Below are 57,671 nucleotides of genomic sequence, written 5' to 3'. Positions count from 1 at the left end.
AGGTCTTCCTCTTCAACCCCCAGCGGGTGTCCTTCGTCGACCGGGCGTCCGCCGGTGACCCCTCCACCACCGCGGTCTCCGTGGTGAGGGACAAGCACAGGCGCGAGGCCCACCTCTCCGCCTCACCGGGCCGCGTCGACCCCGCGAGTGCCGCGTGGGCCAACAGCCGCAAGCCCCTCGTCGGCGAGTTCAGGTTCCAGGGCGACACGGTGTTCGTCATCGCGAACCACTTCAACTCCAAGGGCGGCGACGACCCGATGCACGGCCGGTTCCAGGAGCCGACCCGGTCCTCGGAGACCCAGCGGCGGCTCCAGGCACAGGAGGAGAACGCCTTCGTCGACTCCCTCCTCGCCGCCGACCCCAAGGCGCGGATCGTCGCCCTCGGTGACCTCAACGACTACGAGTTCTCCGACGCGGTCAAGACCCTCACCGACAACGGCGACGTCCTCACCGACCTCATCAACACCCTTCCGGTGAAGGAGCGTTACAGCTATGTCTTCGACGGCAACAGCCAGACCCTCGACCACATCCTGACCAGCCCCTCCATCACCCGCTACGACTACGACGTCGTCCACATCAACGCGGAGTTCGCCGACCAGGCGAGCGACCACGACCCCCAGGTCGTCCGGATCGACGTGAACAACTGCGGCAGGAAGGCCTACCACCCCGAGCCGGGCAGGGGGAAGTAACCCGAGCCGTCGCCCGTGCCCTTCACCCGGCGCCGTCGCGCCGGGTGAAGGGCACGCCCCGGACCGGCCCGCGTACGACCCGCCGCGGACCGCCGCGGGTCACACGGGCGACCGGAGGACGAGCAGACTGATCTCGCTCGGTGCGAAGATCCGGAACGGCGGACCCCAGTAGCCCGCACCACGGCTGGTGTAGAGCTGGGTCCGCTCACCGTGCCGGCTGAGGCCCTGCACCACGGGCTGGTCCAGTCGTACGAGATGGTGGAACGGCCAGATCTGCCCGCCGTGAGTGTGACCCGAGACCTGGAGGTCGACCCCGGCAGCCACTGCCTGGGCCACCTGCTTGGGCTGGTGGGCGACCAGGAGCACCGGAAGCTCGGGAGTGACCTCCGCGAGGGCGAGGGGGAGATCGGCGCGGTGCCCGGCCAGGCCGGAGGAGGCGGCCGTACGGTCATCCACACCCGCGAGGACGAGCCGGTCGCCGCCGCGTTCGACGACGACATGACGGTTGTGCAGCGAGTCCCAGCCGAGCCGGGCCATCTCGTCGAGCCAACCCTGGGCCTCCCCGAGGTACTCGTGGTTGCCCGTCACATAGACCCTGGCCAGGCGCGAGCGGACCCTCCCCAGGGGCGCGGCCTGCTCCCGGCGCTTGGCGATGGTCCCGTCGGCGATGTCGCCCGCGTGGCAGACGATGTCGGGTTCGAGGGCGTTGACCGCGTCCACGACCCGCGCCGACCAGCGGGCCCGGTCGATGGGCCCGTAGTGGGTGTCGGCCAGCACGACCACACGGGTCCCGTCCAGTCCGGCGCCCAGCCGGGGGAGCGTGACCTCGACCTGCCGGACCCGGGGCAGCCGCATGGCCTCGGTGTAGCCCCAGGCCAGCAGCAGCGCCGCGACGACCGCGACGGCGACCGCCACGCCTCTGGCGGCGGTCTGCCCGCCGGCCCCGGCGGCGCCCAGGCCGAGCCGCAGCACACCTCCGAGGGCCGACCACGCGAAGAGCACCCAGATCACACCGAGGATCGTGTCGCCCGTACGAGCCGCCGGGTCGGACTGCCGGCGGCCGTGGCCCAGGGCCATCATCACCGGGAACGCGACCAGCGCGGCCCCGAACAGGACGCCGCCGACCAGCGCGACCGGGAACGGCCATCCCGTGCCCGAGGCCAGCAGCACCCACCACGGCAGGAAGAACAGGAGGACCAGCACGGCGAGGACGACCAGGCCGCCGACCAGCCGACGCCACATCGCGGCCCGTCCCCTCCCGTCGGATTCCTTCCCGGCGGATCCCCTCTCGGCAGATTCCTTCCCGGCAGATTCCCTCCCGACGGGTTCCCTCCCGGCGAGTTCCGCGGGCGGTGCCGAGGTGCCGAGGACATCACCCTCCCGTCCTGCCGCGGCCTCCGCCGACTGATCGTCCAGCACGGTCCCTACCCCACATCCGCTGACGCCAAGGTGAACCGTTCCATCCTCGCACCGCGGCCGCGTCCCTCCGTCGCCTCCCGGCATGGCGCCCCTCGGCCTCAGCGCCGCAAGTACTCCCGGTCGCCCATCACCACGACGGGATGACGCAGGGGATCGAGGGTGCGCAGCAGGGTTCTCATCGCGGACTCGGGGACGGTGACGCAGCCCGACGTGCCGTCACCGTGGTCCAGGTGCAGCCAGATGCCGCCGCCCTTGTCCTCGCCCAGAGGCCGGTTCCAGTCGTAGGGCGGGGTGCCCCGGAGCCGGTTGTAGTCGATGGCGATGACGTGGTCGAAGTCGTGGCGGTGGGAGGCGTCCGCGTCCTGCGGGGGTGCGAAGGCGTGGGCGTCCTGCCGGTAGCGCAGCAGACTCCCCGGATCGTCGAGCGCCCCGCCCGCGTCGGAGAGCGTGAAGACGCCGACCGGGCTGCGTTCGTCGTCCATGTGGTGGTCGGTCGTCCAGCCAAGCCTGCCGTTGTGGGCGCGCCAGCCGGCGGTCCGTTCCCAGCTCGTGCCGCGCCACTCGTAGAGCTCGACGAGGGCGTCGGGCGAATCCTCGTGATCGCCGTAGACGGCCACCACCTGGCCGGTGGCGGCCGGGACCTGGTCCCACATCATGTCTCCGATGCCGGGGATCCGGGAGACGGACTCCGGGCGCGGGGCGGGTGCCGGGCGGGGCCGGGCGGACGCTGCCGGGCCGTCGGTTCCGGGCACCCCGGCGGGGTTCGTTCCCGGCGTCAGGGCACCACATGCCGTCACCGCGCTCAGGAGGGCGCCACACGCGACGGTCGCGGCCATGGCCTGCCGTGCACCGCCGAGATGCCGCGCTCCGCCACGGCGCGCGGCCCGGTCGGAGTGCCGGGTCCCAGAGGATCTCCACATGCTCAGGATTCTGTGGCGGTGCGGACGACAGCCGCATCCGGACCGGGCATCCGGCCTATCAGGGCTTCGCCGGCTGCCGTGCCGTCCTGCCCTCCGGATGCGGCTCACGCGCGAACGCCCCGCTGAGGGCGTCCGGTCCGAGGACGCCCAGGGGACTCCGGGAGGCAGGACGGGGCCGGGGCGCGGGCCGCCGACCGCCCGGAAGGCCGCGCGTGCCGACGGTCCCGGCCCTGACAACCCCGTGGATCCTCAGAGCTGGGCGACCGGTTCCAGCGCCTCGACGGCGGCGGCCGCCGCCGCGGAGTCCTGGCCGTAGAAGATGTCGATGTCGACCTCCTCGCCGCCCATCGTCAGCGTGTCCCAGGCCCCGCTGAGCACCAGCATGCGCAGCGTGCTGCTCTCCAGGGTCCCCAGCCGCTGCAGGATCGCCTCGTCGTCCGGCAGACCGGACATACGAGCCGCCAACCGGGAGCGGATCCCGCGCATCCGCTCCAGCAGCGTCGCGGTGTCCGCCTCGCGGTCCGGCTCGTCGGCGATCCCGTCGATGCCGTGCGCGATGATGTCCTTGATCGCCCAGGTGGCTCCCTGGTCGTCGGTGGTCACCATCGCCTTCCAGGCGCGGCTCTTGTGACGGTACTGGAGCATCGACATGGCGGCCTCGTGGCGCAGGAAGTCCGCGTCCCGGAAGGACTTCCCGTTCCAGGCCCCGTTGAGAGAACGTGCGAGGGAGATCGCGGACGCCAGGCCGCTGTTGAGCCCCCGGCCCGGCCAGAAGTGGATGGCGTTGGCGGCGTCGCCCAGCAGGAAGCCGTACGTGCCGGTGGAATTGGCCGTGGGCGGCAGCAACTCGGCGGTGAAACGCGGACGTTGCACCATGTCCAGACGGAATGAGGTGACCGCGCTCAGGTCGTCCGCCTCGACGCCGAACAGGCGCAGCCCCTCGTGCACCCGCTTCCACAGCGCCGAGCCCCTGATCAGGGCCGGCAGGAACAGGGTGCTGTGCGTGGAGCACTGGAAGTCGCCGTGCTCGTCGCGTCCCATCAGGCACGGGCGGGAGGCGATGCACTCCTCGAAGACACGGCGCACCGGGTCGATGCCGACCACTTCGGCGGTCTCCGCGTCCGTCAGGCGCATGTTGAGGAAGCCCTCGCCCCGCAGGGAGTTGAGCAGGAACCGGTTCTGCGCGACGGTGAGCAGCACCGCCATGGGGTCGGTCAGGCCCGACTTCACGCGCAGGCCGAGTACCACGTCCTGAAGATGACGGCCGTCCAGCGAGTAGATGGACTCGTCCGCCTTGCCGAACTTGGCGGCGAAGTGCTCACGGGTGCGCGACCGCCCGCCGTCGCAGATCGCGAGGACGTGCTGTGTGGCCAGGGCGTCCTGCTGCTCCTCGATGCTGAACCGGGCGGGAACGAGCTGGATCCGGCCCTTCTTCTCGTTCGCCACCTCCAGCAGGCGGTCCTCGATGTACGCGATGCGCATGTTGCGCGGGTGGTGATCGCCGACCGAGTCGGGTCCTGAGGGCCACATCTCGGTGTAGTTGTCCGCGTCGAAGAGCCGGTCGCGCACCTCTTGGGGAAGGCCGAGGTACTGGCGGCTCTGCACGGTCACCACCTGCTGGCGCCGTATGTTCCCCTGGCTCGCGTCCTTCCAGACGATCTTGCGGCCCTGCTTGCGCCACCGGCCGTCGTACACGGTGATCTGCGCCTGGGCTCCGAGGAAGTGTTCCAGCAGCAGGGCGAGCGACAGGCCGACGGGGCCGCCGCCCGCGACGGTGACCCGCAGCACCGGCCCGTGCGCGAGGTCCTCGCCGCCGTGCGTCAGGGACCTCGGCAGCGAGAGCGCCATGATCGTCTCCATGGCGTCCGCGACCTCGAACCGGAACTCCTGGTCGCCGATGGTGATGTCGTCCCCGGCTTTGAGCAGTCGGGACTCGATCTCCTCGCCGTTCACCAGCGTTCCGTTGCTGCTGCCGCAGTCCCGCAGCACGTAGCCCTGGGTCTCGTCGAGGACGATTTCCGCGTGGAAGCGCGAGACGCTCAGGCTGGAGATGACGACGGTGTTATCGGGGTTGCGTCCGAAGGTGACCCGGGTGCCGATGACCGGTATCCGTTCTCCGGCCAACAAGCCTTCGTGTCCAACAAGCACCGGCGCCACGGCACTTCCTTCCAGGGTTGACGGCATGCCGCTGCCGCGGTGCCACCGGGACGCACCTCTGCGCGGGTGTGACCGGACAGCGGGTGACGGGTAGGACGGAGCGACGTCCGCTCGACGTATTTGAACGGTAAATGATTCACTTTTGACGACAGCATAGCCTCGCCTGACCGGTACCGATGACCCATCATGCCCTCTTCCGGAGCCGCACGGGAGTCCCCCCGGCGTCGCCGGCGCGGACCGCGCCGGTGACGTCACGGCCCCTCCGGGCCCGACCTGTCACCCGCTGACCCCGTGTCACTGGAGTGACGGTCCGCGGGGACGGCCGAAGGGCCAACTCCCCCTCGTACGCTCCGGGGAGACGACTCGCGCCGGACTTCACGACGCCCGTCGGCGCTCACCACCGTCCGGCCGCCTCGAGCCCTCGCCACAGGGTCGCCGGATGCGCGAGGGGTCAGCCGGCGTCCGGGGTCCGGGAAGCGTCGGGGGTCCGGGAGGCGTCCGAAGTCCGGGCGGCGTCCGCGCCCGCACGGGGCGCCGCGTCCGGCAGATAGCTCGCGAGGCCACGCAGGATGATCTCCAGACCGATGTCGAAGCGCTCGTCGGAGGAGTCCGTCACCATCACCCCGGCCAGGGCCCGCAGATGGGGGAAGTCCGCCGCGGGCAGGGAGGCGAAGTAGTCCTGCATCTCGCCGGCCATCTCACGCCAGTCGGGGCGGGCCGGCGAGGAGTGCGCTCCGCTCTGCTGGGCGGCCCGGTCCTGCCACATGCCCTCCTCCAGGGTGAACCCGTCGATATACGTGGAGATGAGGTCACCGGCCTCCGCCGCGATGCGGTCGGGCAGTCCGGCGGTACGGAAGACCGCGAGCAACGCCTCCACGTGCGGCAGCAGTTCGGCGGTGAAGGGCACGTGGGCCATGGAGATCCTGGCCATGTCCCGGTGGGAGAGCAGGCGCCGCCGTCCGGAGCGGGCGTAGTCCCGTACCTCCTCCTGCCACCGCTCCGGGTCGGCCGCGGGCGGCTCGAAACCGTCGAAGAGCCGGGTGTACATGAGCTCCAGCAGGTCGTCCTTGGAACTGACGTGGGCGTAGAGCGCGGAGACCGTGACACCGAGTTCGGCCGCCACCTGGCGCATCGACAGACGGTCGAGCCCCTGGCGGTCCAGCACGGTGAAGGCGGCCTCCACGATGCGTTCGCGCGACAGCGGTGTGCGGGCGGGGGCGACGCGGGCACGGGCGGGACGCTCGCGCTCCCAGGGAGACGGCGGAGGGGGTGCGGGGGTGCCGGGGGCCGCGTCGTTCATGGCGTCAGTCTAGGCATGGGAGAGCGGCGTTCTCCCGCGGTGAGCGGCGTTCACCGCGATCAGACGCGATATATCTTGTCCTGTGCGCGAAGTTGCGCTATATCTTAATGAACGCCGTTCTCTCGGTGAGCGCTGTTCTGTTAGGGTGAACGCCGTTCTCCGCGTCCGGCCGTCCGTCTCTCCGGGCTTCACCGGCGAGTCGGGCAACCCCGTCCATCCGCGCCACCGCGCCCGCGAGTCACCGTGGCGCGACCTTTTCGTGAGGAGTTCCGATGTCCACCACCGGTGTCGCGTCCACCGAGACGCCCATCGACTCGCCAGAGCCCTACCGGTGGCGCTGGGCCGCCCTCTTCGTGATCCTCGCGGCCGAGGTGATGGACCTCCTCGACGCCGTCGTCACGAACATCGCCGGCCCCTCCATGCGGGCCGACCTCGGCGGCGGCGCCTCCACCCTGCAGTGGCTCGCCGCCGCGTACACCCTCTCGATGGCCGTCGGGCTCGTCACCGGAGGGCGGCTCGGGGACATCCACGGGCGCCGCCGGATGTTTCTGGTGGGTGCGGCCGGATTCACCCTGGGTTCGCTGCTCTGCGCGGTGTCGGTGTCGCCCGAGATGCTGATAGCCGCACGCGTCGTGCAAGGGCTGTTCGGCGCGGTGATGCTGCCGCAGGGCCTCGGCATGATCAAGGAGATGTTCCCGCCGAAGGAGTCGCAGAAGGCCTTCGGCCTCTTCGGCCCGGTCATGGGACTGTCCGCGGTGTGCGGGCCGATCCTGGCGGGCTGGCTCGTGGACGCCGACTACTTCGGCACCGGCTGGCGCATGATCTTCCTGATCAATCTGCCGCTGGGTGGCGCTGCCATCCTCGGCGCCATGCGCTACCTGCCGAGGGGCCTGTCCGGCAGCAAGCCGCGACTTGACGTCCCCGGCATGCTCCTGGTCTCGCTGGCCGCGCTGCTCATCATCTTCCCGCTGGTCCAGGGCCGTGAGTACGACTGGCCCGTCTGGACGTTCGTCATGATGGCCGGCTCGGTGGTCGTCTTCGTCGCCTTCGGCACGTACGAGTCGCGCCGCAGCAAGGCCGGCCGGGACCCGTTGGTCGTCCCCAGTCTCTTCCGCAAGCGCGGGTTCAGCGGCGGCATGGTCCTCGGGCTGGTCTTCTTCTCGACCATGCAGGGGTTCATGCTGGTCTTCAACCTCTACACGCAGATCGGCCTCGGCTATTCGCCGCTCAAGGCGGGACTGGTGATGGTGCCCTGGTCGGGCGGCATGATCGTCGGCTTCGGGCTCGCCCAGGGTGTCGCCCGGTTCGGGCGGACCGTCCTTCAGGCGGGCGCGCTGGTCATGGCGGTAGGTGTGTTCGGTGTGTGGCTGACCCTCGACCAGGTGGGGTCGGGCGTCGGTCCCTGGCAGCTTCTGCCGTCGCTGCTCGTCACCGGCATCGGGATGGGCCTGCTCATGGCGCCGTTCTTCGACATCGTGCTCGCCAGCGTCGAGCAGCACGAGACCGGTTCGGCGTCCGGCACCATGACCGCGGTGCAGCAGCTCGGCGGGGCCTTCGGCGTGGCCATCCTCGGCACCGTCTTCTTCGGTCTGCTGGGCGGCGGGATCGCCACCGCCGTCGACCACCGTTCGGACGGGTTGCGAGGTCAGTTGGCCGCCGCGCACGTCACGCCCGCGGCTCAGGAGCGCGTCGTGGCGGACCTGCGCAAGTGCGCCCCGGACCGCGCCGTCGCCAAGGACCCCGCCGCGACCCCGGCGTCCTGCGCACGCCTGGGCGAGGACACCCGCTCCGCCCTGACCTCGCCCCAGGCCGGCGCCCGGATACCCGTCGTGCTGCAGGAGACCGCGTCCTCGGCCTTCCGGAGCGGTTTCGGCTCCGTCATGAAGACGGTGCTCTGGATCGTCGACGGCATGCTCGCCCTGACCTTCCTGCTCGCGTTCCTCCTGCCGCGTCACGCGCGCCCCGAGGAATCCGCCGGGCACTGATCCCCGGCCGCACGGGCATCGGCGAACAGGACGGGCGGGCACCCCTGAGGAGGTGCCCGCCCGTCACGTCCCGGCCCGACACGCAGCAGGTCCCCCTGTCGCGTGGCAGGCGGAGCGGGTGAGGACCGCCGCGCTGCTCGGAACACCGGTCCGCTCGAACCCGGCCGCGAGCCCAGGCGCGGACGCGGGGGCACGCGTCGCGGACGGCGACCGCCACCCCGGGCGGGCCCGCACGGCGCGAGACACGTACCGTTCGGGCAGGTAAGGACGGATGCGCTCGCGGCGGTGGACGGCGGGGCTCCGGCCTGTCCGGCAGACGGCGCCGCTCGCCCGGGGCACCACATGGCCCTCCCCGCCGGGCGCACCCGTACCGCCCGTACCGCAGCCTCCTGGAAGGACGAGCCCCGTGCTCACGTCGTACGCATCCCATTTCGACACGCCCGCCGGGTACCTCGACTTCGCACGGTTCGGTCCGCCGTCGCGGGACTCCGTGGCCGCCACGGCGCGAGCCATGGAGGAATCCGCCCGCGCCGACCACACCACCGTGGACGGCCTGATGCGGGCGGAGGGGACCGCGCGGGACACGGCCGCCCGTCTCGCCGGCACCGACAGTGAGCACACGGTGCTGCTGCCCAACGCGTCCACCGGCATGTTCCACGCCGCTCTCGGCATCCCGGAGGGCGTCGTCCTCGCCCCGCGCACCGACTTCCCCGCCAACCACTATCCGTGGCGCCGCACCGCGGACCTGGGCCGGGCCACGCCGCGCTGGCTCACGCCGGCGCCCGGTGGCGGGGTCACCCCCGACCTCGTCCGCACCGCGCTGACCGACGACGTCGTCGCCGTGTCCGTCAGCGCCGTGGACTTCCGCACCGGCTTCCGTGCCGACCTGGCGGCGCTGCGCGAGGCGATCGGACCGGACCGGCTCCTGATCGTGGACGCCATCCAGGCGTTCGGCGTGGCCGGGATGCCCTGGGACGCGGCCGACGTGGTGGTCGCGGGCGGTCAGAAGTGGCTGCGCGCGGGATGGGCCACCGGCTTCGCCGCACTGTCGGATCGCGCGCTGGAATCCCTGGAGCCGGTCCTCACCGGCTGGACGGGCGTCGAGGACGTCGGCCTCTTCGACGGAACGGAACACCCGCCCGCCCCCGACGCGCGACGGTGGTCGATCACCAATCTCAGCCCGGTGACGGCCGCCGCGCTCGCGGCCGCGCTGGACCTCGTCGAGCGGCACACCGTCGCGGCGATCGAGGCCGCGATCGCCGCACGGATCGACGAACTCACCGAAGTCGTCAAGGAGCGTGGCGGCCGCGTCCTCTCCCCCACCGACCCGGCGCGGCGCGCGGGCATCCTCTCCTTCACGATGCCGGACCGCGACCCCTCCGTCGTCGCGAAGTCGTTGCACGCCGAGGGTGTCACGCCGACGGTGCGCTCCGACTCGCTCCGCCTCTCCCCGCACGCGTCGACACCGCCGGAGGCGTCCGAACGAGTAGCCGCCGCGCTGTCGTCGCTGCGCGACTGAACCCGGGCCGACCGCGGCAGCCCGGTCTCCGGGGCAGCGCGGTGAGCCCCGGCACGGTCAATACCTGGGAGACGCCACACTTCTGCGCCGGACACGGCATCACCGCCGAGATCGAACTCATGCGCCTGACCGGATCAACGGGGCACTGAGCCGCCCGGCCCGTCGACCACACGTAGGAAACGGTCCGGCCAAAGCCCCACCGCGCCCTGGCCGGTACTCACTTCACGACCGGCGCGCCCACCGGAACGGCGCTCTTGAAATCGCTCAGCGTGAGCGTGTTGTGAATGTCGGCGTCGGCAGCGAAGTGGACGTCCTGTCGTACGCGTACGACTCGGCCCTCCTTGTCGATCCACACGGCGGCGTCGATCACGGTGGCGGGGCCCAGATTGCGCCCGACGGTCCTGTCGACCGCTTCGAGGTCCTTCGGGGCGAGGCGGGCCGACACACGGACGGGTTCGCTGCCCCGGTGCACGGCGCCGCTGTGATCGAGTATGAGGCGCACGTACCTCGGAAGCCGGTCGATGGGAATGCCGCCCTTGGCCGTCGACGCGGGGAACTCCTGCCACCCGCCGTCGGAGCCGCTCGCACGCCGGTACACCTTCTGCCGGGTGATCACGACGTCTTCGGTGTACTGCTCGGTCTCATCCGTCGTACGCCCCGTCAAGGGCGCGTTGAGGTTGATCCTTCCGGTCATGAGCTGCAGTCGAGTGGTTCCGGATTGCGTGACGGCTCTGATCGCCGCCGAGTAGGGGGCGTCGTCGGCCGCGGCCAGCCGCTCGAGAACCACCTGCCGGCCGGTTTTCGCTCGCGCGGGTGAGCCTGCGGCACATGCTGGGAGCAGCAGTCCCGAGAGCGCCAGGACCAGGAGTGCCGTCCGGTGGTGAATCAAGAATGGATCCTCGCGGTACCGGCCCGGAGGGTGAGCCATGCCCCGGGCCGCGGGGTGGATGGTGGGCCCATCCTTCCCTGCCGCGGCGAGCGGTCGGGGTACGGGGGAGGTGGTGTGATCCGGCGGGCGCCGGACGGTTACGGAATCGACCCCTCCGTCCGTACAACCCTCGACGGACAACGGCACGGGCACGGGCACCGGCACCGGCACGGCACCGAGGTCGCCCCGTCCGGCTCCACGACTCCCCTACCTCGCCCGTCCCGAACTCGTCCGCCTGGCGACCTGGTCGTGCCTGGAGCGCGCTCCCACGGGGGACCTCGACCACTGCATGCCCGGCACGACGCCGAGAAGCTCCGGCCGATCGCCGGCGCCCCGGCGAAATGCCTCGTCAGCCCCGACTGCACGCCGACCGAGGTGCTCGCCCTCGTCACCGCCATGTCGATGACGTGGTTGCCCGCGAGCGACGCACACCGCCCACAAGAGCGAGCCGGAGGCCGCCCACGGGGCACGCCGCGAGGCACTCGCACTCGCCGTTCAGCGCGCCTGCGCACCCTGAGAGGCTCCGGCCGGTGGGCACGGATTCGTGTGGGACGCGGGGCGGCGACCGGTGGCCACGGCTCCGTCGCACACCGGTCGGGCGACGCCCGGCCGTCAGTGACGCGTCATGGGTGCGCCGCTTCCCGTCAAGCATGCGTCAGCGACGGGTCCCGGCCCAGGCCGGTGAGGCATAGCTTCATCGAAGCGTCCGGCCGATCCGGCCGGACGACGCACATCGCCTTCTTCGAGGAGCAGCACCATGTCTCCAGTCGAGCATGCCGAGGACCCCGAACCCTCCGAACGCTTCCCGGCCGGACTTCTCTTCGTTCCTGTCCGGCCGGGGCCCGCGGGTTGCACGACCCGGTTCTTCCGCACCCCTCTGGGCGGCCGTACGGCAGTCGGTTTCACCTCGGAGGCGAAGCTCACCGCCACGCTGGGCGCTGGCCAGGCCCGCATCAGGCTCTCCGAACCCGCGCTGCGCGCGCTCGCCGCGCCCCTGGGCGTCACCGCTCTCGTCGTCGACCCGTCGTTCTCCGCCCCCGCGGCCGACCGCGCCGTGGCCTCGGTCCGCGAGCGCGGGCGCTCCTGGCGCCGCCGCCGTCCCGAACACGTCGCCCCTCGGGTGACCGGCGCGGCCGCCGCCGTCGTGTGCCTGAACCCGCTGATCGGCTGAGGAGACACCATGTCCATCCAGGACGCCCCCCTTCAGGACGTGGCCTTTCAGGCACCGTCCCGCGCCCTCGGTACCGCCGGCGCCGCCGAGGACTCCGACGCCAGAGACGCCAGAGACGCCAGAGACGCCGACGGCCTGTCCGTGTGGCCCCGCTCCGCACGCTCCGCCGCCGACGGCGACGTCAGTGTCGGCGGTGTTTCCCTCACCGAGACCGCCGACCTCTTCGGCACCCCCGTCTACGTACTCGACGAAGCGGAGGTCCGCGAGCGCTGTCGCACGTACCGCACGGCGTTCCCCGGGGCCGACGTCGTCTACGCGGCCAAGGCGTTCCTGTCCCGGGCCATGGTGCGCTGGGTGCGGGAGGAGGGCCTCGGCCTCGACGTCTGCTCCGCGGGGGAACTCGAACTCGCCGTGGCCGCCGGGTTCCCGCCGGAGAGGATCGTGATGCACGGCAACGCCAAGAGCCCCGAGGACCTGAGCGCGGCGCTCGGGCTCGGCGTCGGCCGCATCGTCGTGGACAGTGACTCCGAGATCACCCGGCTGGCCGCGGTCGTTCCCGCCGACGGCCGTCAGAAGGTCATGGTGCGGGTGGTGCCCGGCATCGCGGCGGGCGGGCACGCCAAGGTGCGCACCGGGACCGACGACCAGAAGTTCGGTCTGTCGATCACGGACGGGTCCGCGGAGCACGCCGTCGCCCGGATACTCGACCAGCCGCACCTCGAACTCGTCGGCCTGCACTGCCACATCGGCTCGCAGATCGCCTCCGTGCAGCCGTACGTCACCGCGGTACGCCGCGTGGTCGCGCTGATGGCCAGGATCCGCGACCAGCACGGCGTCGCACTCCCCCAGCTGGACATCGGCGGCGGTCACGCCATCGCCTACCGGCCCGGCGAGGAGAGCCTGAACGCCGGAGTCCTGGCCGGCCGGGTCCGCGCCGAACTCGAGGACGGCTGCGCTCGCGCCGGGCTGCCCGTGCCCAGGCTCACCCTCGAACCCGGCCGGGCGATCGTCGGCCCCGCGGGAGTCGCCGTCTACCGGGTCCTCGCGGTCAAGCGCACCGGGGAACACACCTTCGTGGCCGTCGACGGCGGTATGAGCGACAACCCGAGGCCCGCGCTGTACGGGGTGCGGTACGCGCCGCGGCTCGTCGGCCGGCCCTCGGCGGTGCCGCCCCGTCTCGTCACCGTCGTGGGCCGGCACTGCGAGGCGGGCGACGTCCTCGCGGAGGACGTGGCGCTCCCGGGCGACGTGCACCCCGGTGACCTCCTCGCCGTCCCCGCGGCCGGCGCGTACCACCTCTCCATGGCCTCCGGCTACAACCTGGTCGGCCGGCCCCCGGTGGTCGCGGTGTCCGACGGTACCGCCCGCGTCCTGGTGCGCCGCGAGTCACTGGACGACATGAGCCGCCGGGACATCGGACTGTAGTCCCGGGGCGCGCTGACGACCCTCTCCGTCACCAACGGCGTGGCGAAGGACTTCGCACCAACGGCGTGGCGAAGGACTTCGCGATCATCCCGGCGATGTTCGCGGGGGCCTACCCGGGGCTGGAGTCGCTCAACATCATGGGCCCGCACAGCCCGGCGTCCGCGATCACCTCGGCGATCATCTTCAACGCGCTGATCATCGCCGCCCTGATCCCGCTCGCGCCGCGGGGTGCGCGCTACACGCCGCCGTCGGCGCACGACCTGCTGCGGCGCACCCTCTTGCTGTACGGCGTCGGCGGACTCGTCCTGCCCTTCATCGGCATCCAGCTGATCGACCTGCTGATCTCCGGAGTGCCCGGATCGGGATGACGGGCTCCCCATGGTGTGCGGAGCCCGTCGAACGGAGGTCGGCGCACGTCAGTGGTGGTGGCCGTGCCGGCCGAGGGTCTCCACGGGGGTCGCGCCGGGGCGGGTCCACTGCGGTACGGGGCGGCTGGTCGGGCCCCAGGTGGCGGCGCCGTCGGCGTCCGAGCGCCAGTACCAGCAGGCCTGGCGGCCCTCGGACGGGTGCCCCTCGCGGACGTCGCCGATCACGCGCCGGCCCTCGGGGTTGTCCTCCCACGCCTCGCCGCGGCCGTAGGACGTCATGTCGAGCAGTCCGAGGGACCCGTTGACCGGCTCGTTGCCGCGGCCCGTCGTGGAGTAGGTGAGGAACACTCGGTCGCCGTCGCGCAGGAAGCAGGCGAGGTTCCCCATCCTTCCGCCGACCGGCGCGTCCACGTCGCGCACCGAGTACCAGGGCTGGGTGTAGCCCATGAACGCGACGTAGGAGGCCACCTCGTCCCAGCGGCCCGTGGTCAGGACGGCCAACGAGACGCCGCGGGCGTTGAGGTAGACGGCGTCCTTCAGGTGCCAGGCCGTGGTGGTGCAGCCCTCGCACTGCCCCTGGTGCGGCGCGCCGTCGTGCCACATGTGCTGGTAGACCACGAGCTCGTCCCGGCCCTGGAACAGGTCCAGGAACGGGACCGGGCCGTCGGGGCCCACGACCTCGACCGTCCCGTCGAGTTCGACCATCGGCAGCCGGCGGCGGGCCGCGGCGAGGGCGTCACCCTCGCGGGTGTGGGCCTTCTCGCGGACCAGCAGCTCATCGCGCGCCTTCTGCCAGGTGGCCAGATCGACGACGGGCGGCTTGCCGGTGAGGTCGGCGCTCGCTCGGCCGGGCGTGATCGTCATGGTGTCCTCCGTGGTGTCTCGTGCCGGTGGGCGTCGTACGACGTCCCACCGCGCTCACCGGAACAGACTCGCGCCCCGGCCGGAACTCATCGCGACAGGACCCTTCCGCATCGTGCGCCGGGTGTCGACAGGCCACGCGCGGCTGCCGGAATGACCATCTTCGGGCAACAAAAAGGCATACGTGAGACGCATCACTCAACACTATCGCCACAGTCATGTTGCAGTTATCGTCAAAGTATCCACATGAGAGTCGCGGCCTGGTGGTACGGGCGGCGAAGAAAGCAGACGAGATGAGGAGTAAGCGATGGCACGGACCTGGCTGATCACCGGTGGTTCGCAGGGCCTGGGCAGGGCTCTGACTCGCGCGGTCCTGGAGGCCGGCGACCAGGTCGTGGCCACTTCCCGCACGCCGGAGGCGCTGGCCGCCCTGCGGGCGGAGCACCGCGAACGACTGGAGACCGTCGCGCTCGACGTCACCTCCGCGTCCCAGTGCCGGGACGTGGTCGCCGCGGCGGTGGAGCGGTTCGGGTCGGTCGACGTGGTGGTGAACAACGCCGGTTACGCCACCAGCGGTTCGATCGAGCACTTCCCCGAGGACGAGTTCCGCGCGCAGGTCGAGGCGAACCTGTACGGCGTGGTGAACGTGACCCGGGCGGTGCTGCCGGTGATGCGCCGCCGGCGGTCCGGGCACGTCGTGCAGATCTCCTCCATCGGCGGACGCGTGGGCGGCACACCCGGTCTGAGCGCCTACCAGACCGCCAAGTTCGCCGTGGAGGGCTTTTCCGAGGTCCTCGCGGGCGAGGTGGCCCCGTTCGGCGTCAAGGTCACCATCGTCGAGCCGGGCGGTATCCGCACCGGCTGGGCCGCGGGCGCGGCGGAGCCGTCCGGGCCCGTGACGCCCGACTACGAGCCGACGGTGGGCGCGTGGCTGGCCATGTTCGCGCGGTACGCCGGGAACGAGCCAGGTGACCCGGACCGTATGGCCAGCGCGATCATCGGCGCCGTGGACGCCGAGGAGCCCCCGCGCCGACTGCTGCTCGGCGGCGACGCGCTGGGGATCGCCATCAGCTCGGAGGAAGGCCGCCTCGCCGAGGCGAGGAAGTGGGCCGAGGTCAGCCGCTCCACCGACCACCCCACGGACCCGGCCACCGCCTGACACCCTCACGTATCGCACGAAGGAACCGAAAAGACATGACTGTTCGCGACAAGCTGTACATCGGCGGCTCCTGGGTCGACCCCAGCGACCCGGACCTGCGGCTCGACATCCTCTCCCCGCACGACCAGTCCGTGCTGGGCACCGTGGCACAGGCAGCGCCCGCCGACGTGGACGCGGCCGTCGCCGCGGCCCGCGAGGCCTTCGACCACGGTCCGTGGCCACGGACCACCCCCGCGGAGCGCCAAGAGATCATCCGCCGCTACGACACCCTGCGCGCGGCGCGCGCCGACGAGATCGCCGAGGCCATCTCCGGCGAGAACGGTTCGGCCGGCTGGTTCACCAGGGCCGGCCAGCCGTTCCTGACCCGGCAGGTCGACGCGTACCTCAAGGCGGCCGAGGAGTTCGGGTGGGAGGAGGTGGTGGAGCCCTCGGACGCGTCGGTGGCCTTCGACACCATCGTGCGGCGGGAGCCGATCGGGGTGGTCGCCGCGGTCATCCCGTGGAACTCGCCCTTCTCGGCGGCCACCGCCAAGCTGGTTCCGGCCCTGCTGGCCGGCAACACCGTCGTCCTCAAGGTCTCCCCGGAGAACTCCCTGAGCATGATGCTGCTGGCGGACCTCTGGCACCGGTCCGGGCTCCCCGAGGGCGTCCTCAGCGTTCTTCCGGCGGACCGGGAGACCAGCGAGTACCTCGTCTCCCACCCCGGCGTGGACAAGATCTCCTTCACCGGTTCGACGCGGGCCGGCCGGCGTATCGCCTCGATAGCCGGTGAGCACCTCAAGCGGGTCGGTCTGGAGCTGGGCGGCAAGTCCGCTGCACTGATCATGGACGACGCGGACCTGGACGCCGCGGTGCGGGGCCTGCGGTTCGGCTCGTTCGGCAACAACGGCGAGGCATGCATCCTGCAGACCCGTGTCCTCGCCCCCCGCAGCCGGTACGAGGAGGTCGTCGCCGCGCTCAAGCGGATGGCCGAGTCCTTGAAGGTCGGTGACCCGTCCGCCCCGGACACGTTCATCGGTCCGATGATCCGCCGTGACCAGCAGCAGCGCGTGATCGACTACATCACCGTCGGCATCGAGGAGGGCGCCCGCCTGGTCACCGGCGGCCCGCAGGTCCCCGAGGGCCTGGAGAAGGGCAACTACGTCACCCCGACCGTCTTCGCCGACGTCGACAACTCCATGCGCATCGCCCAGGAGGAGATCTTCGGCCCGGTTCTGGCGGTCATCGCCTACGACGACGAGGACGACGCCGTACGGATCGCGAACGACTCCGAGTACGGCCTGTCCGGCGGAGTCTGGAGCGCGGATCCCGAGCGGGCCCTGGCCGTCGCGCGCCGGCTGCGCACCGGCACGGTCACCGTGAACGGCTCACCGATGAGCTTCGACGGGCCGTTCGGCGGCTACAAGGCGAGCGGTCTCGGCCGCGAGTACGGCAAGGTCGGCCTCACCGGCTACGTCGAGCACAAGACCATCACCCGCGACCGGTAGTCCCCGTCGGCCGGTGCGTGGCCGCGCACCGGCCGTTCGAGTACACGCGTCAGCTGTTCGAGCACGTGCGTCGGCCGTTGGAGTACGCGCGACGGCCTCAGGCGCGGACATACTGTGCGAGGTGCTCGCCCCTGAGGGTGGAGCGGGCGGCGACCAGTTCGGCCGGGGTGCCCTCGAAGACGACCCTGCCGCCGTCGTGGCCCGCACCGGGGCCGAGGTCGACGATCCGGTCGGCGTGGGCCATGACCGCCTGGTGGTGCTCGACGACGATGACCGACCTGCCGGCGTCCACGAGCCGGTCGAGCAGGTCGAGCAGTCGCTCCACGTCGGCCAGGTGCAGGCCGCTGGTCGGCTCGTCGAGGATGTAGACACCGCCCTCCCCGCCCAAGTGGGCGGCCGGCTTGAGGCGTTGCCGCTCGCCGCCGCAGAGGGTGGTGAGCGGCCGGCCGAGGCTGAGGTGGCCCAGGCCGACATCGGCCGGCCGGTCGAGGACGACGGACGCGGCCGGCGTACGCGCGGGACCGCCGCGGAAGAACTCCGCCGCCTCGGTCACGGGCATCGCGAACACCTCGCTGATGTCCCGCCCGCCGAGCCGGTACCGGAGCACCGGGGCCTGGCACCGCCTTCCCTCGCATTCCTCGCAGACGGTGGCGACACCTGCCATGATCGCCAGGTCTGTATGGATGACGCCGACGCCCCCGCAACTGGGGCGGGCACCCTCGGAGTCGGGGCTGAACAACGCGGGCGTGACACCGTTGGCCCTGGCGAACGCCTTGCGGATCGGTTCGCGCATGCCGGTGAAGGTGGCCGGGTTGCTGCGGCGGGAGCCCCTGATGGGCGACTGGTCCACCACGACCACGCCGTCCCGGCCGGCCACCGACCCGTGGATCAGGGAGGTCTTGCCGGAGCCCGCGACGCCGGTGACCACGGTGAGTACGCCGAGCGGGAGGTCCACGTCGACGTCGCGCAGGTTGGGGCGTTCGCGCCGCGCACCTCCAGCACACCGGAGGGCCCCCGCACCGACGGCTTCACCGAGGCCCGGTCGTCCAGGCGCCGACCGGTGAGGGTGCCGCAGGCCCGCAAGCCCTCGACAGTGCCCTCGAAGACCACCTCGCCACCGGCACCGCCCGCACGTGGTTCGACCGCAGGGCGGTTCGTGCCGTCGCCGGCCCGACGCGCGAGCGTGCGACCGACGACGCAGAGGAACGGGACGGAGAGCGGAACGGGTCAGGGGCGGGGCGGTTTGCGGGTGCTCGGACCGCTCTTGCTTTCAACGCGCCCTGGAGGAGCGGGTGCTGGGCGCTGACGATGGCGGGACGTGCGTTGGCGAGGTGGCCGGGTCAGGGTGATCTGACGGACCAGTTGTTGGAAGCAGGTCAGGGAGGCGAGGGCAGGTACGACCGCCGCGGCCACACCGGTGATGGTCTTGTGGGCGTCGGCCACGCAGAACATCACGGCGACGAAGGAGAACAGCAGCACGACGTACCACGAGTGCACGGCCCGGCGCTGGTGCAGGGCGGCTCGCAGGACCGAGAGCGACGCCACCATCCAGGGGCCGTAGACGAGAAGGGGCCACCAGGGTCCCGATCCGCTCTGCGTGCTGGACGCGATGTGCCGCAGGGGCGAGTAGGCCACCATGCCGCCGAAGACACTCACCATCGACACGATGACGGCGGCGAGCGCGGCGATCACGAAGCTCACGGTCTGCAGCCAGGTGAAGCGGGGTTTGCGGACTCTCACCTTCCGATGCCCGGTCGAGGAGCGCCGGATCGGCGGCAACTCGGCAGTGATCTGCACCAGGTTGTCCATCGCTTCACCGCTGAACTCGTCGTCGTACGACGGCTCGCCGCGCGGTGGTGAGTCGTCGTACGACTGCTCGCCGCGCGGTGGTGGCACGGTGGGTTCCTGCTCCGCCGCCGCGGCGTCCTGCAGGAGATAGGTGAGCTCTTCGACCGGGTCCCAGCCCTGTTCGTAGAGGGCGTCGGCGGGACCGCTGTGCCGGCCGGTAACCGGCCCGCCGGGGTATACGGGAGGTTGTTCATAACGAGCGAAGGAGAGATCCGGATAGTCGTCATTCACAGAAAATTCCGCCCCGCCGGATCAGGGCCGGACGGCAGGCGGAACGTCCCCATCAAGTGATGAGAACGCGACAGCGGGCGTGCAGGTGTATCGCTCGAACTCCGCGGCTCGGGCCGCGGTCGGGCGCTCCGCCGCTCGGGGGAACGACGGGGCGACAAGACTTGCTTGGGTCATATTCCGTTAACGCTGGTCACCGCCCGCAGTTGTGTGGCAAACGAGTGAGCGCAAGGCTGCGGAAAAATTCACGAAAGCGTCTTTATTGATCCGGAGCAGATGGTTCTTCCGAGCGCTTCCGCAGGCATCCGGTAGGCCCCGTGGCCCAGCACCCGCCGGGCCCCGAGATGCGCCCCGGGCCCCGCGCGGTGACACTTTTCTGGTGGCCTCGCGCGCCGCACAGGGCCTCGGGGCGTCGTGGCCGGTCTCGTAGCCGTCCAGTCCTGCCTGGAGATTTTCGTGAGCCAGCTCTTCCAGCCCCTGACCCTGCGTGGTGTGACGATCCCCAACCGGGTCTGGATGTCGCCGATGATGCAGTACTCCGCCCCTGCCCAGGGACCGGAGACCGGCACACCGACCGACTGGCATCTCCAGCATCTGGTCTCGCGCGCGGTGGGCGGCGCCGGTCTGGTCATGGTGGAGGCCACCTCCGTCAGCGCGGAGGGCCGCAGCAGCGCCTACGACCTCGGGCTGTGGAACGACCAGCAACCAGCTGCCTTCGCCCGCGTCGTCCACGCGCTGAGCGATTCCGGTGCCGTACCGGCGATCCAGCTCAACCACCCGGGCCGCAAGGCGGGCATCGGACGTCCCTGGTCCGACGCCCACCCCCCACGCCCCGGACTGCGGCGCGTGGGTCCCAGTCCGATCGCGTTCGGAGCGGTCCCCGCGCCCCACGAACTCACCACCCACGCCATCACCGCGGTCATCGACGAGTTCGCCCAGGCCGCCCGGCGCGCGCACCTGGCCGGGTTCCGCGCCCTGGAGATCCACGGCGCGCACGGCTACCTCATCCACTCCTTCCTCTCCCCCCAGACCAACCACCGCACCGACGCCTACGGCGGCGGTCCGGAACGCCGCATGCGCTTCGCGCTGGAGGTGGTGGACGCCGTCCGTGCCCAATGGCCGCGGGAACTCCCGCTGTTCTTCCGCACCTCGGCGACCGACTGGCTCGCGGGTCACGGCACCGAGACCCGGCCCGGCTGGACCGTCGACGACACCACGCGCCTCGCCCTGGAACTCATGGACCACGGAGTGGATCTGCTGGACGTCTCCACCGGTGGGATCGTGCCCGACGCCACCATCCCCGTCAGCCCCGGCTACCAGGTGACCTTCTCGGCGCAGGTGCGCGCACGGACCGGCATCCCCACGGCCGCCGTAGGACTCATCACCGAACCCGAACAGGCCGAGAGGATCATCGATCTCGGTGAGGCCGACGCCGTCTTCCTCGGCCGCGAACTGCTGCGCGACCCGTACTGGCCCCGCCACGCCGCCCGCGCCCTGGGCGCGGCCCTGCCCGCGCCACCGCAGTACGCCCGTGCGTTCACCGGCCGTTGACGCACCCGCCCGACAGGCGTGCTGCACCGAACCGCCCGTGACCTTTCTGTACCTGCCCGTACCTGCCCGGATCTGCCCTGATCTACCCGGAGACATTGATCCGGCGCAGCCCCGCTCCCGCACCGACGGTGCCCGGGTCCGCACGCATCCGGGCCAAAAGTGGCGGGGCGCGACGCGCGGGCGTCGAATGGAGGGGGTGGGGACGGAACCGTGGAGGTGCCGTGGGTGTGACGCCGCTGACGGAGATTCTCTCCGGGCCTTTCGACGAGCGCTACGGCGTACCCGCCATCAACGTGTTCAACGACCTCACACTGGAGGCCGTACTGGCGGCCGCCGTGGAGAACGCCTCGCCGCTGATCGTCCAGACCTCCGTGAAGACGGTCAAGTCCATGGGCAGCGACGTGCTGTACGCCCTGTGGACCGCGATGACCGCGGGCATCGAGGTTCCCGTCGCCCTGCACCTGGACCACTGTCCGGAACGCGAGGTCATCACCGAGTGCCTGCGGCGGGGGTGGAACTCGGTGCTCTTCGACGCCTCCAGGCTGCCGGTCGAGGAGAACATGCGGCAGACCGTCGAGGTCGTCGCGGAGGCTCGCGCGTACGGGGCCGCGGTCGAGGGCGAGATCGAATCGATCACCGGTGTCGAGGACGGCGTCGGGAGCGACACCGCCGCCCGGCAGCAGGATCTCGCGGTCGCGCTGGAGTTCCTGCGGACCACGGAGGTCGACGTCTTCGCGCCGGCGATCGGGAACGCCCACGGATCGTACAGACAGGCGCCGGTGCTCGATGCCCAGCGCGTGTCCGATCTCGTGGCGGCCCACCCGGTTCCGATCGCGCTGCACGGCGGCAGCGGACTGTCCGACGAGCAGTTCCGTGACCTGATCTCCCGGGGGTGCGCCAAGGTCAACATCTCGACCGCGCTCAAGGAGACGTTCATGAAGTCCGGTCTGGCCTTCCTCGAAACGGCGGCCGAGCGGCAGAAGTGGGATCCGCCGTCGCTCTTCCGGGCCGTCCGCCAGGATGTCATCGAGTTGGCCGGTTCCCTGATGAGGCTCTTCGGCAGCGCCGGGCGGGTGGGCTGAGCCATGCCCGCGCTCATATTCGACTGCGACGGAGTCCTCGCCGACACCGAACGCCACGGGCACCTGCCCGCGTTCAACAAGACCTTCGAGGAATTCGGCCTGCCCGTACGGTGGAGCGACCAGGAGTACGCGCGGAAGGTGAAGGTCGGCGGGGGCAAGGAGCGGATGCGGACACTGCTGACACCCGACTTCGTCGCCGCCGCCGGTCTGCCCGCCGACCCGGCCGCACTCGAGGACCAGGTCCTCGGCTGGCACCGGCGCAAGACCGAGATCTACACGGGCATCATCCGCGGCGGACGCGTTCCGCCCAGGCCCGGTGTACGGCGGGTCGCCGCGGAGGCGCACGAGGCCGGCTGGACGCTCGCGGTCGCCTCCACCTCCGCCGAGGCGTCCGTCCGCAGCGTGCTCGAACTCGCCATGGGTCCCGAACTGGGCGCTCACTTCAGCGTGTTCGCGGGTGACGTGGTCCGGCGGAAGAAGCCCGCACCGGACGTCTACGCTCTCGCCGTGCGGCGGCTCGGCCTCGAACTCGAGCCGGTCGTCGCCATCGAGGACAGCCGCAACGGGATGCTGTCCGCGCTCGGCGCCGGCCTGGTCTGTGCCGTCACGACCAGCGCCTACACCGCGGAGGAGGACTTCACAGGGGCTTCGCTGGTGGTCACTTCGCTCGGCGATCCGTCGCCGGAGGAGACCGTCACCCGGGTGCTGAACGATCCGCTGGGCGTCCGCCCGGGGCCGTGGGTGGTGCTCGCGGACCTGGCCGCCCTGCTCACCGCCGGCGGCGACGGGGGCTCCATCCCACCGGGTCCGTCCGCAGCCGGGCCGCCCGGCGCCGGGCCGTCCGACCCGCGTCCCCGTCCCCGTCCACAGTGACAGTGACGTCGCGGCAGTCAGGAGAGTCATGACATCGCCATCGACACCCGTCGGCGACCTCGCTTTCGTCGTCCGGACCATGGCCCGGACGGCCGTCGACAACGAGAAGGCATTCGGTGACCTCGACGCCGTCGCGGGTGACGGGGACTTCGGGTACTCGCTCGCACGCGGCTTCGAGATCGTGCTCGCCGACTGGAACACCCTCGCGGCGGATTCGCCGGCCGAGTTCCTGAAGAAGATCGCCCTGGTGATCTCCAAACGAGTCGGCGGCACGTCGGGGCCGCTCTGGGGCACAGCCTTTCTGCGGGCCTCAGGAGCCGTGAAGGACCGGCCGGAGCCTGCGGCCGCGGACGCGGTGGCCATGCTGCGGGCCGCGGCCGAGGGGATCAAGGCGCGGGGCAGGTCAGACCTCGGCGACAAAACACTCCTGGACGCGTTGATACCGATGACCGACGCGCTGGAACAACGGCTGGCCGACAGCGGACCGGCGGCCGGCGCGGCGGAACTCGCCCGGCTGGCCGCCGCGACGGCCCGTACCGCCGCGGACGCGACGACACCCATGCGGGCCCGGCGCGGCCGGCAGAGCTACACCGGTGAGCGCAGTATCGGCTCGCCGGACCCGGGTGCGGTGGCGGTCGCGGTCATGGCGGAACGCGTGGCGGCCGAGTGGGACGCACGCGACTGACGGCGGACAAGGGCCCGGCTCCCGGACGGCCCCTCCAGGATCCGGGACCGGAACCACGAAGGAGTGGCGGGATGAAGAAGTTCGTCAACGACCCGAAGGACTACGTGGCGGAGATGCTGGAGGGGCTGGCCCTGGCCAACCCGGACACACTGAAGTACGTCCCTGAGTACAACTTGATCATGCGCGCCGACGCCCCGCGGGACAACAAGGTCTCCCTCGTGCAGGGTTCCGGGTCCGGTCACGAGCCGGCGCACGTGATGTGCGTCGGCAGGGGAATGCTCGACGCGGCCTGTCCCGGCGACGTGTTCTCCGCGCCGCCGGCCGATTCCGTCTACGAGACGGTCAAGTTGGTCGCCTCCCCGAAAGGTGTGCTGCTGCTCGTCAACAACTACACCGGGGACAGGATGGCCTTCGAGATGGCCGAGGAACTGTCCCGGGCCGACGGGGTGACCGTACGTACTCTCTTCATCGACGACGATGTGGCCGTGCGGGACTCGACGTACACCGTCGGCCGGCGCGGGGTGGCCGGCAACTTCTTCGTGATGAAGGCCGTCGGGGCCGCCGCCGAACTGGGCGCGGACCTCGACGAGGTGCACCGGATCGGCGAGAAGGTCAACTCGGTCACCCGTTCCATGGGCATAGCGCTCACCGCCTGCACGCCGCCGGCGAAGGGTTCGCCGCTGTTCGAACTGCCCGAGGACGCGGTCGAGATGGGCGTGGGCATCCACGGTGAGCCCGGCCGCAGGCGCGAGGAACTCCGGTCCGCGGACGCGATGGTCGGCGAGCTGGTCGACGCGGTCGTCGGCGACCTGCCGTACGTCTCCGGTGACCGCGTCGCCCTGATGGTCAACGGCCTCGGCGGCACACCGATCGGCGAGCTCTACCTGGTGTACGGGCGGGCTCACAGGATGCTGGCCGGTCAGGGCATCGAGATCGGGCGCAGCTACGTGGGCGAGTACTGCACCTCGCTGGACATGGCCGGAGTCTCCGTCACGCTGGTCCGGCTGGACGAGGAGATCTCCGGGCTGCTCGCCGAACCCGCCGAGATCCCGATGCGGGTGTTCTGAAGAACGACGTCCGCCCGTCCCCGCGCCGACGACCCGGTCCGCTGTCCGCTGTCCGGCGCGGCGGTGCGCACAGACGCCGGCTGCGGCGGCTGTGCGCACCGTGACGGTCAGGGACGGACGCCGGTCACCCAGGGCGCCGGGCCCGGTGGCGGGACCACCGGGGGCCGGTCGTCGCAGGTGATGGTGTTCGGCAGTTCCCACGACGCCATCCAGGCGCCCGTCGTGCCGCCTCCGTCGTTGCCTCCGAGATCCCGCGCCGCGAACTCGGAACCCGTGGCGGGGAAGTTGAACGATCCGCAGTTGTTGATGCCGACCGCGCCGACGTTGCGGGCGTCCACGTTCTCGAAGGACGCCGAGCCGGCCGAGCGGGCGCTGAGTACCGACGTGCCGGTTCCGTCCACGCGGATGTCCTTGAAGCGGACGCCCCGGATCGCGTACTTGTCCTTCACGGGGAAGTCGGAGACCAGCATGACCGCGTTGTAGGTGCTGTCGAGGAAGTGGTCGCCGGTCACCTCGATGTCGGCGTCGATGTCCCGCTCCAGGGCGTAGAACCAGATGGCCCCGAGCCCGATCTTCCAGTTGAGCTCGAACGGCCCCGAGCGGACCGTGGTGTTGTCGGTGATCCACAGATGCCCGGTGAACGGCTCCGCTCCGAAGCGGGAGCCGACCTGGATGGCGCTTCCCTCTCTGATCGGGTCGGCGACGAGGTTGCCGGTGACCGTGTTGTCGGTACCGCCGTAGAGCGCGATGCCGTTGGCGAGGACGGGCGTCTGCACGGTGTTGTGGGCGAAGACGTTGCGCGCGTTGCCGGTCTTCTCCGACCACATGGCCAGGCCGTCGTCACCGCTGTTGCGGACGAAGGTGTCCGAGACCGTCGAATCGGTCACGCCGGTGTGGAAGTTGAGGCCGTCGGCGATCTGGTCGACGATCACGTTGCGGGTGATGCGCAGGCGCTTCATGGGGCCGTCGAACCACATGCCGACCTTGGTGTGGTGCAGGTAGAGGCCGTCGATCGTCGAGTCGCTGAGCGCGCCGCCGATGGCGTTGACCTGATCGGTGTCGACGCGTTCACGGACATCGCCCTCGACGGCGAAGCCGGACAGGTGGACGTGGTGACTGCCGCCGTCCGCCGCGTCCTTGCCGTAGAAGCCGACACCGGTGTGGACCGAGCCGTCGGGCGCCGGCGTGTCCAGGGTGACCTGGTGACCCTTGACGATCGTGTACCAGCTGCCCGCTCCGACGATCGTCACGTCGTCCACGACGATGTGCCGGTTCACCTGGTACGTGCCCGGGGGCAGGTAGACGTCGAGATGCCGCTTCCTGGCGTACGCGACGGCGCGGTCGATCGCGGCGGCCGCGTCCCGCCGGCCGGTGGGGTCGGCGCCGAACGCGAGAACGTTCGCCGCACGTGCCTCGACGTGCGGCGCGGAGACGAGTTGCGTGTCGAGCACGTCGATCACGGTCCAGGCCGCGGCACTGCCCCTGGGCGCCGTGAGGCGGACGGTGTCGCCCGCCCCGTACCGCTTGCCGAGCAGCAGCCGTTGTTCGTCGTAGAAGTGACTGGGCCTGAACGGCTTGTCGATGGTGGGCGTCGGGGTGGTGGCGGCGGGGACGCATCCGCACTCGGTGATCCACCAGTCCGGGTGCAGCAGGTCGGCCTGGGGGTCGTTGGTGAACGGGTACTGGTTGTAGAGCCAGGAGTACTGCGAGGTGAGCGTCATCGTGGCGCGGTGTCTGCCGTCGACGGAGACGTCGAGGGGCGCGGTGATGCCGCCGCCTCCGGGCGCGTCGGGGATGCTGTAGCGCACGGTGAGGGCGTTGGCGGCGTGCGGCAGCGTGAACTCGACGTGCTGGCCGGGCTTCAGGCGTACCGCGGTCCGGCCGGACGCCTCGGAGGGCAGTGTGTAGGCGGTGCGGTCGGGGCCTATGACGGTGCCGTCGGTCGACGCGTTCTCCGCCTCCTGCTCGGCGAAGTCCACCGCGGCGCCGCGCCCCGCGACCAGGGCGGGATCGAGCGCGGCGCGGGTCACCGCCGGGGTGCCCACGCCGGCGACGTGACCAGGGGCCGGGGCCGCCAGGGCCGGAGCGCCGAGCGTGAGGACGAGTCCGGCGACGGCCGTCGTCACCGCCGTGGCGGTCCTGGCCGGTCTCCGGGCGCGGCTGCGGACCCGTTCCGCCGCCGCGCGCGTGCTGTACCGCGACATCAGTTTCTCGTTTCTCTCGGACCGGACGAACGAGGACGGGCGGGGGGCGGACGAGGGCGGACAAGGCACGAGCGGTCGAGTCGAACAGGGCCGGGCAAAGCCGGGCGAGCGGAGCATGCGACAACGCTGGGGCCGCTTCGCGTGCCGACGTGTGGAGGGGCAGGCCGTGCCGGTGCGGTGACAGTAGGGCGCCTCGGGGCCCCGTCACAAGACAGCGGACACGTCTTTCCAACTTTCAGTGAGAATCCTGCGTTGATTCATCGATTTCTTGCACCGATAGTCGCGGAAGAGACCGCGACGTGGAACGGCCGGGCGGGACGGCCCCCTTCGTGCCGAGCGTCGACCGCCCGGCACTTCCCCGTCGATGAATGCCGTGCCGGTGATCGCGCCAGGAGCCACCGACGACGGACCGGGTGGTCCTCGGGAGAGGACCACCCGGAGATCCGCGGCGGCGGGTTCGTGCTCGATGCCTTCCTCGTGAGGGGAGTTCAGGCGTGGGCGTTGCGCGACGCGGCGTGGTGGGCCGGCCGGCCCGTCCTGGGCGGCTCAAGACGTCGCAAGGACAGGGCGGCGGTGAGGAGGAGGCCGGTGAACACCGCGAGGAGAAGAGCGGAGACCCACATCTGCCGGCTTCCGGGCGACTGCCAGGCCGTCCAGACCGTGGACGCGCTCCACAGCAGGATGCCCACCACGTAGAAGGCGCGGACGCGGTGCAGTTGCCGCACGGCCCGCAGGAACATGACGCGTTCGGTCTTCGGTGCCATGGCGGGCCGTGTACCCCGATTCGGCGGCACCACCGACCGGGACGGACTTTCCGCGCCCGACGGCCTCCACGACCCCCGCAAGCCGTCGTGCGCGCTGTCCGGTTGTCCGAAAATCGTGGGCAGACCCTCCCGACCTGGGGCAACCTGAGGGAATGGGTGGAGGTGCCCGGCGTGACGCTCGTGGACGCCCCCGTCCTCGCCGTCGCGGCCGACCGGTTCGAAGAGGCCGCACCGGTCGTCCAGGCGCTCGGTCGCCACGGGCAGGCCCCGGACCTGTACGTCGACGGTGCGCTGGTGCGGCCCGGCGACTCACCCGGGCAGCTCCTCGCGGACGACGACGGGGCGCTCCCGCTGCACGGGGTCGCGCATCCCCTGCTGTCCGTCCTCCGGGTGGAGACGGGTGGAGCCCACCCCGATCGACCGAATGGATCGGCGGTCCCCTCGAACCGGGCGCGGGGTGGCTGGTGGGCGTGGCTCTGCTCGGCCGGCCGCTGCTTGCGGAACCGGTCGGCCACGTCTGGGCCCGACCGGGCCTTCCCGGCGAGCCTGCGACAGGACGTGCATCCCCAGGAACCGGAGTGAGGGAGGCCGGCGGTGCAACCACGGGACAGGAGCGCCGAGTCACTCCCCTCGGTGGCGGGTAGGGGCGAACGCGTCGGAGTTCAGGTGCGTACGGGCACGTCGCGCGCGCGGCCGCCACGGGTTCATGAGCGGGCACGCGCGGTTCCTCCGAGGACCGGTGGGAGTCAGGATGCGTCGGCCGCGATCGGGCACGTCATGCCGACCATCATGTAGCGGGTAGCCCTGCCGTATCGGGACACTGGGCCGGTGAGCGACACCATGGCTGAACACGAGGCGCGTGCCGAACAGTTGGAGCGAGGGGTCTACGTCGGCCTGCGCGAGGACAACCTCGACCCGCGGCAGGTCGTCGCCCTCGCCTGCGAACTGCTCGACTGGTTCCACTGCACCGACGCCGTCCTGGAGGTCGTCGAGCGGAATCCCGCCGAGGTGTCGCCGGCGGAGATGACCGCCCTGGCCCGGCGCATCCTGGACGACGCGGGCTTCGAGCCCGGCTTCGACCTCGCCCCCGAGCGTCTGGAGGTGTTGCGCACGGCGCTGCGGATCGTGGCCCGCGACCTGCGCACCCGCGGGATCGTCGGCGAACCGGAGATCGAGGTCCTGGAGGACTGGTTCCCGGTGGGAGCCGGGGTCCGCCTCGCCGACGGCGAACGGCTCGACTGGGGCGGTCCCGTCCTGCCGAGCATGTGTGACGACCCCGTCACGGCACTCACCAGCCTGGCGACCATGATTCAGGAGAGCTTGCTCGAACGGACATGGACGGTCTGGCCGGTTTGCCCCCGACACGACCTCGGCGTCCACGGCTCTGAGCGGGGCGGCGCGGCCGTGTGGTGGTGCGCGGGCGATGGCGGCCACGTGCTCGCGCCGGTCGGCGAACTCTCACGTGCACCCGGCCGCCGTAGCCGTGAGTAGGGTCGGCGCAGGACATGGAGGTTCTGGCCGGGCGGCCTCCCGCGGGAACCGTTCGGTGTTCGTCGCCTCGACGCCTGCGGCACGTGTGCCGTGATCCGACGTGAAACCGGCGAAGGAGCCGTCGAGTTGGTGCACCTCGGCTCCTCTCGGCCGACGGACGTGGCGAAGGGACGCCTGATCGCGCCCAACCGCACGGTCAGCCGGCCCGGTCGGACAACCGGGCCAGGGCGGCTGTCGCGAGTGCGGTCGTTCCGGTCTCCAGGGTGAGACGGACGCTGGGCAGATAGCGGGGCGAGTGGTTGCCCGGCAGGCTGCGGAACTTCTCGGCGGCTCCGGTGCCGGGGGCGGCCGCCCACTGTGCGGGACCGACCGCACCGAGCATCCAGTAGGCGCCGCGGATGCCGGGGTGTCCGTGCAGATGGGCGCCCGCGCCGGTCAGGAGCGGGAAGTCCTCGGTGGCCGAGGTGGCGGGCCAGCCGGTGACGCGGGAGGGGCCGAAGGCCGCCACGTGGGCGGAGCGGACGGCGGCCGTGACGTCCGGGTCGGCGAGAGTGACACCGGAGCGGGACGACCGCGCGACGGTGACCCGCGGCGGCATGGCCGCGGAACCCGCCTCGGCGCGGGCGATCCGCTCCACGGCGAGTGCGGCGCGGTCGAGGGCTGACTCGGAGAAGGCACGGACGGTGACGTGCAGCACCGCCCGTGAGGCGATCATGTTGCCGGTGTGCCCGGCGTCCGCCGTCCGCAGTGAGGACGCCGAGACGACCAGCCGCTCCGCGGGGTCGGTCTCCCGGGCCACGATCGTGGAGAGACGCGTCACGGTGCCGGCCGCGGCGAGGAGCGGGTCGGCGGTGAGGTGCGGAGTGGCGGCGTGGCCGCCTTCGCCCTCGAACCCCACCTCCAGTGTGAGGCTGCCTGCCAGGACCGGGCCGTCCGCGTGGGCCACCATCCCCGCCGGGAAGGACGCCGTGTGCTGTGCGAGCACCACGTCGGGCGGTGTGATCCGGTCGTACAGGCCGTCCTCCAGCATCGCGACGGCACCGCTGAGGGTCTCCTCTGCGGGCTGGCCGACGACGAGAAGGGTGCCGCGCCAGCTGTCGCGGCCGGCCGCGAGCCATCGCGCGGCTGCGGCCACGCAGGCCAGGTGGACGTCGTGGCCGCAGGCGTGCATCACGGGGACGGGGCGTCCGTCCGGTCCGGGCGCGGTCACGGTGCTCGCGTACGGGACGCCGGTCCGCTCGGCCACGGGCAGCGCGTCGAGTTCGGCGCGCAGGAGGACGGCCGGGCCCTCGCCGTTGGACAGTGTGGCGGCCACGCCGTGGCCGCCGATGCCGCGCAGTACGTGGAAGCCGTCCTCCGCCAGCCAGTCCGCGAACCGGGCGGCGGTACGGCGTTCCTGGCCGGAGAGTTCCGGATGGCTGTGCAGGTCGAGGTACAGCTCGGTGGCGGCGGGCAACAAGGCGTCCAGGCCGGGCAGTACGCGCCTTGCCGAGCCTTGAGGGGTGCGGGGTCTTTCGCTGGTCACGGGCGGGACTCCTCAGGTGGTGGCCGCGTGCGCATCGGCGGGAAGGCGGAAACGGCGGAGTGCTCCTCGGTGGAGGCCGGTTGGGCGGGCGCGTCGGCGGAGCTGCCGGGAGCACGGCGGTGTGGGGGTGTCAGCGGGGTGACAGCGGAGAGCCAGGGCGCTGACGCCGGTGCCGCGTAGAAAGGTGGAGCCCGGGGTCTTGGCCTCCGGCAGGTTCAGCGTGTCGCCGGCCGGGGCTGTCCCGGTCGGTACCCGGTCCGCGGACTCACAAGGAGACACCATGGCTGACAACACCCTCGCCTCCCTCGCCCAGGAGATCCTGGACCTCGAGTCGGAGACCTTCGAGATCACGGACTACTCGGACGCCAGCGAGGTCATGCTCGGCTCCTCCACCAGCTGCTCCTCCACCAGCACTTGCTCCAGCACCACCAGCACCACCTCCTGCACCGCCTGACGTCCGACGTCGGGATCGGTGGTCCCCGGCGCGCGGGTGCGCGCCGGGGACCGTCCGCGTCCGCGCGGGGGCGTGGCGCGTCCGATCCCCGGCTCCCCTGCCGGCATCTGGACGACGCGTCCGCAACACCCGGGCACCGGAACGGACTTCGACGTCACGGGAACGGGTGCGGCACCCGCCGCAGGTCCTCCTCGCGCAGGGGCGCCGGGACCAGGCCCGCGCGGTGCGGCGCCGTCCGCAGGCGCGGCATGTGGAGGGCACGCTGCCGCATCCAGCCGAAGTCGATGGGCAGCAGTCCGGGGGCGATGGTGGCCACGGTACGCAGGCCCATCCGGCGCTGCTCCGGGGTGGTCTGGTCGACGGCGATGACGTCGCAGCCTGCACCGGCGAGCAGGTCACGCAGGAGGAGCAGGTCGTCTCGGAGATCCCCGGTGCGTGGTCGGCGCTCCTCCCAGCCGGCGAACAGTTCGTCGAGAGCGGCGGCGCGGGGTGGGGCGAGGTAGTTCGCCGCGTGCCGGCGCATCGCGGGCAGTCCGAACAGTGCGGCGTGGTCCGGGAGTCGTGCGACGAGGTCGAAGTCCCGTGCCATGGCAGCGAGTTCGTCGGGCCGTTCGGCGACCTGGCCGGGCAGGTGCGGGATGTAGGTGAGGATCTCGGAGACGGCGGACTCGACGGCCGTCTCCGGGTCGAAGGACGCGCCGGCCGCGAACGCCAGTGTGCCGGGTCCGTCGTCACGGCGGACCGCGAGGCCGGTGACGACGGGGAACGGCAGGTCGACGCGGTTGTCGAAGACGTGGACGTCGTAGCCCTGGAGCGCGGCCCGCGCCACCATGGCCCGCACCTCGGTGCCGTGTACCGAGGCGAGGTCGATCTCGGGCAGGGGCAGGTCGCCGTACCAGCCGAGCAGGAAGGCGTCCCGTTCGACGAGTTCCAGCAGGCCGAAGAAGACGGCTTCCTCCCATGTCCCCCCGGTGGCACAGCCGTTGGAGCACTCGAAGACGAAGTTGTCCTCACGGGTGCCCGCGCTGTAGTAGACGAGCCGGGCCGGGACGAGCACCGGACGTGCGTCGCGCAGCGACCACCCGGTGACCCATGGCAGCGGCCGGGCCGGGTCGAAGGGCTCGACCATCGGGTCCCGCTCGTAGGTTCGCGGTTCGTAGAGTCCGCACAGGCGCGGGTCGAGGGCTCGGTCGCCCAGTTCCTCGAAGGAGGCGGTGACGACCGGGGCACGGTGGCGCCGGTGGGTGCCGGCGTACCGTTCCAGTCCTTCCAGGAACGCCAGGTCACGGCTGCTCGCGTAGGAGTTGGCCTGGCCGCTCCAGGTGACGTCGGTGAGTCCGGCGTAGCCGCGCATGAAGACACTGCCGGCGACCGGCGCGGTCGTGGGCGAGGTGACGTCGATCCAGGTGCCGCCGCCGAGCACCCCGCACACCGGGTTGGCGAGACCCTTGACCGGCAACGGGTAGTCGGCGGGACGGCGCAGCCGGTAGGCGTCGGGACGCGGTTTCGGCCGGGAGGCCGGTGCCGCGGCGGCGGCCTGCGCGGCGGCCTGTCGGGCGGCTTCCTCGGTGAACGGACGGCAGTGCGGGCACATCGGCTCGGGCACCAGCGGGAAGGTGCGCACCCGGAGGGTCTCCAGGTCGAGTTCGGTGATCCGCGGCAGCGCGGCGTCGGCGCCCTCGGCGCTGTGCCGGGCGGCGCCGGAGGCGATGAGGCGATGCAGGGACCACACGGCGTCCACGGTGTGGTCCGGCAGGGCGGGCCAGGGACCGGCCGCGGTGGTCTCCGTACCCGTCTCCAGTGCCTCCCGTTCGGTCCGGGTGCGCAGCCGCTGGCGGCGCATGGCCAGGCAGGTTCCGCAGGCCGGGCCGGTGTCGGGCGCACCGCCCCAGGGGCCGAACAGTACGGCCTGGGCGGTGAGGTGGATGTCGGCCGTGCTCGGATGCGCGGACGGCGAGTCGGGGCGGGCGGCGGCTGCTCCCAGGGGCCCGGGACGGGCGGGCGGGCGACCGAGGACGTCGGCGTCGCCGATGCGGGAGACGCCCGGTGCGGGCAGGCCGACCGCTGCGGCACGGATCGCCAGGCGGGCCTGGAGTTCGGCGCGGGCGGCTTCCAGGGGCGAGGCAGTCGGCGGCGCGGTGGTGGTGGCAGTGGTCATGGCCGGTTGCTCCAGCGAAAGATCCGGGTGGCGATCAGGCCGAAGACCAGGGCGAACACGGCGAGTCCCGCGCAGTCCGCGGCGATGTCACCGAGGTCACCGCGTCCGCCGTAGGCGTCGGTGAGCCCGTCGTTGAGGTAGTGCAGCGGGAGCACCTTGGCGACCGTGCGCAGCCAGCCCGGCATGAGGTCGTCGGGGAAGAACGAGCCGGAGAGAAAGGCCATGGGCACCATGACGATGTTGGCGATGGCCGCGACTGCCTCCGGGGTGTCGGCGATGCTGCCGACGACCAGTCCCATGGTCAGGAAGGCGGTGACCCCCAGGAGCAGCAGCGGAGCCGCCGCCCACCAGGGCCCGTCGAGTCGCAGGCCGAAGAACGGCAGCAGGGCGATGGCGGTGAAGAGCACCGTCTGCACCAGGGCGACGCACAGCGCCACGGTCCAGCGCGAGGCGAGCAGGGTGCGCAGCGGGGTCGGGGTGCGCCAGATGAGGCGGAGCAGGTCGTCCCGGCGCCACTGCATCAGGGCGAAGCCGACGGAGAACACCGCCGCGTTCCCCACGCCCCAGGAGAGCACCCCCGGGGCGATGTAGTTGATGGACGACATGCCGCCGTCGACGTGTTGGCCCTGGAAGATCAGGCCGAAGAGGACCAGGAAGGCGAGCGGGAAGGCGAAGGTGAAGAAGAGCGTCGTCCTGTCGCGGACGCTAGCGGCGTAGGTGGCCCTGGTCAGTGCGGCGTAGGCGCTCAACGGTGGTGCTCCGATCCGGTGCCTGTCAGCGTCAGGTAGGCGTCTTCGAGGGTGGGTGTGCGAACGGTGACCGTGTCGATGTCCACGAGGTCGCCCAGGGCGGTGAGCACGCGGTTGGGGACGGTCGTCTCCAGGACGAGGTCGTCGCCGTGAACGGTCGCCCGGTCCACGCCGTCCAGCCCGAGCGCTGTCTTCGCGGGAAGGCCCGTGGCGGGGACGAGCAGCCGGGCGGGGGCGGCGAGGGAGCGGATGAGGTTGCGTGGGGTGTCGAGCGCGACGACCCGGCCGTCGGCGATGATCGCCACCCGGTCGCAGAGTTCCTCGGCCTCCTCCAAGTAGTGGGTGGTGCAGATGATCGTGCGGCCCTCCGCGCGCAACGAGCGCAGCACGTCCCACAGTTCGCGCCGGGCCTCCGGGTCGAGGGCGGCCGTCGGTTCGTCCAGGAAGATCAGCTCGGGTTCGTGCAGCAGCGCGGTGGCGACGGCGAGACGCTGGCGCTGGCCGCCGGAGAGGTGGTCGACGCGGGCGTTCTCCTTCCCGGTGAGGCTGACGCGCTCCAGTGCGGTGGTCGCGGCGGCCGGGTCCATGCCGTAGAGCGCGGCGACCGTACGCAGGTGTTCGCCGGCGGTGAGGCGGGCGAAGAACGCCGACGCCTGCGTCTGTACCCCGATCCGGGCGAGCAGCGCGGTGTCGCGCGGCCAGGGGGTCCGCCCGAAGACGGTCACGGTCCCGGAGTCGGCCTCGCGCATGCCCCCGACGATCTCCACGAGGGTGGTCTTTCCGGCGCCGTTGGGGCCGAGGATGCCGAAGAACTCACCGTGCCGTACGTCGAGGCTGACGCCGTCCAGAGCCACTGTCTCGCCGTACCGCTTGGTCACGCCGTTCACGGCGACGACCGTTCCGGTGGGGGTCTCGCCGCGAACCGTCACGATGGGGGTGCCGCCGGGGACGGTATCGGTGGGGGTGCCGCCGGGGACGGTGTCGCTGACGGCCGGGCCGGGGACGGCCTCGGTCTTGCTTTCGGGTGTGCTCATCGCCTCTTTCCTCGGGTGGTTCCAGGGGCTCGGGACGTCCGGGAGCGGTCCGGTGCCCGTCGTCGGAGCGGGGTGCCCCGGCGTGGCTGTGGGGGGTGCGGTGCTCGTGTCCGGGGCCTTCGGGGAGGAGGCCGGGGCACGTCCGCCGGGTGGGGCCACGGGCGTGGGCCCACCGGAAGAGGCGGGTGCGGCGCGTCGGGAGCGGCCGAAGGTGCCGAGCGCCCACAGGAGCAGCACGGCGCCGAGCAGGGCGACGGGCAGCCAACCGGCCAGGGTCGCGAGACCGTCCGGCAGGACGGTGCACAGCGCGGCGCCGCAGAGCGCGAGGAGTGCGGCACTCTGTACGGCGGTCAGCAGGGCGAAGCCGCCGTACAGGATCCGGAGCCGGGCGGGGTACGCGGTGAGGCCGGGGCCGCGACGGAAGAGCGCGCGCACCACGACACTTGTGAAGTCCCGGCTGCCGGTGGCCAGTTGGGTGACGCCGAGGGCGTGGCCGAGGGCGCGGTATCCGTCGAGGGGCGGCAGCGGCAACAGGTTGGCCAGGGCGGAGACCACCCCGAGAAGGAGCAGCGCGCCCAGTGCGGGGCGGGCCTGTGCGTGGGCGGGCAGCAGTGCCCACACGGGATAGAAGGGCACCAGGAAGAGCAGGTTGGCGAGCACACCGGCACAGGCGGTGGCGACCTTGCGGCCGCGGCTGCCGAGGAACTGGACGTCCTCCACCGTGCAGTAGAGATAGGTGGCGCCGAGGATCCAGCGCAGCCCGATCTCGGTGACGCGACCGCCCCAGGCCCGTGCTGACAGGCCGTGGGCCAGTTCGTGGAGGGCGAGGCTGCACCACAGGACGCAGCCGACGGCGAGCAGCAGCGCGGGCTGCCGTGCCGTCTCCTCGGTCTGCCGCCACAAGGTTCCCGCCTGGACGCCGACGGCGGTGAGCAGCAGCGCGGCCGCCGTGACGAGCGCGGCCGGCACGCCGGGCCGCCGGGCGGGGGTGGTCGCGTGGTGCAGCCGGTCCATGAACGCGGGAGCGTCGGCGACCAGCCGGGTGCGCCCGGCGAGGATGCCGTTCGGCGGCCGTTCGGCCGCAGGCGCGGCGGGCGGCGCCGCGGCCGTGCCGGTCGATGCGGGGGCGCCGGTCGATGCGGGGGCGCCGGTCCGTGCGGGGGCGCCGGTCCGTGCGGCCGTGCCGGTCGGTGCGGGGGCGCCGTCGAGGAGGTCGCGGCCGTGCAGCAGTCGGAGCATCCTCCCCCACTGGGCCTCGCCGAGGCGGGCGCCGAACTCGCCCGCGTAGGCGTGGCCGATCTCGTCGAGGCTGCGGCTGCCGTCGAGCCGGGCGATGATGAAGTGCTCCTTGGGGCCGACCTCCAGGCGCCGCCCGGTGCGCGGGTCCATCAGCAGATGGATCCGGCCGGTGCCGCGCAGGAGGCTGGGGCCGAACACGACGTCATCGCGCACGCGCGGACGGGCGGCGAGAAACGCGTCGGCGCTCACCCTTCGCCGCCCGGCACCCGGCCGCCGGTCGGCGTACCCCCGGCGGCACTGCCGTCAGCGCTTCCTTCCGCCGGGGCCCCCGCGGGGTTCGGTCTCCCCGCCGCCCCGTCGCGCAGGGCGCGGGCCAGGACGTAGGAGAGGAACGCCTCGTCGCGGATGGTCATGCTCAGCCGGTTGTTGGTCATGTGGAGGTACGGCGAGAGCAGCATCGGCAGCGCGTGGGCGGGGTCGGTGGGGTGTATGTCCCGGCTGCCGTCCCACGCGCGGAAGGTCAGTTCACCTCGCAGGGTCAACTCCTCTGCCCGGTCGCGCAGTTCGGTGCAGTGTTCGGCCCAGCCCCGCAGGAACGCCGGAAGCCGGTCCTGTTCGCCCCGGGCCACCGCGTCCCGGATGCGGCGGAAGCGTTCGGGAAGGCTTGCGCCCATCTCGGTGTAGGCGCGGTCGTACCCCTGGTTCGTGGTGTAGTTCGTCCCGTTGAACGCCCGGTCCCAGAAGGCGTGGTAGCGGTCGAGGAAGGCGAGCAGAGCCTCGTCGTCCTTCAGGAACGTGCCGGACATGACCATCATCAGCTGGGCGGAGAGCCCCAGGAGCACCGTGCGCAGGTGGAGGTTCATGCTGCGCGCGGCCTCGACGACCAGGTCGCTGGAGTGCTGGAAGTGCCACTCGGCGAGTGCGACACCGCCGGGCCCCCCGTACTTGCCGTATTCGGGTTCGTACGGCCGATCCTCGAAGCTGTTGTTGGGGCGTAGCCGCATCCGCCCGTCGGGCCCGAGGAACTCGGCGCGCTGGTCCTCGGTGTACTCCAGGGTGAACAGGGTCTCGTACAGCTCGGCGAGGAAGCCGGCCTTCACCTCGTACAGCGCGGGGCGTTCACGCAGGAAGGCGGCGAGGGCGGCGTGTGCCCGCTCCTGGACGACGGGCGCGTCGGCGGCCCGTCGGGGGCGCAGGCGCAGCCGCAGATGGGGGCCTTCCAGCCAGTAGTTGATGAAGAAGTACCCCGCGAGCAGGCCCTCTTCGGTGAGCTCGTCCACCAGTGGCTTGACGCACTGCAGGAGCAGCGGGCGGGGGCTGGCGGCATAAAAGACGTGCACGGCGAGCCAGTCGCCCGGGACGTCGTCGGCGAGCGGGCCGGTGACCGCGGAGGAAGTGGCGAAAACGGTGGGTGCGGAGGAAGCGGAGGAAGCGGCGGGTGCGGTCATGGGGTTCGGTCCTCTTCGGGCAGGCCGGCCGGGGCGGGCAGCATTTCTACGGCGAGTTCGGCGACGTGCCGTCCGCGCGGTGAGGTCACGTGGAGTTCGCTCTCGCCGGGCAGCATCTCCTCGAAGACGGTGCGGGCCTTCTTTCCGGCCAGGAGGCCCTCGAGGGCGGTGAGGGACAGTGGGCTCTCGAAGTCGACGTACTGGGGTTTGGAGCCGCCGAACCAGCCACCGCTCCCGCCGGAGGTCTCCTCGTGGACGGTGGCGAAGACCTGGGACGGGAGTCCGTGCCGCACGCGCCACCGGTGCCAGGCGAGGTACCACTCGCCGGGGGTGGTGTCCGGTGCGCGGAGCGGGAGGCTGCCGTCGGCCGCCGTCCAGGAACGCCGCTGGAGCACGAGGGAGTGGTGACGGACCCGGGGCCGCCGGGTGACGCCCGCGGTCTCCGGTCCGGCCGGCACACCACGCCACACGTCCGGCACGGACCGGGCGGTCGGCGAGAACAGCAGCAGGGTGCGGGGGATCTCGGGCAGCACCATGGGGACGAGGTAGCCGAGGTAGAGCGGAACGACTTCGCGGTCCAGGCGGCGCGAGCGCAGGACGAGCCGGTCGGTGTCGGCGTCGTGCACGGCGTGGAGGTCGTCGAGGTGGAGCCGGGCCCCTTCCGGGGCGGTGCTGTGCTCACCGGGGCAGACGATCTCGTAGTCCGTCAGCCGGCCGTGGAGGTTGAGGTTGGTGGTGGCGGCACCGGCGGTGATCTCGGCGAAGACCGCCCCGGGCGGAAGCAGTCCGCGCAGTTCCCCGCGCAGCGCGTCCGTCAGGCCGGTGGCCCCGCCCGTACCGTCGAAGCAGTGGGTGAAGCGGGTGAAGGGGAAGCACAGGCCGCCGAAGGAGTCGTTGAGCACGACCAGTGGATCTCCGTCGCGGCGGGCGAGTTGGAGGAAGTGGCTGTGCGGCTGGAAGCCGGGCGCCGCGGTGCCCAGCGCTTCGGCCACCTCGTTCACGACGTCGTCGTCGAGGACGAACTCCTCCGCTTCGGGGCCAAGTTCGGCCCAGCTCGTGCGCATACGCGCGGTCAGGGCCGCACGGGCCCTGTCGACCGCGGCGATCTCCGGCATGCCGAGCCAGTTCTCCTCCGGGGCGTGGCTGCCGTCCGGGAGGCGGTCGTCCTTGGTCGCGGTGAACTGGAGGTACTGCCGGAAGATGTCCTCGTGGAAGTCGTGAACCAGCCGCAGCAGGTCCTCGCACCGCCCGCCGCGCCCGAAGCGGGCGAGGAAGAAGCCTTTGAGAGTGAGCCGTTGGGGCAGGGCCACGTCGAAGGCGGGCAGCACACGGCCGACCGAGCGCAGTGGGCGGGCGGCGAGCGCGGTCCACTCGGCGAGGCCGGCGGTGGTGGTGCCGGCCGACACGTCCTCGTAGACGAGGGTCCGCGGGAGCAGGGGCCGTTCGGCGCCGAGGTCGGCCTGGAGGGCGAGGAGGTCGGCGCGGAGTGTTCCGAGCAGGGCGCGGCGGCCGGGGACGTCCGCCGCCGGATACCTGGTGAGGACGGCGGCGGGACCGTCGAGGCGGGTCGCGAGCTGGTCGGCCCAGGGGCGTTCGAGCGCGCGCAGCGACCGCTGGACGGCGGCGATCGGGTCGCGGTCGTGAACTGCGAGGGAAAGAGTGGGCAGTTGCAGCATGCCGAGGTCGAGCAGGGCTGTGAGGTAGTGTCCGGCCGCCTCGTCGTCGGCATCGGTGGTGGTGGCCAGCCAGCGGGCCAGGTCACTGTGGCGGAGGGTTCCGTCGTGGTCCCGCAGCAGGGCGAGCATCGCGTCCAGGGTGCCCCGGCGGCGGAGGAAGAGGAGCCGGTCCTGGGCGGCGTCGAAGCTGACCGGGGCGCTGTCGTCGCCCGCGGTGACGTCGCGCTGGACGTAACGGATCCGGTCGTCGTCTAGTTTCCATCCGGAGGCGAGGGCCACCGGCAGGTCGGCGCGGCGCCGCGGGTCGGCGGCGACCAGTTCGGCGAGACGGGTGAGCACGACGACGTTGAGCCGGCAGTGCCCGGTCCAGTCGTCGCCGACGTTGGTCGTGGCCGGTGTGCCCTCTTCCGCCGTCGTCCGGAAGCTGCCGAGGGCGACGCCGGTGAGAGTGCTGAAGGGGCTGGTCTTGCACGCGGTGCGGTAGACGTAGGAGAGCAGCGAGCGTTCCATCTTGCGGGTCCGCTTGCCGGGGACCGCGGCGGGGTCGGCTGGGTCGGCGGCGAAAGCGTCGAGCCGTTCCTCGAGCGTGGGCGAGGCGAGCAGCAGCCCTTGGCGCAGCCGGTCGTCCAGGGCCAGTTGGCGCAGGGCGGTGCGGGTGCGGGCGAGCCCGGCCGCGAGGACGGCCTCGCCCTCGGCGTGCAGCCGGTCCCAGCGGACGCGGGCGTCGAGCCAGGCCGTGAGGGCGGCGCCGGTGTCTCCGCCGATGGCGGCGGCCAGGGTGCGGGCCGCCTCGAGGTCGTTCGGCACACGGTTGTTGAAGACGTTGCGGCGCAGCGCGAGCAGACGGCGGCGCAGCGCCGCGTCCTCGGTGGCGCCGACCACGGCGGACAGCGGATCGCTGAGTGCGGCGCCGAGGCCGACGAGGTGGTCCTCCTCGGCGGCGGCCCGGACGGCCCAGTCCGCGGCCTCGGGAGCGCGCAGGGCCGCGACGGTGTCGACGGGCAGCCCCGCGACGCGCAGCATGAAGCGGCCGTGCAGGCCGGCGGAGCCGTCGGCGGTGGTGGTGTCCTGGGCCGGGCTGGTGGCGGTGGGGCTCACGCCCTCCCCCTTTCCTGTGGGGTGTGCTGCGGTCCGCGCGAGGGTCGCCGCGTCGGCCGACGGCCCGCGAGCGCAACGGGGCACCGGTCGGGGACGGGGCCTCGGGTCACGGCGCGACGATGTCGTAGCGGTAGTCGGCGGAGCGGGGACGCTCGTGGCCGATCATCATGATCAGGAGCGGGATCTCGCCCCGCTCGGCGAGCCCGAGTTCCTCCTCGAAGGAGACGCTGTCGAAGCCGAGAGCGACGCCACAGCCGGTTCCGGCCGCGGCGGAGGCGGTGTAGACGGCCTGGGCGACGGCGCCGACGACGGCGTTGACCAGGCGGTAGCCACGGTCGCCGACTGCGTCCAGCACTGCGTGTGTACGGGCCACCGGCACCAGGACGGCCGCGGCCTGCTCCACGTTGTAGTTGGCGAGGAAGTAGTTCTCCTGGAGAAAGGGACCATGGTCCCCCGTTCTCATCACGACCAGCTCGCCGGTGTCCCGGTCGTACTCGTAGAGGCCCGGGGGCACGTCGCGGACATGGTTGACGAAGACGCACAGCCGGGCCAGGGGCGCGCCGCCGGGCGATTCGGTGTCGCTGTCCAGCGTGCCCGCGGCGACCGCGGCCCGCAGCGTGACGGAGAGCCGTGCCGCGTCCAGCGGTTCGGCGGACGTGAACCGGCCGAAGCTGCTTCGGCGTTCGCGCAGCGCACGGCGCACGGTGCACTCCAGCGGCGCGGGCGCCGGAAGCGGCACCCGGTCCCCGGGACCGGCGGGGGCGGCGAGGGCGCCGTCCAGGACGCCGGGCTGGGGCCGGTCGTCGGCGCCGGCCAGGGTGGCGGCGTGGATGCGGCGCAGGGTCGGGAAGGCCAGCAGCCGACGGGACTTCTCGTCGGGCACCCGCCGCACACAGGCGCCGGGCGTCGGCGGTGCGGGCGCCGCCGGAGCGGTGGCGGTCCAGCGCAGGGGTACGACGGCGAACACGCCGTCCTCCTCCGGAGTCAGCCCGAGCAGCCGGCCGAGCCGGGGCTCGTCGAACCAGAGGGCGCTGCCGAGGTGGAGGCCATGTGCGCGGGCCCACATGCGCCAGGTCTGCACGAGGGCACCGATGTCCATCGTCACGGCGTGGTAGCAGAAGCTGTTGTACTTGAAGGAGTTCTGCCAGAACGTCACGCCGAGGACGAGGAACTGGTCGGTCCCCGCGGCTTCTTCCAGGTCGCCGAGGGCCGCGCGGACCTCCGCGCTCACGTCGCCCGACAGGAGCCGGGTGACGCGGTGGTGCGGGGTGTCGTAGTAGTAGACGCCCGGTGTCAGGGGTCCGCTCGCTCCGCTGATCCAGTGGACCCCGATGGGGTAGAGGCCACCGCCGGAGGCGGTCCCCCGGGACCAGTTGGCGTGCGAGTAGAACGGCAGGGAGCCAAGGTCGGTGTTGGCCTGCACGGCGAGGCGGCGCCCGGTCAGGCCGTAGGAGTCCCGGAGCATCGCCCCGAGCAGCGGGAGCGTGAACGCTCCGGTGCCGCTCGGGCCGAACAGGCCCTGGCCGAGGGTCGCGTCCTCGGCGCAGCCGCCGTCCGGCATGGGTACGGACGTCGCGCCGGGGAAGAACTTCCCCTTGCGCGGACGGTCGGACCAGTCCGGGACGAAGTCGGCCGGCTCCATGGGGACCCGGCCCCGCCGCATCACCGCGGTCGCGTACTCATGGGCGTATCCCACGGTCACTCCCTCTTCTGCTCGTGTTCGCACGGGGTGGCCGCCGGGGGTGAGGTTCCCGGCGACGGATGGCAGGTGGCGCGGATGTCAGGGGAAGGGGTGGGGGGCGGGGTTGAGGCCGTCGGGAGCCAGGTCGTCGACACGCAGTCCGGCCTCGCGCAGCGCGGTGCGGACCCTCGGCATCAGGGGGCCGCGTTGCCGGCTCCAGCCGAAGTCGATCGGGATCAGACCGGGCACCAGGACCTTGACCGTGTGGAGGCCCAGGGACCGTTGTTCGGCGGCGGTCTGGTCGACCACCACCACGTCGAATCCCCGCGCCGTCACGGCTCCCACGCACGCCTCCACGTCCTCCCGCAGGTCGGCCGAAGCGGGAGGGGATCCGGGCGAGGAGACCAGTGAGGACAACGGCACCCGGTCCGACTCCTCCCGGCCACGCAGCAGGAAGTCGGTGTACCGGCCCATCTCGGGCAGCCCGTACAGGAGCGGGTGGTCGTGCAGCACGCGCACCTCGCCGAAGTCGTCCGCCATGCGACGCAGTCGGCGCTCCTCGCGCGCGGTGCGCCGTCGGAGGTTGACCGAGTCGGTGGCGATCTCGCAGAGTCCGCCGGCGAGCGCGTCCTCCGGATCGAGGGAGGCGCCCGCGCCGAAACAGAGCAGTCCGGGGCCGCCGTCGACGCGTTCGGCGACCGCGGTCACCACCGGCACCGGGAAGGTGACGCGGGTGTCGAAGAACCGGGCCCGGTAGCCGTACATCGCCAGCCGGTCGACCATGGCACGGGTCGCCGGCCGGGTGCTGCTCGACGGGTCGATCTCGGGCAGCCGGGCCCGGCCGAACCAGGCCAGCAGGAACGCGTCGCGCTCGACGGTCTCCATCAGCCCGTGATAGACGGCCTCGGTCGAACTGCCCCCGGAGGCACAGCCGTTGGAGCTCTCCTGGACGAAGCGCCGCCGCACGCCCCCCGGTGCGTGGTAGTAGGCCGTGATCTCCGGTACCAGGACGGGCCGGTCGTCACGCAGCGACCAGCCCCACACCCACCGCACGGGGCGGTCCGTGGCGAAGCGCGGCGCGTCCGGTTCGGCGGTGTGGAAGGCGTCGGAGTACAGACCGGTGACCCGCGGGTCGACCGCCATGTCGCCCAGGTCGTCGAAGGCGGCGCTCACCACGGTCCGCCTGGCGCGGGCCCGCATCCCGGCGTACCGCTCGAGCCCCTCGAGCAGCCCCACCCGCACGCTCGCACCGTAGGACCCGGTGTGGCCGCCCCAGTAGCACTCCCGCAGGTAGTCGCCCGAGCGCGTGGTGAACGCGCCGACCGTGGAAGCGGTCGAGGCGGACGTCAGGTCGGGAACGACGGAGGGGCCGAGCATCCCCGTGACGGGGTTGGCGAACGCCTCGACCACCAGGTCGTACGCGTGCAGGGGGCGCAGCCGGAAACTGCCCGGCGCGTGCTTGGGGCTGGAGTCGAGAGTGATCCTGGCGGCCTCGGGGGAGTCGTCGGGGCGGGACCCGCAGGACGGGCACTCACCGTCCGGCACCAGCGGGAACCGGGCGACACGCAGCGTCTCCAGGTCCAGCTGCCAGACCCGCGGATGGCGGTCGGGGCGCGGTCGCCCGGCCGCCGCCGCGACGAGGGCGGACAGGGCGTCCACCACGAAGTCGGCCCGCCACGGCGGGGCACCGGTGGCCCGGGTGTCCTCGCCGCGCTCGACGGCGTCCCGCAGGTGTCCGGCCCGTACGGACTGCCAGCGACGGGCCAGACACCTCGGACAGCCGGGGGCGCCGTCCTTGACCGGCGGACCGACCACGGCATGGTGTCCGTACAGCCCGACGGGTACGGCCGCGGGGGTTAAATCCGCCCGCTGGTCGTCCAGTTCGTCGCGCCGGCCGAGTGGGAACACCACGGCCGACGGTGTGCCCGGGTGGCGTCGGGCACGTTCCGCGAGGGCCTTGGTCAGTGCCGCGCACACCTCGTCCCACGGTCCGACGGGCAGCGGTTCCCGTGGCGCGGCCCGGTCGCGCGGGGCGGCCACGGTCTCAGTCGGCACAGTGCTCTCCGCGGGTCAGCAGGACGCGCACAGCGTGCACATGGCCGGTCGCGAGGTCGGGGGCGGGCAGTTCCACCGCGAAGGCGTCCCGGCCGGCGGCGGCGAGGCCGTCGAGCACGGCGGCCCAGGTGGTGCCGGTGTCCGGAAGCGGTACGGCAGTCTCGGCGGCGAGGGTGGAGGCGTCGAGGTCGGGCCACAGCGGGTCACCGGTGTCGGGTCCGTCGGCGGCGTCGCGCAATTGCTCCGCGCCGAGCAGGTCCCGCAGTGCCTCCAGTACGGCGTCGCGGAGCCGCAGGCCGCTGCCGGTCGCCCAGCGCACCGCGCCGGTCTCCGGATCGGTGAGGCGGGCCAGGACGACGGGCAGCAGACCGCCGCCGGCAGCGGTGAGGTCGAGGATCTCCACGGCGGCGCCGAGATTCTCCGCCGAGCGCAGCAGGAAGAGCATCTCGGGACCGGCGGCATCGGCAAGGGAGGCGTGGTCCACCGACGACAGCGCGGCGTCGCGGCGCACGGCTCCGCGCAGCGCGTCGAGGGCGAGCGCGGTGCTCAGGGCGCGGGTGAGCGCGGCCCGCGGGCTGCCGGCGGCGCCGGTGCCGGCCGAGGTCCGCTCGAACAGGCCCAGTGCGTTCCAGCCGCTCAGGGTGCGGACTGCGCCCGCCGGCACCAGCACGGTCCGTCCGTCGGTCAGGGAGAGGGCTTCGCTCCAGTGGGCGACCCGGTCGGCCGGGACGTCGAGACCGCTGGAGAGGGCCAGTTCGGCAGGCGTGACGCGCGTCCACTTGCCGGTGGCTGCCCGCAGGGCGTGGGCGTCGAGGACGCGGGGCGGGACGACATGTTCGGCGTAGACCTCCGCGGCACGAAACAGCGCGGTGAGGCGGGCACCGGCCACGGTGTGGACGTCGGCGGCGGAGATCCGGCGCGTCCGGCCGGGCGCGAGGCCCAGGAGGACGGTGCTGACCTTGAGCGGGGTCTGCTCCCAGTCCTCGTCGGCGAACGCGGTGAAGACGCCGGCCCGCTCGTGGACGAGGACGCTTCGCCGCTCGAGTGCCGCGAGCAGGGTCTTGGCGGCGTCTTCGTCGGCGGCTCCGTCGGCGGGCGGCGCCACGGGCTCGTCGTCCGGGTGGGGCGTACGCAGCATCTCGCCCGGAAGGGCGGCGGGTTCGGCCGCGCCGCTCGCCCCGGCTTCCTCGGCCACGCCCGTCTCCCCGGTCGCGCAGTAGGGGCAGCGGGGGTGCGGAAGCAGCGGCTCGGTCAGCACGTCGAGGGAGTCGAGGTCCTGGACCACGATCTGGTTGCGGGTCTCGGCGGGCAGCGCCTCGGTGGTGAGGCGGAACACCTCGAAGGCGAGGAGGTTGCCGAGCATGCCCGCGAGCGGGCCGGTGAGGTCGGGTGCGGGGGCGCCGAGCGGCGCGGCGGGGCCGACCGAGGCCCACAGTTCCGCGCTGTCCGCGGCGTCGGAGCCGGCGCCGAGCCGCAAGGCGGCGCAGCACCAGCAGCCGGGATCGTCCCGGGTCATCACCGGGCCGACGACGGCCCGATCGCCGAACGTCCAGGCGCCGAGCAGCCGGCGGCCGGCGGGCACACCCTCGGCCAGCAGCCGGAGCAGTTGACGCCGCCCGGTCGCACCGGTGACCAGGACCGTGTCCCAGCCGTCGAGGTCCTGCCAGCCGTACGTCCCGTCGGCGGAGGAAAGGTCCGTGGCGGGCGGGACTTCGGCCGGCGAAGCCGCGGTGGCCGGCGCGGGCAGGCGGACCAGACGGGGGGCGCAACCCGCTTCGGTGAGGGCCGCGGCCTCGGCGTCGAGGTCGGCGGTTCCCTCGACGCCGTGGAGCTCGTGGGACAGCACGTCGTGCGCCGGGTCCGGTTCGGTGACGGCCACCTCGGCGCAACCGTTACGGAGCAGGCCGAGCGCCGCCCACCGGGCCAGGGCGTCGTCGCCCAGGACCGCGACCGGTGTCGAGCGGAAGCGCAGGAACCGGCCGGGCGCGTCGTCCGCGTAGTGGTCGAGGTAGTCGAGCTGATGGGCGAAACGTTTCGCCACCTGGGACGACACGGCGTCCGCCGACGGGACGAGACCGGCGTCCCGGGCGAAACCACGCGCGTAGAGTGCGCGCACGAGTTGGACCACCATGTCGCGCTGCTTGTCCCCCAGACCGGCGCACAGCTCCTCGACCCGGCGTTCGCCGTCGAGATGGGGCACGATCAGCGCGGCGAAGCGGTACGCGGACTGTGTGACGACGTTGAACCCGCCGTGGGCGTTGTGGAAGAGCACCCCGGACGGAGTCCGGGTGAACAGGACGTCCCTGCGGATGCGGGGCCGCGACTGGGCGATCTCCTCGTGGGACGCGGGAGCGTAGGCCATGGGGTGCGTGAACCTCCGGAGTGCGGGGGGACGGTCAGCCGGTGGCCGACGGGGGGAAGTCCGCCGGATCGGGTGGAGCGGCGGCCGGCAGGCTGGTTCCGGCGGCCTGGACGAAGAGCCGGAGCAGGTCGTGGACGCGGTAACGGCCGGGTGGAACCTCTTCCAGCAGCCCCGCGTTGACGAGGGCGCGCAGGACCAAGGTGCCCGGGGCCGCGGGTGAGGCCCGTCCGAGACCCGACGACGCGGCGGCGGGCGGCGGAACGCCCGCAGTCGGCAACCCGGCGCGTCCGCCGGTCGGTTCGCCGCGCAGGACGGCGCCGTGCAGGTCGCGCAGGGCAGGTCCGGGCTCCACGCCCAGTTCCGTCGTGAGGTGCGCGTGGATCCGGCGGTACTCGGCGAGTGCCTCGGCGCGTCGCCCGGAGCGGTACAGGGCCTCGATGAGCAGGGCGGACAGCCCCTCGTGGCCGGGGTCGGACCGGACCGCCTCGCGCGCGTCGGCGACCATCTCCCGGTGCCGCCCCAGGCGCAGTTCACCGTCGAAGACGCGCTCGATCGCGAGGAGCCGCTCCTCGGTCAGCCGGGGCACCAGGTCGCGATGGAGCTCGTCGGAGTGGACGTTGCCGAGAACAGGTCCCTTCCACAGGCGCAGCGCGGTCCGGGCGAGGTGCAGCGCGGACTCGGGGTCTTCGCTGGCACCGGCCCCTCGCAGCAGCTCGCGGAACCGGAGCAGGTCGAGGGTGTCGGCGTCGGCATGGAGCCGGTAGCCGCCCGGGACGGCCTCGATCGCGTGGCCGGCCACACCGTACTTCGCGAAGAGCCGGCGCAGCCGCAGCACACAGGTGTGAAGTGCCGATCGACCGCCGGCCGGTGGCCGGGTTCCCCAGACCACGCGCTGCAGCAGATCGGCGGAGACGACGGCGCCGGGATGCAGCAGCAGGGTGGCGAGCAGGGAAGTGGGCTTGGAGGGTTGCAGCACGACCGTCTCGCGGCCATCGGTGATGGCCAGCAGGCCGAGCACCAGGAACCGGGGGCGACCGGGGACCGCCGCGGCGGTCGTCAGTTCGGGGAGGGCGCCGTCGGGCGCGGGGGCACCGGTCTTCACCACAGCCTTTCGCATCGATCGGTGGGTGGGGTGTTCCACCAAAAGCGTTGCAGGACAACGCATTTGTCCACGTCGGGGATGTGTGACGGGTACAACTGCGTTACCGAGTGGGGAACTTAGATTCGATCAGGCCACCACGTCCAGTGGTTGGCACGAAACAACTGGTTACATGTGCGGCCGCCGGGACTCGGGATGCCCAAGTGCGGGGGTGTGGTTTTGGCGGGTGGTCCGCCAGGGCATACGCTCCGGGAGGAGTGCCGGGGGATCCCCGTACGCCGCACTCAGGGGAGGATCCATGCCGTGGTGGGCGTTGATCCCGGTCGTCTCGATGATCACCGGGCCCGTCGCTCTGTACCTCATGACCCGGCGCAAGCGTCGGCCCGAGGTCTCCGACGAGCGCTACGAAGAGCTCTCGCGGAAGTACACCGCCCTGCTGGAGGACTCCACGTCGGGCGAACTGCCCAACGGCCGCGCCCGGTACCCGGATACGCGGTGAGGGCGTTCGATCCCGCCTTCCAGCGCAATGACTCGGTGCGGCCCAGGTGACGTGAGGTCATATGACGCAAGGTCACGTCAGTCAGGACGACGCCGCCACGAGAACGGCTTCCTACAGCGAGACCTTCCGTTCTTCGGCCCCGATGCCCCGGAGTGTCCACAACCCGTACAGAGCCAGCAGCGGTTTGCCGACCACCCACTCGCCAGGGCGGTACTCATCCGCTCGCACGACCCTCGCGGCAAGATCAGGTCGCTGTCTCCGCAAGTACGCACGGGCCTTCAGCGCGTGCGCCGGTTGGGAGACGATCTTGATGCGGTCGACATCCTCGAGCAGCGGGATCACGTTCGTGATGTTCTCCCATGTCGTCGCGCTCTCGTCCTCGAGAAGCACCGTGCCGTCGAACGCGAGCACCGACCTCGCGTAGTCGGCCATCAACCGGGCCTCCGTGGGCCCGTTGCCGGTCGGACCACCGCTGAAGATCACACGAGTACCTCGCACACCGTCAGCGGAAACGGAGCGGATTCCCGCACGAACTCGCCAGCGGTTGACGAAGTTCGCCGTCGGCTGTGGATTCCGGTAGCCCAACACGACCACGGCTTCGGACGCGCCCATGGCGCTTCCCACGAGAGCTCGAGACCAGTGCCAGTTCAACCACTCGCCCCAGACCAGCGCCGCAGCCCCAACTGCCGCCAACCCTGTCCTTCGTCGCATGCGGCGACTCTAGGGCACCGCGCCGACGGGCAGCCACGGCATCCACCGCCGCCGGGCCCGCGCCCCGAACAGGACCGCTACGATCGGCCGGTCCCCGACACGACGAGGATCCCGGGACGGGAGAGGTGCCATGGCGATGGGCGGACTACGGGACGTGCCGGCCGACTGGACCGACTGCGACGTGGCAGGCTTCGAGCTCGGAAAGGTCCGGGGGGTGTTTCCGGGGGACCAGTCGTTCGGCGGGACCAAGCGGATGTTCTGGATGGACGGTTACCCGCTCGGTGACATGCTCGTCGACGTCCTCGACCGGATGACCGAGGCAGGCGTGCTGCTGAAGAACGAGGACTCGATGTACCGGTGGAACCCCGACGCGCCGAACCTGTCGCTCACGCGGGACGACATCGAGAAGCGCGAGCGCTCGTCCTGAACAGGAGCGCGTGACCGGCGCCCGGGGGGGAGCCGGGGCACTACGGCCCCGGCGGCCTGGAGTGACTGAAGGCGGACCTGAAGCGGCTGCGCCCCGGGACGCCCACGGCCGACAGAAGTGGCGCTTCGACGCCGGGGCCCCGGTACTCGGCGCGCCCCTGGTGGCCGAAGCCCCCGGCCGGGAGCGGGTGTTCCTCTCTGCCGGGCGGAACCTGTTCACGCTCAACGCGGCAAGCGGGGGCGAACTCTGGTCGGTTCCCGGACGCGGCTTCTCCTCGGGCGGGGCCGCTACCGACGGGTACCGGGTCTGCGCCGCCGCGGGCGACGGCTACGCCCGAGCCCACGACGCGGCCACCGGTGAGCAGTTGTGGGCCTTCGCGATGGCCACCGGCACCGAGAATCATGTGACCCTCTACAGCGGCTGGGACAGGGTCGTCGCCGTCGGCGACGGTGTGGTGGTCGTCGGCTCGGTCGCCGGTTCCTGGGAGTCGAACGCCACGACCGGTGCGCTGCTCCGGAAGGTGGCCGCAGCGCGATGTACGCCCCGACCATCGTCCTCGACGACGGATCGGCCCTGTTCACCGCGGAGTTCGGCATCATGTCCCGGTCGACCTGGCGACGGGCAAGGCCCGTCGGCAGACCAATCTGGCGGTGCGTGTCTTCAACGCCGTCGTGGTGGTCGCCGACGGCGTCGTCTGGGCCCAGTCGGCCGACGGCAAGCTGCTGAGGGTGAGGCTACCGGACGGGACCCCGCCGGGCCGACTGCAGCACAGCCTGGCGTGCTCGTCCAGCACTTCGGCGATCGCCGGGGGAACCCTGGTCGTCGGCGGCCAGAACGGAGTCGTCGCGGGCATCGAACTGCGTAACGGCGACCGGACGGCTACGTGTCCGGCCCATCGCCCCGGCAGGGGCGCGGCGGGACACGTACCGTCCCTGACCCCGGACGGCCCGCAGCCGCCTCCGCGCCCCCCGGGCTCGGAACCAGGAAGGCCGCCGACGACTTCAGGGCCGCCCACTTCAAACGGTACGGGCTGACCGGGCGCGTGGGTCCAGGCATCACCCCGGTGGCGCGACCGGTCCCCCTCCGGACGCGCCCCCAGCCGGCCCGCCGCACCACCGCACCACCGCGCGACGTCCGGCGGTTGCCGCGCAGACGGCCCTCGATGCCGTCCTTCGTGCCTCAGCCACGGTCCAGGACATGACTCGGGTCCTGGCGGCGCTCAGGCAGCGAGCTCTCACGGCCGTCCCGCAAAGTCTTCCCGGAGACCCGACGAGCCGGCCGGTCGAGAGCTCTGCCATGATCGTCTGTCTACGAGAGGGGCTGTGATGGCCATCGACGAGCGGCCTGACCCGGTACAGATCATCGCGAGAGTCGGGACGAGCTTCTCCCCGGAGCAGCCCGAGCGAGCGATTCAGGTGTGGATGCATCTCGCCGCGAAGGCCGGTTGGGCTGTCAGCCGCGTCGACGAGGCTTCCGTCGACCTGGACTCCGGCGAGTGCGGGATCGTCGACGTGGAAGGCCTGCGATACCTGGTGCGTCGGGGCCGAAGGGTACGTACGACTCTCTATGACGACAGCGGAGGAAAGCTTACCCGGCGACCGATCTTCGGCTTCGCCGCATGGGCGGAACCCGTGCTTTCCGCGGACAGCATCATCCCCTGAGACTGGCCGACGGGTCTGGCGCCGCATCTGGGACGATCTCGCTGTGGCTGGTGTGGTCTCAGTGTCGGAACCGTCCTGATCCGGTGAATGGCATCACACGCTGTGGAGCCGCTGGGGAAACCGGTGAACTCAACGACGATGATTTGACGCGTCAGGGCCCAGAGGTGTCTGGACAGTCCCCTTCACGAGCTGATCCCGCCGCGGGCACTCGGGAAGCTGCTCACCCAGCTGCGACGGTTAGGGGGGCGATTCGGCAGGTCCAACTGGCACACCGACCCGCCCCGGTGGCAGCTCGCCCCACCGTTTCGCAGCGCCGGCGCTGGTGCGGTGCCCGCGGCTCTTCTGATCAACCACGGCCTGTGAAGGCAGAACATTTCGATCCTCTCCGAAATGATTGACGCTTCCGAACTCCCCGGAAAATGATTCCTCCCCAGGTGGACCCGGAGCGCGCATGAGTACTGAATGGCGCGCTATGGACCGGCGTGAAGACTCACAACGCACGACCACCGACGACGGGTTGGCACAGAAGCGTGGGGAGAAGCTCGTGACCGAGTGGATATTGGCATTCGACGCCGACTGCCGATTATGCGAAGAAGTGGTGGATCGGGTTCGCGTGTCCGTCGACGGTGCGTTGACCACCGCGGGCCTCACGGAACCCCGTATCCGCGGTCTGCGCGCACGTGCCCTGGGGGACGGGGCCGAGTGGGCCCCGACCCTGTTGGCGGTCAGCGGCGACCGGGTGCGGGCCTGGACCGGAACCGCGCTGTCCCTCCGCCTGGCGCGGCTGCTGGGGCCGTCGGCCTCGCTGCGGGTGGTGCGTGCGCTCCGCGACCTCGATGTGCTGCGGCCGCCGAGCCGTCGAGGAATTCTCCGGGCCGTGCCGGGGCTGGCCTTGGGAACGTTTCTGGTCACCGGCGGCCTGGCGGCCTCGCCCGCGCAGGCTGTGACCCGCTCCAAGGGCAGTAAGGCGGCACGATGGGTGAAGGCAAACCTCGACCGACTGCCCTCCGGCTACTCCGAGTTCGCCTCCTACCCCGCGGACTACCGGCGCGCCGTCTACGGCGCGCTGTCCGCCTCGGCTCGGAGTGATCTGTGGGTGGCGCACTTCGCGAACTACCGGAAGACACACTCCGGTCTGTCGGCCGAGCAGTCCGCCGTCCTGGACGACGCGACGCGGCTGGCACCACAGATCATCGTGGGGCGCCGGCAGGAAGCGGCCGTCCAAGAGCTGGAGACGGCGGTCGTGGCGGCGTTCGGCGAGAGCGGGGCGCGGGCGATTCTCATGGCGCTGGGCCCTGCCGACACGCGAGGCGCGACGCCTCGGAGCGATCAGAGCGTCCAGGTCATGGACTGCAACTCCCAGTGCGCGGGGACCGGAAGCTGCGACATGGTGTGCTACGCCTCACCGTGGTGGTGCAACTGGACCGATTACGGCTGCGGTCCACTGTGGCTGGGACCGTGCAGCGGCGTCTGCGCCCCCTGACGCCACCCCTGCCCGGCCCTCATGCCGTCCTACATACGGCGGGAGTGGTCGGAGTTGGCGGCAATGGACGAAGGCGGGCCAGGACTTCCGGGAACCGAACGGGCCGCCCGAGTCATCGAAGACCCGCGGGATCGCTTCGGCCGGCTTCCCGCCCCGCACACTCACGCCGCACACTCCCGCGTCGCTCAGGTCCCGCCCCCTCGGCACGGTTCTCAGCCGAAGGTGTCGCACCGGCTGACACTGCCGGAGCTGTATCCGGTCGAGAACCATTGCCGGCGCTGGCTCGCGGAGCCATGGGTCCAGGTATCGGGCGTGACCTTGCCCTGGTACCGCTGCTGGATACGGTCGTCACCGACGGCGGCGGCCGCGTCCAGCCCGCGGTTGATGTCGTCCTGGGTCAGCTCGGTGATCAGTGGTTTTCCGCTCTTGGGGTCGGGGGTGGTGGTGGCGTGGTGGGCCCACACGCCGGCGTAGCAGTCCGCCTGGAGTTCCAGTTTCACCGAGCCGCTGTTGCGGCCCTGTCCACTGCCCCGGGAGATCGTGCCGCTGAGGTCCTGGATGTGGTGCCCGTATTCGTGGGCGATGACGTAGGCCTCGGCGAAGGGACCGCCCTTGGCACCGAACTTGCTGCTCAGGTCGTTGAAGAAGCCAAGGTCGAGATAGACCTTGTCATCGGCGGAGCAGTAGAAGGGGCCGACGTCGGAAGTGGCGTTCCCGCAGCCGGTGTTCACGCTGCTGGTGAACAGGAACGTCGGGGCCTGCTCGTAGGACTTTCCGGCGGCGGTCTCGGTCTTTTTCCAGAACGCCTGGACGCTGTCGACCACAGCGACGATCCTGCATTCCTCCTTGCGGTTGGCGTCCGCGCCGGTCCGGCAGTCGGCCGCCAGGTCACCGGCGGACGTACCCGCTCCCCTACCGGCGCCCGGCGAGCCGGCGGTGCCGTCCGAGCCGAACAGGCCCGGATCCACCCCGAAGACCACCGACACGACCAACACCAGGAGCCCGACCACGCCACCACCGACGGTCTTCCCACCGCCCGGGATACCGCCCAGCGCCCCACCACGATTGTCCTGCACCTCGGACGTGTCCAGGGCAGCGTCGTCGTCGAATTCCATTCGCAGACTTTCCCCTCGAGCAGCGCGTCGGTCCGCCCCGCGTCATGACGCCCGCCTACCCCGGGCAAGGCGGTTCACATCCGGCATGCCGCGATGGATGTACGCCGTCGAAGGACACGTTCTGGTGGGCGAGCAAGCCGACCTTTCGTTCCTCCAGCGCGGACCGCACCGTCAGGTTGCCGCCGTTGACCTCTTCCCTGGGGCATGTCGCGAAAGCCCCCAGCGACCCGCCGACGCGGTGCCCGGTGACGAGAAGCCGGCGATCATACGGGCCACCGGATCCGGCTCGGTCGCGAAAACGGTGTCCTCGTCCAGGCAACGGCTCGACACTGGCCGGGATCGCGCGTCCACGCACGCGGAACGTACAACTCGCGGTCCCCCACCGGCACGCACACGCACACGCACAGAGCAACAGCCCGCGCTCAGCGGATGCTTCCCTATCCGGCCGGGTGGGTCGGCACGCGCGGCGGGTCCTCTGTCTCCCGGTGGGCGGCGGCCGGGCGGAAGCATGCGGTCACGGTCTTGCCGTGCCGCTGGCACTTCATGCTCCAGTCGTCGGCGAGGGCGCGTACGATGCCCACGCCCCGTCCGGACGTCGCACCGGCCTCCGGATCGCGCTGCCGGGGCAGGGTGGGGTCCTCGTCGTGGACGCTCACGTGCAGGCAGTCACCGTCCCAGGTGAGGACGAGATGGGCGTCGCTCTGGGCGTGGACGTGGGCGTTGGTGAGCAGTTCGGACACGCAGAGGACGACCGCGTCCGCCGTGTCGGGTGCTTCGGCGGCCCAGGGCAGGGCCCTGAGATGGTCGCGTGTCCAGTGCCGTCCGGCCCGTACGCCTCCCGACACCGCGAACGAGTGTGCCCAGCCCATGGCCTTGACTGCCACTGTGTCCTCACTCCCCTTGCCGTTGTCCGCCTGGCTCCCCGCGAGGGCCGGGTACCCCGGGCCCGTGCGGGCAGACGTCCCGGTCACGCCGACCGGTCGTCCTGCGCACGCACGACCACCGCGTTCGTCCGGCCCTCAGCACCGCGCCCACGCGCCCCCCGGACGGGAGCGGCGCGGGCGCGGCCTGCAGCCTCGAAGCCGTGGATATCTGTCGTTCCGGCCGGGTCAGCCGACGTGCCAGAAGACACTGCCGCCGTTGTTCGCGGCGACGACGAACATCACCACCATCAGCAGGAGGTCGGCCACACCCAGGCCGATGTCCCACTTGGGCATCGCACTCCCGGTCTGACGCAGCGCGACGGCGCCGAAGACGATCGCCAGGGGTCCCAGGATGATCGGCAGGATGAACAGGCCGACGATGCCGCAGACCAGTCCCGCGACCGCCAGACCGCTGGTCCGGCTCGTCCGCTGCGCACCGCTTCCGCTGTAGCTCGCCATAACTCTTCTCCCGAAATGTCGCCTTGAGTTGCCTCTGACCTTTCAGTCACTTTCGGGTTACCCGTGATCGATGGGTCATGCCCGCCCGTCGCCACCAATGCCCCTCGCCTCGCGGGTAGTTGAGCAAGACTGAACGCCGGGAGGGTCGGCATGACGGCGGGGCGGGCCGCCGTTGTACCGCCGGACCCGCTCAAGACCTTCACACCTTCGTGGCCCCACCGCGACGCGTTCGCGTGCATCGACCACGTAAGATCATTGAGTCGTCAAGCAAATCACCCGTGGCGTCCGTCGCCTCGGGGTGCCTTCGTCATGGGCCGGCGGCCCGCACGGCAACGTGGCCGGTGCGGGCCGCTCAGGCCCTGATCTGCGACGACGGCCCTCCGGAGGCAGTGAGACCGGCCGGGTCGCACGCACGGGAGCAGGTTCGGGAGTAGATGACCGGTCGGATAGCCCACCGGTGATCAAGGCAAGTCCCCCGACATGCATGGTCCCCGGCTGCGACCAGGTCAGCGGAGTGCTCGACGACCTTCCACTTCTGAGCTCCGTAAAGGATCAGCACCTTGCACAAGAGAAAGACACGGCGGCGGCGTGTGACGCTCGCGATCGCGATGGGCGCGGTCGCCGCGGGCGGCCTCGCCGTCCTGCCGATCAACGCGCTCGCCGACACGACGAGCGGCACCTCAGGCGCCGCGAACAGCGCCCGGCAGCAGGACTTCACCTCGGCCGCAGCCGAGTACCACGTCCCTTCGAGCGTCCTGCTCGGCCTGGCGTACCAGGAGTCGGCCTGGGAGTCGCACGGCGCGCAGGCCAGTGCCGACGGCGGTTACGGGCCCATGCACCTCACCGACGTGACCCCGGCCATGATGGCCTCCGGCGGCGCGGGCGCCGTCGGGCGCGGCGATCTGAAGTCGATGGCCGCGAATCCGGCGCTGCACACCCTGCAGGCCGCCGCGAAGCTGACCGGCCTGTCCGAGGACGCGCTGCGCGAGGACCCCGCGGCGAACATCCGCGGTGGCGCGGCCCTGCTGGCCTCGTACGAGAAGCAGGTGGCCGGAAGCATGCCGTCGGACGCCGCCCAGTGGTACGGCGCGGTCGCCCGCTACAGCCAGTCGACGCAGAAGCCGGGCGCGACGGGCTTCGCCGACCGCGTGTTCGCCACCATCCGTGGCGGCGCCGGCGTCACCACCGAGGACGGCCGGCGGATCCGGCTCGACGCCGCCCCCTCAGTGAGCCCCGCCACCGCGCAGGTGGACCGGCTGCGCCTCAAGGCCGCCGCGACCACCGACACGGAGTGCCCGCCGGCCGTGCCGTGCACCTTCGTGCCCGGCTCCCCGGCCGGCCTGCAGGTGTCGAACCGCCCCGCCAACGGCATCAAGATCGACACCATCGTCATCCACGACATGGAGGGCACGTACGACTCCGGCGTGGCCGGTCTCGCCAACCCGTCGAACAGCGTGTCGACGAACTACGTCATGCGGTCCTCGGACGGCGCGGTGACGCAGATGGTGCCCACGAAGGACATCGCGTTCCACGCGGGCAACTACTCCTCGAACCTGCACTCGATCGGCATCGAGCACGAGGGCTACGCCGCACAGGGCGCCACCTGGTACACCGAGGCGCAGTACGAGTCCACGGCCTACCTCGTGCAGTACCTTGCCCACCGATTCGACATACCGCTGGACCGTCAGCACATCCTGGGTCACGACGACGTCGCCGGGCCGAGCCTGGCCGGTGTCCGCGCGCAGCACTGGGACCCGGGACCGAGCTGGGACTGGGACCACTTCATGAGCCTGCTCGGCCGCCCCCTCAGCGGCCTGCGCGGCAACGCGCCCGTGGGCTCGGTCGTGACCATCGATCCCGCCTTCGACTCCAACCTGCAGACCGTCCAGGTGTGCCCGATCGACGACCCGACCGGTGCGACGACCGCGTGCACGGACCGGCAGCAGGCGTCGAACTTCGTCTTCCTGCGCACCGCGCCTGACGCATCCGCTCCGCTCTTCGGTGACCAGGCGATCCACGGCACGGCCGCGGGCACGGACAAGATCAGCGACTGGGGCAGCACCGCGCAGACCGGCCAGCAGTTCGTCGTCGCCGACCAGCAGGACGACTGGACGGCGATCTGGTTCAGCGGCGCGAAAGTGTGGTTCTACAACCCGGGCGGCCAGAACACCAAGCAGGCCTACGGTGTGAAGACCATCTCCGCCGCGGGCAGCACCCCGGTGGCCGTCTACGGGTCGAGCTACCCGGACGCGTCGGAGTACCCGGCCGGCCTGGGCGCCTCGACGCAGGCCCCGATCAGCGGGTACAGCCTCCCGGCGGGCCAGGCGTACGTCGCCACCCAGCCGCCGAGCGCGACGGTGGACTACTTCAAGTCCAGCGGAACGGTCGTCACCGGCGCGAAGACGCAGTACACGATCCAGTACAACCACCGCGTGGCGCTGGTGTACTCGGGCGACGTGACCGCGACTCCCGTGACCAAACACTGGGAGGACGGCGGCGCGAAGCGCTGAAGCGCGGCCAAGCAGGCGGCCACGGGCGCGAGTTGTCGCGAGGCGGGGCCGCCCGGGGGGGGGGGCCCCGCCCGGGGGCCGCCGGGGTGAGGGGGGGGCCGGTAGGGTTAGGGAGGGCACAGGC

Annotated in this window: 44 protein-coding genes and 3 pseudogenes (1 of these 47 running past the window's edge); 23 read left to right on the top strand and 24 right to left on the bottom strand. The window is 71.8% G+C overall.

The annotated features are described in order from the left end of the window. Positions 1 to 689, top strand: partial view of a lamin tail domain-containing protein gene (locus ACFVTC_RS02815; protein WP_390123752.1) — the 3' end only. The gene continues 1,780 nt to the left of window position 1, outside the view; only the last 689 of its 2,469 coding nucleotides appear in the window; its start codon lies off the left edge, out of view; it ends in the stop codon at positions 687 to 689. Between the two features lie 99 nt (positions 690 to 788). Here the strand turns inward: ACFVTC_RS02815 and ACFVTC_RS02810 are convergent, their stop codons facing one another. The 4 genes from ACFVTC_RS02810 to ACFVTC_RS02795 all read right to left on the bottom strand — a co-directional run bounded on the left by ACFVTC_RS02810 (position 789) and on the right by ACFVTC_RS02795 (position 6,485). Then, positions 789 to 1,931 carry a metallophosphoesterase gene (locus ACFVTC_RS02810; protein ID WP_390123221.1) on the bottom strand — a complete coding sequence of 381 codons (1,143 nt, stop codon included), beginning with the start codon at positions 1,929 to 1,931 and terminating at the stop codon, positions 789 to 791. 275 nt (positions 1,932 to 2,206) lie between these two features. Further along, positions 2,207 to 3,028 (bottom strand): L,D-transpeptidase family protein, encoded by an 822-nt coding sequence (locus tag ACFVTC_RS02805; RefSeq protein ID WP_390123220.1) that lies wholly within the window; start codon positions 3,026 to 3,028, stop codon positions 2,207 to 2,209. Between the two features lie 249 nt (positions 3,029 to 3,277). Beyond that, complete coding sequence (locus ACFVTC_RS02800) at positions 3,278 to 5,152, bottom strand: FHA domain-containing protein (protein ID WP_390123218.1); 1,875 nt, start codon at positions 5,150 to 5,152, stop codon at positions 3,278 to 3,280. A 484-nt stretch (positions 5,153 to 5,636) separates the two neighbouring features. After that, positions 5,637 to 6,485 (bottom strand): TetR/AcrR family transcriptional regulator, encoded by an 849-nt coding sequence (locus ACFVTC_RS02795; RefSeq protein ID WP_390123216.1) that lies wholly within the window; start codon positions 6,483 to 6,485, stop codon positions 5,637 to 5,639. A gap of 272 nt (positions 6,486 to 6,757) precedes the next feature. Between ACFVTC_RS02795 and ACFVTC_RS02790 the strand changes: the two genes are divergently transcribed. Beyond that, positions 6,758 to 8,470 (top strand): MFS transporter, encoded by a 1,713-nt coding sequence (locus tag ACFVTC_RS02790; protein ID WP_390123214.1) that lies wholly within the window; start codon positions 6,758 to 6,760, stop codon positions 8,468 to 8,470. 406 nt (positions 8,471 to 8,876) lie between these two features. Beyond that, complete coding sequence (locus ACFVTC_RS02785) at positions 8,877 to 9,989, top strand: aminotransferase class V-fold PLP-dependent enzyme (protein ID WP_390123212.1); 1,113 nt, start codon at positions 8,877 to 8,879, stop codon at positions 9,987 to 9,989. Positions 9,990 to 10,206: 217 nt separating this feature from the next. Here the strand turns inward: ACFVTC_RS02785 and ACFVTC_RS02780 are convergent, their stop codons facing one another. Continuing rightward, a complete protein-coding gene (locus ACFVTC_RS02780; protein ID WP_390123210.1) occupies positions 10,207 to 10,683 on the bottom strand; it encodes a hypothetical protein in 477 nt (158 codons plus the stop codon). Between the two features lie 991 nt (positions 10,684 to 11,674). On the opposite strand from ACFVTC_RS02780, the gene ACFVTC_RS02775 reads away from it, so the two are divergent. The 3 genes and pseudogenes from ACFVTC_RS02775 to ACFVTC_RS02765 all read left to right on the top strand — a co-directional run. Then, positions 11,675 to 12,088 carry an SAV_915 family protein gene (locus ACFVTC_RS02775; RefSeq protein WP_390123208.1) on the top strand — a complete coding sequence of 138 codons (414 nt, stop codon included), beginning with the start codon at positions 11,675 to 11,677 and terminating at the stop codon, positions 12,086 to 12,088. A 9-nt stretch (positions 12,089 to 12,097) separates the two neighbouring features. Next, positions 12,098 to 13,513, top strand: coding sequence for a diaminopimelate decarboxylase (gene lysA, locus ACFVTC_RS02770; protein WP_390123205.1), 1,416 nt, complete (start codon positions 12,098 to 12,100; stop codon positions 13,511 to 13,513). Between the two features lie 56 nt (positions 13,514 to 13,569). After that, a pseudogene (locus ACFVTC_RS02765) lies at positions 13,570 to 13,881 on the top strand (potassium-transporting ATPase subunit B); the annotation flags it as partial. A gap of 48 nt (positions 13,882 to 13,929) precedes the next feature. On the opposite strand, the gene ACFVTC_RS02760 reads toward ACFVTC_RS02765, so the two are convergent. Beyond that, the gene (locus tag ACFVTC_RS02760; protein WP_390123203.1) at positions 13,930 to 14,745 is read right to left on the bottom strand and encodes a DUF899 domain-containing protein; all 816 of its coding nucleotides are present in this window, start codon (positions 14,743 to 14,745) and stop codon (positions 13,930 to 13,932) included. A 304-nt stretch (positions 14,746 to 15,049) separates the two neighbouring features. Between ACFVTC_RS02760 and ACFVTC_RS02755 the strand changes: the two genes are divergently transcribed. Together ACFVTC_RS02755 and ACFVTC_RS02750 are read left to right on the top strand one after the other, a co-directional pair. Further along, positions 15,050 to 15,901: an oxidoreductase gene (locus ACFVTC_RS02755; protein ID WP_390123201.1), complete on the top strand. Its 852-nt coding sequence runs from the start codon at positions 15,050 to 15,052 to the stop codon at positions 15,899 to 15,901. A 35-nt stretch (positions 15,902 to 15,936) separates the two neighbouring features. Continuing rightward, positions 15,937 to 17,388 (top strand): aldehyde dehydrogenase, encoded by a 1,452-nt coding sequence (locus ACFVTC_RS02750; protein WP_390123199.1) that lies wholly within the window; start codon positions 15,937 to 15,939, stop codon positions 17,386 to 17,388. Positions 17,389 to 17,485: 97 nt separating this feature from the next. On the opposite strand, the pseudogene ACFVTC_RS02745 reads toward ACFVTC_RS02750, so the two are convergent. Together ACFVTC_RS02745 and ACFVTC_RS02740 are read right to left on the bottom strand one after the other, a co-directional pair. Continuing rightward, positions 17,486 to 18,525 (bottom strand): annotated as a pseudogene (locus tag ACFVTC_RS02745) (excinuclease ABC subunit UvrA); the annotation flags it as partial. A gap of 90 nt (positions 18,526 to 18,615) precedes the next feature. After that, positions 18,616 to 19,467, bottom strand: coding sequence for a DUF2637 domain-containing protein (locus ACFVTC_RS02740; protein ID WP_390123197.1), 852 nt, complete (start codon positions 19,465 to 19,467; stop codon positions 18,616 to 18,618). 453 nt (positions 19,468 to 19,920) lie between these two features. Here ACFVTC_RS02740 and ACFVTC_RS02735 point away from each other — a divergent pair, with 453 nt between their 5' ends. The 5 genes from ACFVTC_RS02735 (at position 19,921) to dhaK (ending at position 24,722) form a co-directional block, all read left to right on the top strand. Next, the gene (locus tag ACFVTC_RS02735; RefSeq protein ID WP_390123195.1) at positions 19,921 to 21,015 is read left to right on the top strand and encodes an NADH:flavin oxidoreductase/NADH oxidase; all 1,095 of its coding nucleotides are present in this window, start codon (positions 19,921 to 19,923) and stop codon (positions 21,013 to 21,015) included. Positions 21,016 to 21,236: 221 nt separating this feature from the next. Beyond that, positions 21,237 to 22,097 carry a class II fructose-bisphosphate aldolase gene (locus ACFVTC_RS02730; RefSeq protein WP_390123193.1) on the top strand — a complete coding sequence of 287 codons (861 nt, stop codon included), beginning with the start codon at positions 21,237 to 21,239 and terminating at the stop codon, positions 22,095 to 22,097. Between the two features lie 3 nt (positions 22,098 to 22,100). Further along, positions 22,101 to 22,970, top strand: a complete 870-nt coding sequence (locus ACFVTC_RS02725; protein WP_390123190.1) for an HAD-IA family hydrolase — start codon at positions 22,101 to 22,103, stop codon at positions 22,968 to 22,970. Between the two features lie 28 nt (positions 22,971 to 22,998). Continuing rightward, positions 22,999 to 23,655, top strand: coding sequence for a dihydroxyacetone kinase subunit DhaL (gene dhaL / locus ACFVTC_RS02720; protein WP_390123188.1), 657 nt, complete (start codon positions 22,999 to 23,001; stop codon positions 23,653 to 23,655). Positions 23,656 to 23,726: 71 nt separating this feature from the next. Beyond that, positions 23,727 to 24,722: a dihydroxyacetone kinase subunit DhaK gene (gene dhaK / locus ACFVTC_RS02715; protein ID WP_390123186.1), complete on the top strand. Its 996-nt coding sequence runs from the start codon at positions 23,727 to 23,729 to the stop codon at positions 24,720 to 24,722. Between the two features lie 107 nt (positions 24,723 to 24,829). Here the strand turns inward: dhaK and ACFVTC_RS02710 are convergent, their stop codons facing one another. Next, a complete protein-coding gene (locus ACFVTC_RS02710) occupies positions 24,830 to 26,926 on the bottom strand; it encodes a glycosyl hydrolase family 28-related protein (RefSeq protein ID WP_390123184.1) in 2,097 nt (698 codons plus the stop codon). Positions 26,927 to 27,414: 488 nt separating this feature from the next. Then, complete coding sequence (locus ACFVTC_RS02705; RefSeq protein WP_390123182.1) at positions 27,415 to 27,690, bottom strand: hypothetical protein; 276 nt, start codon at positions 27,688 to 27,690, stop codon at positions 27,415 to 27,417. 171 nt (positions 27,691 to 27,861) lie between these two features. Between ACFVTC_RS02705 and ACFVTC_RS02700 the strand changes: the two genes are divergently transcribed. Both ACFVTC_RS02700 and ACFVTC_RS02695 read left to right on the top strand, forming a co-directional pair. Then, the gene (locus ACFVTC_RS02700) at positions 27,862 to 28,272 is read left to right on the top strand and encodes a hypothetical protein (RefSeq protein WP_390123180.1); all 411 of its coding nucleotides are present in this window, start codon (positions 27,862 to 27,864) and stop codon (positions 28,270 to 28,272) included. Positions 28,273 to 28,518: 246 nt separating this feature from the next. Continuing rightward, positions 28,519 to 29,181 carry a hypothetical protein gene (locus ACFVTC_RS02695; RefSeq protein WP_390123178.1) on the top strand — a complete coding sequence of 221 codons (663 nt, stop codon included), beginning with the start codon at positions 28,519 to 28,521 and terminating at the stop codon, positions 29,179 to 29,181. Between the two features lie 196 nt (positions 29,182 to 29,377). Here the strand turns inward: ACFVTC_RS02695 and ACFVTC_RS02690 are convergent, their stop codons facing one another. Then, positions 29,378 to 30,706, bottom strand: coding sequence for an amidohydrolase (locus ACFVTC_RS02690; protein WP_390123176.1), 1,329 nt, complete (start codon positions 30,704 to 30,706; stop codon positions 29,378 to 29,380). A 280-nt stretch (positions 30,707 to 30,986) separates the two neighbouring features. Here ACFVTC_RS02690 and ACFVTC_RS02685 point away from each other — a divergent pair, with 280 nt between their 5' ends. Then, positions 30,987 to 31,160 carry a thiazolylpeptide-type bacteriocin gene (locus ACFVTC_RS02685; protein ID WP_031179489.1) on the top strand — a complete coding sequence of 58 codons (174 nt, stop codon included), beginning with the start codon at positions 30,987 to 30,989 and terminating at the stop codon, positions 31,158 to 31,160. 154 nt (positions 31,161 to 31,314) lie between these two features. Here ACFVTC_RS02685 and ACFVTC_RS02680 read toward each other — a convergent pair whose 3' ends face one another. From ACFVTC_RS02680 to ACFVTC_RS02640, 9 genes are all read right to left on the bottom strand, one after another. Then, positions 31,315 to 33,318, bottom strand: a complete 2,004-nt coding sequence (locus ACFVTC_RS02680; protein ID WP_390123174.1) for a TOMM precursor leader peptide-binding protein — start codon at positions 33,316 to 33,318, stop codon at positions 31,315 to 31,317. Further along, the gene (locus ACFVTC_RS02675; RefSeq protein WP_390123172.1) at positions 33,315 to 34,067 is read right to left on the bottom strand and encodes an ABC transporter permease; all 753 of its coding nucleotides are present in this window, start codon (positions 34,065 to 34,067) and stop codon (positions 33,315 to 33,317) included. The genes ACFVTC_RS02680 and ACFVTC_RS02675 overlap by 4 nt, the downstream gene beginning before the upstream one ends. Beyond that, positions 34,064 to 34,999 carry an ABC transporter ATP-binding protein gene (locus ACFVTC_RS02670; protein ID WP_390123750.1) on the bottom strand — a complete coding sequence of 312 codons (936 nt, stop codon included), beginning with the start codon at positions 34,997 to 34,999 and terminating at the stop codon, positions 34,064 to 34,066. Before ACFVTC_RS02670 ends, ACFVTC_RS02675 begins: the two co-directional genes overlap by 4 nt. Positions 35,000 to 36,585: 1,586 nt before the next feature. Further along, positions 36,586 to 37,788: a lantibiotic dehydratase C-terminal domain-containing protein gene (locus ACFVTC_RS02665; RefSeq protein ID WP_390123170.1), complete on the bottom strand. Its 1,203-nt coding sequence runs from the start codon at positions 37,786 to 37,788 to the stop codon at positions 36,586 to 36,588. After that, positions 37,785 to 40,562 (bottom strand): lantibiotic dehydratase, encoded by a 2,778-nt coding sequence (locus ACFVTC_RS02660; protein ID WP_390123168.1) that lies wholly within the window; start codon positions 40,560 to 40,562, stop codon positions 37,785 to 37,787. Before ACFVTC_RS02660 ends, ACFVTC_RS02665 begins: the two co-directional genes overlap by 4 nt. A gap of 106 nt (positions 40,563 to 40,668) precedes the next feature. After that, entirely contained in the window at positions 40,669 to 42,258 is a 1,590-nt protein-coding gene (locus ACFVTC_RS02655) for a nitroreductase family protein (RefSeq protein WP_390123166.1), read from the bottom strand. Positions 42,259 to 42,342: 84 nt separating this feature from the next. Next, a complete protein-coding gene (locus ACFVTC_RS02650) occupies positions 42,343 to 44,298 on the bottom strand; it encodes a TOMM precursor leader peptide-binding protein (RefSeq protein ID WP_390123164.1) in 1,956 nt (651 codons plus the stop codon). Beyond that, positions 44,288 to 46,660, bottom strand: a complete 2,373-nt coding sequence (locus ACFVTC_RS02645) for a TOMM precursor leader peptide-binding protein (RefSeq protein ID WP_390123162.1) — start codon at positions 46,658 to 46,660, stop codon at positions 44,288 to 44,290. Before ACFVTC_RS02645 ends, ACFVTC_RS02650 begins: the two co-directional genes overlap by 11 nt. 34 nt (positions 46,661 to 46,694) lie before the next feature. Then, positions 46,695 to 47,777, bottom strand: coding sequence for a BTAD domain-containing putative transcriptional regulator (locus ACFVTC_RS02640; protein ID WP_390123160.1), 1,083 nt, complete (start codon positions 47,775 to 47,777; stop codon positions 46,695 to 46,697). Positions 47,778 to 48,057: 280 nt separating this feature from the next. Between ACFVTC_RS02640 and ACFVTC_RS02635 the strand changes: the two genes are divergently transcribed. Beyond that, entirely contained in the window at positions 48,058 to 48,258 is a 201-nt protein-coding gene (locus ACFVTC_RS02635; RefSeq protein WP_168526585.1) for a hypothetical protein, read from the top strand. A gap of 111 nt (positions 48,259 to 48,369) precedes the next feature. On the opposite strand, the gene ACFVTC_RS02630 is transcribed toward ACFVTC_RS02635, so the two are convergent. Further along, complete coding sequence (locus ACFVTC_RS02630) at positions 48,370 to 48,969, bottom strand: YdcF family protein (RefSeq protein WP_390123158.1); 600 nt, start codon at positions 48,967 to 48,969, stop codon at positions 48,370 to 48,372. A gap of 136 nt (positions 48,970 to 49,105) precedes the next feature. On the opposite strand from ACFVTC_RS02630, the gene ACFVTC_RS02625 reads away from it, so the two are divergent. The 5 genes and pseudogenes from ACFVTC_RS02625 (at position 49,106) to ACFVTC_RS02605 (ending at position 52,540) form a co-directional block, all read left to right on the top strand. Next, positions 49,106 to 49,396 (top strand): hypothetical protein, encoded by a 291-nt coding sequence (locus ACFVTC_RS02625; RefSeq protein ID WP_390123156.1) that lies wholly within the window; start codon positions 49,106 to 49,108, stop codon positions 49,394 to 49,396. Positions 49,397 to 49,406: 10 nt separating this feature from the next. Beyond that, positions 49,407 to 49,649, top strand: a pseudogene (locus tag ACFVTC_RS02620) (hypothetical protein); the annotation flags it as partial. 196 nt (positions 49,650 to 49,845) lie between these two features. After that, positions 49,846 to 50,430, top strand: a complete 585-nt coding sequence (locus ACFVTC_RS02615; protein WP_390123154.1) for a PQQ-binding-like beta-propeller repeat protein — start codon at positions 49,846 to 49,848, stop codon at positions 50,428 to 50,430. 291 nt (positions 50,431 to 50,721) lie between these two features. After that, complete coding sequence (locus ACFVTC_RS02610; RefSeq protein ID WP_390123152.1) at positions 50,722 to 51,057, top strand: hypothetical protein; 336 nt, start codon at positions 50,722 to 50,724, stop codon at positions 51,055 to 51,057. Positions 51,058 to 51,670: 613 nt separating this feature from the next. Next, a complete protein-coding gene (locus ACFVTC_RS02605) occupies positions 51,671 to 52,540 on the top strand; it encodes a bacteriocin fulvocin C-related protein (protein WP_390123151.1) in 870 nt (289 codons plus the stop codon). A 212-nt stretch (positions 52,541 to 52,752) separates the two neighbouring features. Here ACFVTC_RS02605 and ACFVTC_RS02600 read toward each other — a convergent pair whose 3' ends face one another. The 3 genes from ACFVTC_RS02600 to ACFVTC_RS02590 all read right to left on the bottom strand — a co-directional run bounded on the left by ACFVTC_RS02600 (position 52,753) and on the right by ACFVTC_RS02590 (position 55,037). Then, complete coding sequence (locus ACFVTC_RS02600; protein WP_390123149.1) at positions 52,753 to 53,655, bottom strand: neutral zinc metallopeptidase; 903 nt, start codon at positions 53,653 to 53,655, stop codon at positions 52,753 to 52,755. A gap of 437 nt (positions 53,656 to 54,092) precedes the next feature. Then, positions 54,093 to 54,539 carry an ATP-binding protein gene (locus tag ACFVTC_RS02595; RefSeq protein WP_390123748.1) on the bottom strand — a complete coding sequence of 149 codons (447 nt, stop codon included), beginning with the start codon at positions 54,537 to 54,539 and terminating at the stop codon, positions 54,093 to 54,095. A 225-nt stretch (positions 54,540 to 54,764) separates the two neighbouring features. Next, positions 54,765 to 55,037, bottom strand: a complete 273-nt coding sequence (locus ACFVTC_RS02590; protein ID WP_390123147.1) for a hypothetical protein — start codon at positions 55,035 to 55,037, stop codon at positions 54,765 to 54,767. Between the two features lie 560 nt (positions 55,038 to 55,597). Here ACFVTC_RS02590 and ACFVTC_RS02585 point away from each other — a divergent pair. Next, a complete protein-coding gene (locus ACFVTC_RS02585) occupies positions 55,598 to 57,547 on the top strand; it encodes an N-acetylmuramoyl-L-alanine amidase (protein ID WP_390123145.1) in 1,950 nt (649 codons plus the stop codon). The last annotated feature ends 124 nt before the right edge of the window (positions 57,548 to 57,671 follow it).

The organism is Streptomyces sp. NPDC057950 (genome assembly GCF_042887295.1).
In the GTDB taxonomy this organism is placed as follows: domain Bacteria; phylum Actinomycetota; class Actinomycetes; order Streptomycetales; family Streptomycetaceae; genus Streptomyces; species Streptomyces kaempferi.
The sequence above is the reverse complement of the archived record's forward strand: the minus strand, read 5'-3'. Positions and strand labels throughout refer to the sequence as shown.

Excerpts from the sequence above, each read along its gene's own strand:
- ACFVTC_RS02810 (WP_390123221.1), bottom strand. The coding sequence starts at position 1,931 with ATGTGGCGTCGGCTGGTCGGCGGCCTGGTCGTCCTCGCCGTGCTGGTC.
- ACFVTC_RS02805 (WP_390123220.1), bottom strand. The coding sequence starts at position 3,028 with ATGTGGAGATCCTCTGGGACCCGGCACTCCGACCGGGCCGCGCGCCGT.
- ACFVTC_RS02795 (WP_390123216.1), bottom strand. The coding sequence starts at position 6,485 with ATGAACGACGCGGCCCCCGGCACCCCCGCACCCCCTCCGCCGTCTCCC.
- ACFVTC_RS02790 (WP_390123214.1), top strand. The coding sequence starts at position 6,758 with ATGTCCACCACCGGTGTCGCGTCCACCGAGACGCCCATCGACTCGCCA.
- ACFVTC_RS02780 (WP_390123210.1), bottom strand. The coding sequence starts at position 10,683 with ATGACCGGAAGGATCAACCTCAACGCGCCCTTGACGGGGCGTACGACG.
- ACFVTC_RS02775 (WP_390123208.1), top strand. The coding sequence starts at position 11,675 with ATGTCTCCAGTCGAGCATGCCGAGGACCCCGAACCCTCCGAACGCTTC.
- lysA (WP_390123205.1), top strand. The coding sequence starts at position 12,098 with ATGTCCATCCAGGACGCCCCCCTTCAGGACGTGGCCTTTCAGGCACCG.
- ACFVTC_RS02760 (WP_390123203.1), bottom strand. The coding sequence starts at position 14,745 with ATGACGATCACGCCCGGCCGAGCGAGCGCCGACCTCACCGGCAAGCCG.
- ACFVTC_RS02755 (WP_390123201.1), top strand. The coding sequence starts at position 15,050 with ATGGCACGGACCTGGCTGATCACCGGTGGTTCGCAGGGCCTGGGCAGG.
- ACFVTC_RS02750 (WP_390123199.1), top strand. The coding sequence starts at position 15,937 with ATGACTGTTCGCGACAAGCTGTACATCGGCGGCTCCTGGGTCGACCCC.
- ACFVTC_RS02725 (WP_390123190.1), top strand. The coding sequence starts at position 22,101 with ATGCCCGCGCTCATATTCGACTGCGACGGAGTCCTCGCCGACACCGAA.
- dhaL (WP_390123188.1), top strand. The coding sequence starts at position 22,999 with ATGACATCGCCATCGACACCCGTCGGCGACCTCGCTTTCGTCGTCCGG.
- dhaK (WP_390123186.1), top strand. The coding sequence starts at position 23,727 with ATGAAGAAGTTCGTCAACGACCCGAAGGACTACGTGGCGGAGATGCTG.
- ACFVTC_RS02710 (WP_390123184.1), bottom strand. The coding sequence starts at position 26,926 with ATGTCGCGGTACAGCACGCGCGCGGCGGCGGAACGGGTCCGCAGCCGC.
- ACFVTC_RS02705 (WP_390123182.1), bottom strand. The coding sequence starts at position 27,690 with ATGGCACCGAAGACCGAACGCGTCATGTTCCTGCGGGCCGTGCGGCAA.
- ACFVTC_RS02685 (WP_031179489.1), top strand. The coding sequence starts at position 30,987 with ATGGCTGACAACACCCTCGCCTCCCTCGCCCAGGAGATCCTGGACCTC.
- ACFVTC_RS02680 (WP_390123174.1), bottom strand. The coding sequence starts at position 33,318 with ATGACCACTGCCACCACCACCGCGCCGCCGACTGCCTCGCCCCTGGAA.
- ACFVTC_RS02665 (WP_390123170.1), bottom strand. The coding sequence starts at position 37,788 with ATGACCGCACCCGCCGCTTCCTCCGCTTCCTCCGCACCCACCGTTTTC.
- ACFVTC_RS02645 (WP_390123162.1), bottom strand. The coding sequence starts at position 46,660 with ATGGCCTACGCTCCCGCGTCCCACGAGGAGATCGCCCAGTCGCGGCCC.
- ACFVTC_RS02640 (WP_390123160.1), bottom strand. The coding sequence starts at position 47,777 with ATGCGAAAGGCTGTGGTGAAGACCGGTGCCCCCGCGCCCGACGGCGCC.
- ACFVTC_RS02635 (WP_168526585.1), top strand. The coding sequence starts at position 48,058 with ATGCCGTGGTGGGCGTTGATCCCGGTCGTCTCGATGATCACCGGGCCC.
- ACFVTC_RS02630 (WP_390123158.1), bottom strand. The coding sequence starts at position 48,969 with ATGCGACGAAGGACAGGGTTGGCGGCAGTTGGGGCTGCGGCGCTGGTC.
- ACFVTC_RS02625 (WP_390123156.1), top strand. The coding sequence starts at position 49,106 with ATGGGCGGACTACGGGACGTGCCGGCCGACTGGACCGACTGCGACGTG.
- ACFVTC_RS02610 (WP_390123152.1), top strand. The coding sequence starts at position 50,722 with ATGGCCATCGACGAGCGGCCTGACCCGGTACAGATCATCGCGAGAGTC.
- ACFVTC_RS02600 (WP_390123149.1), bottom strand. The coding sequence starts at position 53,655 with ATGGAATTCGACGACGACGCTGCCCTGGACACGTCCGAGGTGCAGGAC.
- ACFVTC_RS02590 (WP_390123147.1), bottom strand. The coding sequence starts at position 55,037 with ATGGCGAGCTACAGCGGAAGCGGTGCGCAGCGGACGAGCCGGACCAGC.